Below are 56173 nucleotides of genomic sequence, written 5' to 3' on the forward strand. Positions count from 1 at the left end.
AAAAATATTGCACCTATTGAGATGATCGGGGCATCAGGATTTTTTCCCATGGTTTCAAGGTCGATCATTAGATGGTCACACGTCCTGCTGGTGGATGTGATTTCGTGATGACCGTTCACCTTAATTGAGTGATCTGCCGTCTCGCCAGTTTTATTATCGCTGGCGTGATGCTGATTGCCGCCAGGGTTCTCCTTGTGTGGATGTTCAGCGCCTTCCATTTCCTCCGGATCATTTTCCTGAACTTCAACCTGATTCTCTTCATCGAATGTTTCCTGGTATGTTGCGTCGCCCATCACCGCGCCACAATCAGGGCAGTTGACGCCACCGCTCTGACCGCAGGCGGTGCAGACTTTTTCCGGTTCCTGTTGCGCTACTGATTCGGATTGTTTCGTTTCTGGCTCGTTTTGTAACGCATTTGGGCTGTTTTGTTCCGCTTTTTGGTCGTTCCGTTCCGATTCATGCTGGTTCTGGTTCACAGAATCGCGAGTCTGGATCCCCTTGACCCATTTCGGATCATTAGGGTCGCTAATCCCCTCAACAAATTCACCACGCGATACAGCAAGTAACTTATCGGCGTCAGGCTGGCTGATATTGGCTGCCTGCATAATTTTGTTTACTTCGTCAGCGGTGACTTTTACTTGGTTAGCGGAACTCACCTGCGACTGAGCATCCAGCGACTGCGCGTTCTGGCCATGTTCAGTTGTATCCGGTTCCATTGTTTCAGTTGTTGCCTGTTCACCTGCCATTGCGTCAGATGGTTGTGGTTTTTCTTCTTCTGTTTCACGCTCAGTAACCACCTCGCGGTTAATTTCTTCCAGGATATCTTTTTCCGGCGTATGCCGGGCAGCTGTGAGAGTTTCCTTGCTGGGGTTCTCGTGATCAGTTTCCGTCAAATAGGCGTTGATATACCCCTGAAGGCGTCCCGGGTAGTGATAAAATTCAGGGTGTGCGCTTCGGATAAGTGCAAAAATAGCGGCGCGGGAATAGTCCAGAATACCCGGGGTTGCACGAAGTGCTGCGGACCATTCTTTGAACGGACTTTCTTTGTTCAGGACTACTTCTTTTGCGCGACGATAAACGCTGCCCGGAATTTCATAAATATTAAAATCCATCGGAAGTGTGGCTGCTGCAATCTCCACATCCAGTGTGTCGAGGGTGTGTACTAAATTCGGATTGCGATCGGTTTTGTTCCCACCGCCAGCATTAGCACCGGAAGCCGTGCGGGTGATGCGTGAAACACGATTTCCTTTCATCCACTCTTTTGTCAGCAGACCCCGATCAGTGTAGTCAGCGTCCAGGTATGCTTCGAAAAAAGCAGTTATTAGTCCCAGGTCTGAATTACCAGGATTAGGGAAAACTTTGTCAGTGTCACGAACCAGTTTGTGGAGGTCGCGAATCTCCAGCGAGTCGAGCAGACTGGTTTTATGCGAAATAGCCAGGGCAGTAACAGCCGGTAGTTCTTCAGCCCGTGCAATGTGTAATGCCTGGAGTTCGTCGCGTGAAACGTGCGTTACTGGTTTTTCGCTGCCGTGTTGAGCAAGCCAACGAATGGGCAGTTCTTGACCGGAGACAGGCAGAAGCATGCTCTCCTCAATCTCAGTCATGTCTTCGCCGTTGATGTTGGTATTGTCAGTGCTGGCTGGTTTGTCCTGAACAGAGGGGGAAGGGCCGATAAATGTCATTGTGATGCCATCTTTCCCGCCTTTTTCATAGCGGTTGCAGAATTCAGTATCAAACACGCCTTCTGGCGGAAGGTCGTCAACAACGGGCAAATTGACGCGGACGGGTTTTTTAAAGTCGTCTTCATCATAATCGTTGTCATCCATTGCGGTAATGCAGCGGGAGATTGCAACAGATAATTTTTTTGCTGTAGTCCAGTAAAAACCACCTTTAATTCCCAGGCGTTTTCTTACTTTGTCATTTTTTGCTTCGCAATATAGTGCAAATTCTTCTTTATCAGTGCTCATTATTGGTAAACCTCATCACAGATTTAAGGGTGAACAAATCTCTGCCATTGCTGACATATAAGAATGAAACTGGATATTTATTACGGTGCTGTTTTAAAATCCTGCCGGGATTTCGTTATTATCCTGGTGAATAACTTTATCGACCGGATAACAGTTGCCTGGAATTTTCTGTTCGGTTGCTGCTGCCATACATTCCTGCTTTGTTCTGTGAACACTGACAGCAATATCAACTGGCTCTCCGGAAACAAGAAAAACCGTCAGAATAAGTGCAAATACTGGATTCATTGTGCACATCCTTTTGGCATCAGACGTAAACGGGCCAGCATTGAAACAATGCATACTTTATTTAATAACTCCCGTTCGTGTTTTCTTTTGTTAATGGCATCTTCAGTAAATACAGGATTACTGATAGTGACACCAATTTCAAAACAACCTTCAGACGTATTAACGTTTGGTAATAACGTTTTCATTATCGCGCCCTCAACAATGAGTTTTGTGATGCGGTGCCTGGTGCCTCCAGGTGACGTTAACCAGTTAACAATTAACGCCGGATACAGAGAATCCACCCATAACACTGTTTTTGGTTTTAACTGTTCCGCGTGCGCTTAGCCGCATTCACCGCATCACAAAATTCACTTTAAAAAGGGCGGCAGAGCAGTCACGGAGTAAAACTGATACCGCCAAACGTCACCAGAAAATTGATAACAGAGGGCGTTGCAGCGGGGTTGTCACTTAAGCGTATGGTCAACCTGACAACCCGGTGTCCTCAACGGGGAAGGAATAACCCCGCCATACTTACCGCCGCGCCATTTCGCGGAGTGCCACAACCGGAAGCGCACGGTCGACGAAAATTTAACGACAGGCTATCTATGAACCAGCTACCTCGCCGTGCGCTTTCGCGTTATGGTCTGACTTTTCAGGGAAATATCCTTTCAGTAAACTGTCAGTGCCGGATGCTCACCCGTGTCCGGCGCACGCACTCCACCTCACCCGTGGAGAACTCCTTAATTACCAACCTTAGCTTCGTTGGTTAGCTATTAACGCGGGTATGTAATCATTCTGGCAATGCTTAATGCCGCTGCTTTTTCCAGATTGGTGATATCCTGCTCCAGAGCGGACAGATTTTCAGCCTGCTTAGCCCTGGCTTCATTAGCCCATTTCAGATCCTGCGCTGCATTAATTTTCTGGCGCATCCACTCATAAAGTTCATCATCGGTATAGTCTGGCGCGATTATGACGGGTTCTCGTTTCTGCATACTGATTCCTCGCGGTGCTACTTCGCTTATCAGCCGTTAGATTTTGCCGAGCTGGAAAGCGCCTGTTTAAACTCACTGAAGCTGAGAGCTTCTTCGCCTTCGGCAAGGTCTTCGAAGTATTCTTCGTAAGCCTTTTCCATGATTGTGTCGAAATCCATATCACTCACCTGAGTTTCTTTCCAGCCAGCGACGGGCACCATTTTCGGTTTTAAACGTTTTGCTTTTGGTATACGTCATCGCGGTGAACGTACCGTCCTGGTTGGGGAACACGCCACATACCAGAGATTCGCTGTTGCCAAGATCGATAGTATCCATGCTGACCTCATTTCCCCTTAACGCCGGGGTAGCGGAACAAAAACCTGCTGCATAGTTATTAAAGTTGAACCCTGCCGTCATGTTCTTACGCCTCGGGCTGGCTACTTAACCCCTGACCACTGCCTGGTAACTCGAAGTATTGCCCTGCATTCTGTGGGGCGGGGTGGGTTGGTATGCCGTTAAGGTAACAAGAGTTACCTTTTGAGTCAATACGATGTTGCAAAAGGTACATTTGAGAGCGTGAAAAACCCGCAATGAATGCGGGTTCTGACTCAGTCTAAGTATTGATGTATTTGTGAAACTTTACCTTTAATGGTGTAACCACCATTCAGTTCGATGGGTTTGTAAAGCGGATTCAGTGACAACAGATAGATGTTTGGTCCGTCAATCGCAACTTTTTTTAGTGTTACGTTTGGCGTTCCTTCCAATTGGATTAAGATTATTTTTCCCACCAGTTCTCTAATGTTACTTGAGCATGGTGTGATCAGCACGGTAGATCCATCGGGGATGGTTGGGAGGCCGTTAGAGTTTGTCATCGCATCTCCCTCAACATGCAATAAAAAAGAGTTTTCAGCGGTTTTTGTCATGACATCAACCCAATTCTTAATGCCAGGAATCTCGGTTACTGGACAACTCATATCCCAATAACCAGCCTGTTCCCACGTTAAAACGGGCAACCGGGCGATGTTGTCACTAATGTAAAGATACTGATTCAGACGCAGATCATCGGTTTTATCGTGACCGTCCTTTCCATAAAGAATCCATTCAGGAGATTTGGAAAGCAATTTTGACAGTAGATGCAAATTCTCACCGTCAGGTTTTGAAGAGCCATTTTCCCATTTTGTTACGGATACACGAGATATGCCGATTGCTTTCGCAACCTGCTGTTGGGTTAATCCAACGTCTTTTCGACGATTCCGAATACGTTCGCTGATAGTGTTTTTCATGTAACCAATGTTACTACCAAGTGATGTTGCTATGGTTGACATTGCTATGTAACTATTGTTACCCTCCTGCTCGAAATAACAGGAGAGTTTTATGTTCAAAGATGATGTTCTGCGCTATTTCAAAAAAAAGCGACTAGTAGCTGAGGCTCTTGGAATTTCACATGTGGCTGTTGTGCGGTGGCAAGCAGTTATTCCCAAACTTCGCGCAATGGAACTGGATGAAATTACTAACGGTGAATTGAAATACAACCCAGAACTTTACAAGAAGCAGGATAGCACCTCGAACGAAGGAAAGAATGATTCATGAAAATCAAGCATGAACACATCCGCATGGCGATGAATGCCTGGGCGCATCCGGACGGCGAAAAAGTACCGGCTGCGAAAATTACCAAAGCGTATTTCGAGCTGGGAATGACGTTCCCGGAACTGTATGACGACAGCCATCCGGAAGCCCTGGCTCGCAATACCCAGAAAATTTTCCGCTGGGTAGAGAAAGACACCCCTGATGCAGTTGAAAAAATTCAGGCGTTGTTACCAGCGATCGAAAAGGCAATGCCACCTTTGCTGGTGGCCAGAATGCGCAGCCACAGTTCAGCTTATTTTCGGGAGCTGGTGGAGACGCGGGAGCGACTGGTGAGAGACGCTGATGATTTTGTCGCAGTGGCAATCGCCGGTTTCAATCAGATGAACCGTGGTGGCCCGGCAGGAAATGCTGTGGCAGTACATTGACTGACAATAGCCATATCGAATCGCTTCCGGCAACTCGTGAGTAAAAAGATTCGGTATCAGAAGAGGTGAGTATGGCTAACGCTTGGCTCAGATTATGGCATGACATGCCAAATGACCCTAAGTGGCGAACAATTGCCAGGGTGTCAGGGCAGCCAATTGCAACAGTGATGGCAGTGTATATCCACCTCCTGGTGAGCGCGTCACGAAATGTCACGCGAGGTCACATTGATGTCACGACAGAAGATTTAGCAAGTGCGCTCGACGTGACAGAAGAGGTAATTGATTCAATTTTGCAGACGATGCAGGGGCGGGTACTTGATGGTGATTTAATCACTGGATGGGAAAAACGCCAGGTGCTTAAAGAGGACAACGGCAATATTTCGCAAACCGCAAAATCTCCGGCAGAGCGCAAGAGGGCGCAGCGAGAGAGGGAAAGAAAGCGGGAACAAAATGGCGATTGTCACGGCGCGTCACGAAATGTCACGCACATGTCACGACGAGTCACGACAGATAAAGATACAGATAAAGATACAGATAAAGAAGATCAAAACACTATGGTCCATGGCGTAAAAAACGCCACGAACCAGGCAGGGGATGTTCAGACCGTCAATCCTGGTCAGCCAGCAGGCACGACACCGGAAGCCGATTCAGCGTATGCGCTGAAAGCCGATTCGGGCGCTGTGCAGCAGGTGATGACCCCAAGGCCGGAGCAATCACACCAACTGCAGCAGCCTGAAGCCGATTCCGCCATTCAGCGGGAAGCCGATCGGGTAGTCCCGGAAAACACCGGGCTGTCTGTGGGACGAGTGGATTATCCGGATGTGTTCGAACAGGTCTGGCGGGAGTACCCGTTGCGTGCCGGAGCAAACCCGAAGAAATCCGCTTTCAGTGCCTGGAAGGCCAGATTACGCGAGGGGGTGCCACCAGAGGCCATGCTGGATGGCGTGAGGCGTTACGCAAGATACTTGGCGGCTACCGGGAAAACGGGAACGGAATTTGTTCAGCGAGCGACGACGTTTTTTGGACCGGACCGGAATTTTGAGAACCCCTGGTTGCTCCCGGTAAGCGGCACGAACAACCAGCGTTGTGTGAATCATATTTCTGAACCGGATAACGAAATTCCGCCGGGCTTCAGGGGGTAAGTGTTAATTTCTGGTCATGAGGTAATTTTCAGGAGGACTTGTGGCAAAAGTTTTTACACAAGAAGAGCGGGAAAAAATTAAAGGGCAGGTTGTTGAACTCGTACGCCGGAGTGGGCGCGAGACGTTACGGCAACTGGAAGCCAAGACAGGTGCGACAAGATATCTGATGAGCGTTCTTGCCAGAGAGCTGGTTGCCAGTGGCGATGTATACAACTCTGGTTACGGGTTATTCCCGTCTGAACAGGCGCGTAAGGACTGGCAAAATGCCCGCAAAAAACTCTCAAGGGCAAAGGTGAAGAAACCTGCAGTGGTTGATCCGGACCTTATCTGGTCGTTACCAGACGGCGAAATACGCCGCTACGACAGGCGCCTGAATATAATCTGTCGCGAGTGCCGGAAGAGCGAAGCTATGCAGCGTGTACTGGCATTTTATCAAGGAAATGTTAGGTATTTTAGACGTTACTAGATTAAAGAGCATTAGTTCAGATGTGAATTGACATTTTCATGGCGCAGGGTAGAGCCAGCGTGGTTGTCCGCTTTGCGTCAAAACCAGATATTACCAGATTTAGACATATATTCCCGATAGCCCTGCTCTGATGCTACACTCTGTGCTATTTTCATGACCCCAATAAAAATATTTATGACTATTGCTGATTTCAAACGGCCTAAATTGGAGCTCCCAAACGGGGCAAACAAACTACTACTGCACTCTTGCTGTGCTCCATGTTCCGGTGAAGTGATGGAGGCGCTTCAGGCCTCGGGAATCGACTACACCATCTTTTTCTACAACCCGAACATTCATCCTCAGAAAGAGTATTTAATTCGTAAGGATGAAAATATTCGCTTTGCTGAACAACACGGCGTGCCGTTTATCGATGCTGATTACGACACCGACAACTGGTTTGAACGTGCCAAAGGAATGGAATGGGAGCCTGAGAGGGGGATCCGTTGTACCATGTGTTTTGACATGCGTTTTGAGCGGACAGCGTTGTACGCTGCTGAAAATGGTTTCAGTGTGATCAGCAGTTCACTGGGCATTTCACGCTGGAAAAATATGCAGCAGGTTAACGAGTGTGGGCGGCGAGCTGTTGCGCATTATCCGGGTATGGTGTACTGGGATTATAACTGGCGCAAGCAGGGCGGCTCGTCCCGTATGATTGAAATCAGCAAGCGCGAAAAATTCTATCAGCAGGAATATTGTGGCTGTGTGTATTCTCTGCGCGATACCAATCTACACCGCAAATCTCAGGGACGCCCTCTTATCAAAATTGGCCAACTCCACTACGGAAAAGAAGAGAAGGAGTGATTTTATGGATCACCTTTCTGATTGATTTCATATTGGCGAGGTGACGTGAGTTAAGTAGAATGGCTGCGGGTGCTTGAGGCTATCTGTCTCAGGCATGAACACTGAAAGGCAGATAGAGAAAAGCCCCAGTTAACATTACGCGTCCGGCAAGACGCTTAACATTAATCTGAGGCTCAATCTATGAACGGCAAATCTAGGTTAGCCTCTTACGTGCCGAAAGGCAAGGAGAAGCAGGCTATGAAGCAGCAAAAGGCGATGTTAATCGCCCTGATCGTCATCTGTTTAACCGTCATTGTGACGGCACTGGTAACGAGGAAAGACCTCTGCGAGGTACGAATCCGAACCGGCCAGACGGAGGTCACTGTCTTCACAGCTTACGAACCTGAGGAGTAAGAGACCAGGCGGGGGAGAAATCCCTCGCCACCTCTGATGTGTCAGGCATCCTCAACGCACCCGCACTTAACCCGCTTCGGCGTTTTTTCCGTTGATTAACTCTAGTTATTAGAGAACCGAACTTTTATTGATGGGGCAGGGAGATGAAGAAACTTGTTTTAGTCGCAGGTGTAATGATTGCAACAGTAATGTTGGGAGGGTGTGCAGCAAAGGTCGATCCAGCGTTGAAAGCAGAAGCAATGAAGCCACTAACATGTAATGATGAAAAGCAATGTGACTTTTATTGGAAACGAGCGCAATTCTGGTTGGCTAATAATTCCTCATGGAAAATTCAAACGGCGACAGACACGCTAATTTCCACTTATAATCCCTCTCCAAATAGTCCATTCCTCGCTTATCAAGTGAGTAAAATGCCAAATGAAGATGGATCCTCAAGAATTTTCATCAAGCCTTTTTGCGATAATATGTTTGGCTGTCAACCAAACCCCTATCAGGCAGTTGTTTCCTTTAAAAACTTCGTTAAAACTGGGCAGTAATGTATAGCTTGGACGATAAATTATTAGTGAAAACGCCGTAAACCCTCACCCAATGTGGACTAAGTCTATCAAACATGACTGTGATGATTAGTCCGTAGTTGTTGCCTATGAAATCTGGATTGAGTCAGGGTTTAATCCAATAATTATTCTATCGTTCCTTTACAAGTCCGGTATATTACTTTCAGTTTGTTTTAGCATACCCGCTTCGGCGGGTTTTGTTTTTTCCTGGCATTCTGGTTTACAATTCGCACGCCAGCCTGAACAACTGGCACCTGCTGCGCCAGCAGAGACAACCGATGGCGCACGATACCAAATTACACAATTCTGATGATTCTGCCGTCTTTGCCAGCAGGCACGGGCGGCGTTTCCGCACTTTCAAATCTGACTGGTTCCAGCATGACCCATGTACTGAAGAACAGGCCGAATGGCTAATTCATAACTATCGCAGACGCGGATACGAGATTAAGAAAGCCCTCAGCCTCGATTATCGTCACTGGATAATCTATGTCAGGCTCCCTTATTCCGAACGCCCACCGCGCCCATCCCGCACATACCAGCAACGGATCTGGAGGTAACGTGCGGATATTACTTCGACCTGTTCTGGTACCGGAACTCGGGCTGGTGGTCCTTAGGCCGGGCCGTGAATCCATGCAAGTATTTCATAACCCTCGAGTGCTGGTGGAGCCTGAACCGAAAAGCATGCGCGGTCTGCCGTCCGGAGTCGTCCCTGCCGTTCGCCAGCCGCTGGCGGAGGATAAATCATTACTGCCATTTTTCAGCGATGAGCGGGTGATTCGTGCTGCTGGCGGCGCTGGGGCACTGTCTGACTGGCTGTTGCGTCATGTCAAATCCTGCCAGTGGCCTCATGGTGACTATCATCACAGTGAAATCGTCATACATCGTTACGGTACCGGCGCGATGGTGTTGTGCTGGCACTGCGACAACCAGTTGCGTGACCAGACATCCGAATCACTCGGGCAACTTGCTCATCAAAACCTGTCAGCATGGATGATTGACGTCATACGCCATGCAATGAATGGCACGCAGGAGCGGGAATTGTCGCTGGCTGAATTATCCTGGTGGGCGGTCTGCAATCAGGTGGCGGACGCGCTTCCGGAGGCAGTATTACGTCGTTCTCTGGGGTTACGTGCGGAAAAAATCCGCTCCTTGTACCGCGAAAGCGACATCGTACCGGGAGAGCAGACCGCCACCAGCATACTGAAGCAGCGCACAAAAAATCTTGCGCCGTTGCCTCATGCCCACCAGCAAAACCCGCCACAGGAAAAGACGGTGGTCAGCATTGCCGTTGATCCGGAGTCACCGGCTCAGTATCTCCAGCGCCAGAAACCACAACGGGAAGAGATGCCTGTATACACGCGTTGGGTAAAAACGCAGAAATGCATGACGTGCGGTAATCAGGCAGATGATCCGCATCACATCATTGGTCATGGACTGGGAGGGATGGGAACAAAGGCTGATGATTTGTTTGTTATTCCGCTGTGCCGTAAATGTCATAACGAACTGCACGCCGGGGTAAAAGATTTTGAAGAAAAACACGGCAGCCAGCTGTTGTTGCTGATTCGTTTTTTAATGCACGCGAGAAATTCGGGTGTCCTGAAGTGGAAAGCATGAATGACTGAACGCATAGAATTTGTTTTGCCTTACCCGCCGACGGTGAATACCTGCTGGCGACGTCATGGCAATACGTATTTCATCTCGGAAGCCGGAAAGCGTTATCGCCGTGATGTGGCGCTAATTGTTCGCCAGCAGCGGCTGAAATTAAGCCTGTCCGGAAGGCTGGCGATAAAGATTATTGCAGAGCCACCGGATAAGCGCCGCCGCGACCTGGACAATATCCTGAAGGCACCACTGGATGCGCTGACGCATGCCGGACTACTTATAGACGACGAGCAGTTTGATGAAATCAATATTGTGCGCGGTCAGCTCGTTCCTGGTGGGCGGCTGGGGATAAAAATCACAGAACTGGAGTGCGCATGAATAACCAGTATTTACAGTTTGTGCGTGAGCAGCTCATTATCGCCACCGCTGATTTGAGTGGGGCAACAAAAGGTCAGCTTGAAGCCTGGCAAGAGAATGCCATGTTCGATATAGGGCGTTACAGGCGAAAAAAAATCCGGTACCGCGATGAAGTGACTGGAAAAATGATAACGCGGGATAATCCACCAATCCCGGGAAAGCAATCGCTGGCGAAGGGGACGTCAATTCCTCTGGTCAGTCCGGTTGAGTTTTCGACATCATCGTGGCGGCGGGCTGTTCTGTCTCTTGAAGAACATCATAAAGCCTGGTTGTTGTGGTGTTACAGCGGGAGTATTTGTTGGGAATATCAGATCGCGATAACACAGTGGGCGTGGAATGAATTTAATACTCAATCCGGTACCAGAAAAATTGCAGGGAAAACGCAGGAACGCCTGAAAAAATTAATCTGGCTGGCGGCGCAGGCAGTAAAAGCAGAACTTTTTGGTGGGGAAGGTTATGAATACCAGGAGCTGGCATTACTGGCGGGAGTGACAACTAAAAACTGGTCCAAAACATTTACTCGTCACTGGGTTGCAATGAAACACATTTTTCACCGACTTGATAGTGAGGCTTTATTGTTTGTAATGAGAACACGTTCAAAACAAAAGGCGGCATTTTCAAAGCAAAGTGTTGCAAAAGTAGATTGAAAGGCATATATTTCATGCAAATCTGATATTTTGCCGATTTTGTACGTGATGGCAAAAGCAAACAAAACCCGCCCACAAGCGGGTTTTTTGTGCCACTTATCTCGGATAGACATGGTTAATGCGTTAGTGGAGGAGATAAGGGTGATTTTTGAATGCTTGCAACATTGATTTCGTAACGTTATTATCCTGCGCTCGGCCCTTTAGCTCAGTGGTGAGAGCGAGCGACTCATAATCGCCAGGTCGCTGGTTCAAATCCAGCAAGGGCCACCAGCCGCCACTAGCTCATCAGGAAAGAGCGTCAACCCTTTAAGTTGAGTGTGCGAGGTTCGAGTCCCCGGTGGCGGTCCAGTGCCGACTTAGCTCAGTAGGTAGAGCAACTGACTTGTAATCAGTAGGTCACCAGTTCGATTCCGGTAGTCGGCACCATATGCGGGCATCGTATAATGGCTATTACCTCAGCCTTCCAAGCTGATGATGCGGGTTCGATTCCCGCTGCCCGCTCCAGTTAGAGTCTTTCAGTCTGCGATGATGGGAAATCCCGGAGTGACTGAAAGACGTTTAAGTTATGAATGATCGCCTTTTTTTGCAAAATTGCTGTGCAGAAATACTAACCTTCGGGCAGGCGATCATTCATAAGCACTCTGCTTTTATTCCGATTAACTGTGGGTGGTTTGTTGGATAGAGTGCTTTCCTTTCTGTATATATCGTTTCGCCCGCTTTTGCGGTTTTTTCTTTTCAAATCCCTTTCATTTCTCAGTGTAAAACTACGCCATCCGTTATTTGCGGAGGTGAGGCTATGAAATCCATGGACAAAATTTCAACGGGCATTGCCTACGGCACCTCCGCAGGCAGTGCTGGCTACTGGTTTTTACAGTGGCTTGATCAGGTCAGTCCTTCACAGTGGGCTGCGATTGGTGTACTGGGGAGTCTGGTTCTGGGCTTCCTGACTTATCTGACAAATCTGTACTTCAAAATCAGAGAAGACAAGCGTAAGGCTGCACGGGGAGAGTAATTCAATGACTCAAAACTATGAACTGATTGTGAAAGGGATCCGCAATTTTGAGAATAAAGTTACGGTAACTTTAGCGTTACGGGACAAAAAAGGCTTTGACGGTGAAATTTTTGACCTGGACATCTCGCTGGACCGTGTTGAAGGTGCCGCGCTGGAGTTTTATGAGGCAGCAGCCAGAAGGAGCATCAGACAGGTCTTCCTGGATGTTGCTGCCGGGTTATGTGAAGGGGATGAGCAGTCGCCGGAAAAGCGCCCCGTAATTTTAGATGCGCAGAATGTTTGGATAACCTACAAAGGAAAGCTACCAGGAAGAATTACTGGTTCTCTGAAGACTCCTCCGGAATCACAACCTTAAGTCACTGACCGGAACAGATAAACCTGTCCGTGGGCAGAAACCGATAAATCCTGATAAATATCCATGAACGCAAAAATCAGATACGGCCTGTCGGCTGCCGTTCTGGCACTGATTGCCGTCGGTGCGCCCGCGCCTGATATTCTCGACCAGTTTCTGGATGAAAAAGAAGGTAACCACACAACGGCATACCGCGATGGGTCCGGCATCTGGACCATCTGTCGGGGTGCCACGATGGTGGATGGAAAACCCGTTTTTCCCGGTATGAAACTGTCGAAGGAAAAATGCGACCAGGTCAACGCCATTGAGCGTGATAAGGCGCTGGCATGGGTGGAGCGCAATATTAAAGTACCACTGACCGAGCCACAAAAAGCCGGTATCGCGTCATTTTGTCCCTATAACATTGGCCCCGGTAAGTGTTTTCCGTCGACGTTTTATAAGCGGCTGAATGCTGGTGATCGTAAAGGTGCATGCGAGGCGATTCGCTGGTGGATAAAAGATGGTGGGCGCGATTGCCGCATACGTTCAAATAACTGCTATGGACAGGTTATTCGTCGTGACCAGGAAAGCGCATTAGCCTGTTGGGGGATAGATCAGTGAGCAGAGTCGCCGCGATTATTTATGCTCTGGTTATCTGCATCATCGTCTGCCTGTCGTGGGCGGTCAATCATTACCGTGATAACGCCATCGCCTACAAAGAACAGCGTGATAAAAAAGTCAGTGAGCTGAAGCTGGCGATCGCCACCATCGCTGACATGCAGCAGCGTCAGCGTGATGTTGCTGCGCTCGATGCAAAGTACTCGAGAGAATTAGCCAATGCGCAAGCTGAAAATGAAACTCTGCGCGCTGATGTTGCCGCTGGCCGTAAGCGCCTGCGGGTCAATGCCAGTTGCTCCGCAGCCGTGCGTGAAGCCACCGGACCCACCAGCGTGGATAATGCAACCATCCCCCGACTGGCAGACACCGCTGAACGGGATTATTTCACCCTCAGAGACCGATTGATGACGATGCAGATGCAACTGGAAGGGGCGCAGGAATATATCCGCACTCAGTGCATTAAGTAGCCTTTTTATCGTGGTAAACATTTCGCAGGGTATGAGGTATTTATGCCATCACGAATCCCACGCGCCTGCCGTAAGCGTGGATGTGCAGGTACAACCACAGACAGTTCTGGTTACTGCGATAAACATCGTGGCGAAGGATGGGTACAGCATCAACGCGGACTGAGCCGCCACCAGCGTGGCTATGGCTCGAAATGGGATGCCATACGTGCGCGCATACTGAAGCGTGATAATCATCTGTGTCAGAACTGCCTGCGCAATGGGAGAGCCGTTGAAGCCAGAACTGTGGACCACATCATTCCGAAAGCTCATGGTGGCACGGATGCAGACAGTAACCTGCAGAGTCTGTGCTGGCCCTGTCATAAAGCAAAAACAGCGCGCGAACGCATCAATTGATAACAGTTCCCATCTGTAGGGGAGGGGCGGGTCAAATCTCTGCAACCCTGGCTGCTCAGTACCGCCGCCTGACCCTTCCTCACATCGCCGCAGGTTCGAAAACTTTTTTTTGGAAATGTGAACAAACGATTGATAGGTAAGACCGATTATGTCAGGACCTCCGAAAACCCCGCCACGCCTGCATTTGATTCGAGGCAACCCCTCAAAGCGCCCCGTTAAAGACCACAAAAAAACCGCTAAAAAGGATGAAAAAGGTCTTCCTAAAATTCCGCAGCATTTAGGGGCTCAGGGGAAGTACTGGTTCAGGCGAATGGCGGAAGAGCTGAATGCGGAAGGGATCATTTCTCAGCTTGATGCGCGTGCGCTCGAGTTGCTGGTGGAAGCCTACACCGAATATCGGCATCACTGCGAAACACTCGATGTTGAGGGGTATACCTACCGCACGGAAACGCAGAGCGGTGATGTACTGATTAAGGCGCACCCCGCGGCGGCAATGAAAGCGGATGCCTGGAAGCGGATCCGGGCAATGCTTGCAGAGTTTGGTATGTCACCGGCAAGCCGGGCTAAAGTAAATATCGCCGGACCGGATGATGTTGATCCGCTGGCGGAGCTTTTAAAAGCGAGAGACTGATGGCAAAAGTGGCTGACGGGATCCGCTACGCCGAACGTGTTGTTGCAGGAGAAATTGTTGCTGGCGAATTTGTCCGCCTGGCCTGCCAGCGTTTTCTTGATGATCTGAAGTACGGCGAAGAGCGGGGGATTTATTTCAGTGAACCCCGTGCGCAGCACATCCTGAATTTCTACAAATTTGTGCCTCATGTAAAAGGGGCGCTGGCAGGCCAGCCCATTGAGTTGATGGACTGGCATGTATTTATCCTCATTAATATTTTTGGTTTTGTCATTCCGCTGGTCAATGAAGAGACCGGGGAAGTTGTCATGCGCAGCGATGGCAGTGGACGTCCGGTGATGGTGCGCCGGTTCCGGACGGCGTACAACGAAGTCGCCCGTAAAAACGCAAAATCAACTCTGTCATCGGGTATCGGCCTGTATATGACGGGGGCAGATGGTGAAGGCGGAGCTGAGGTGTATTCAGCCGCAACCACGCGTGACCAGGCCAGAATCGTGTTTGAAGACGCCAAAAATATGGTCAGAAAAGCCCGGTCGACACTCGGGCGGTTGTTTGATTTCAACAAGCTGGCGATTTACCAGGAGCAGAGCGCATCAAAATTTGAACCGCTTTCTTCGGATGCAAACAACCTGGATGGTCTGAACATCCACTGCGCCATTATTGATGAGCTGCATGCACATAAAACCCGTGACGTGTGGGACGTTCTGGAAACGGCAACCGGTGCCCGTCTGCAGTCCCTTTTATTTGGTATCACCACGGCAGGGTTTAATAAGGAAGGGATTTGTTACGAGCAGCGTGATTACGCCATCAAGGTATTGCGTGGCTATAACAGCGACGTGGAGGGCGCGGTAAAAGACGACTCCTACTTTGCGATTATTTACACCCTCGATGAGGGAGATGATCCGTTTGATGAAACGGTCTGGCAGAAAGCGAATCCCGGCCTGGGCATCTGTAAACGCTGGGATGATCTGCGTCGCCTGGCGAAAAAAGCGAAAGAACAGGTCTCTGCGCGGGTGAATTTTTTTACCAAACACATGAATGTGTGGGTAACAGCAGAGTCTGCCTGGATGGACATGATTAAGTGGGAGAAGTGCGAATACATTGCCCCACGACATGAGCTGAAAACGTATCCCATGTGGGTCGGCGTTGACCTTGCTCATAAGATTGATATCTGTGCGGCGGCAAAACTCTGGCGAACGGATAACGGGCATGTTCATGCCGATTTTAAATTCTGGCTTCCGGAAGGACGGCTGGAACGATGCTCGCGGCAGCAGGCAGAACTTTACCGGAAGTGGGCGGAGATGGATAAGCTGATTCTGACGGATGGTGATGTTATCGATCATGCTCAGATAAAAAGTGACTTACTGGAATGGATTGGTGGTGAAAACCTCAGGGAACTGGGATTTGACCCGTGGAGCGCGATGCAGTTCAGCCTGGCACTGGCTGAAGAAGGGATACCGCTGGTGGAGGTTCCGCAGACGGTTCGCAATCTGTCAGAGGCCATGAAGGAAACGGAATCACTGGTCTATGCCGGGCGTTTCCATCACAGCAATCATCCGGTCATGAACTGGATGATGTCTAACGTTACGGTAAAACCGGACAAAAACGACAATATCTTCCCGAATAAATCCACGCTGGAAGCCAAAATCGACGGCCCTGTTGCGATGTTTACAGCAATGAGCCGGATGCTGGTCAATGGTGGTGAACCGGAGCTGGATCTGTCTGAACATCTGGTCAGCGTGGGCATCCGCTCGCTTTAACCGAGGTCATTATGTTTCTGATAATTCTCGCGCCACTGGTGGGCGTGTTGGGTGCGCTTTTGCTGGCGTATGGTGCCTGGCTGATTTATCCCCCGGCGGGTTTTGTTGTTGCCGGGGTGCTGTGCCTGTTCTGGTCGTGGCTGGTGGCGCGATATCTCGACCGTACACAGCCGTCTGTCGGCGGAGGTAAATAGTGTTCTTTTCGGGATTATTTCAACGAAAAAGTGACGCGCCGGTGACCACGCCAGCAGAGCTGGCGGATGCCATCGGGTTGTCTTACGACACCTATACCGGAAAGCAGATCAGCAGTCAGCGGGCCATGCGACTGACGGCGGTTTTTTCCTGCGTCAGAGTGCTGGCAGAGTCGGTCGGGATGTTGCCCTGCAATCTGTATCACCTGAACGGCAGCCTGAAACAGAGGGCCACCGGCGAACGTCTGCATAAGCTGATCTCCACGCATCCCAATGGCTATATGACGCCGCAGGAGTTCTGGGAGCTGGTGGTCACCTGTCTGTGCCTGAGGGGAAACTTTTACGCCTACAAAGTGAAAGCATTTGGCGAAGTGGCTGAACTGCTGCCCGTCGATCCCGGTTGTGTGGTACCGAAGCTTAACAGTCGCTGGGAGCCGGTCTATCAGGTCACATTCCCGGACGGTTCCACGGATGTACTGAGCCAGGAAGATATCTGGCATGTGCGCACGCTGACGCTGGACGGTCTGGTGGGACTGAATCCCATCGCCTATGCCCGCGAGGCAATATCGCTGGCAGCAGCGACCGAAGAGCACGGGGCCAGACTGTTCAGCAATGGTGCGGTGACGTCCGGTGTGTTGCGTACAGAACAGACGCTGTCGGATCAGGCTTATGAGCGCCTGAAGAAAGATTTTGAGGAGCGTCACACCGGGCTTGGCAATGCTCACCGCCCGATGATCCTTGAGATGGGGCTGGACTGGAAGTCGATGGCGCTGAACGCCGAGGACAGCCAGTTCCTGGAAACCCGCAAGTTTCAGCTTGAAGAAATCTGTCGTCTGTTCCGGGTGCCGTTGCACATGGTGCAGAACACCGATCGCGCCACCTTCAACAATATCGAAGAGCTGGGGTTGGGATTTATCAACTATTCACTGGTGCCGTATCTGACCCGCATCGAACAGCGGATCAACACCGGACTGGTACGAAAAAGTAAGCAGGGCGTTTATTACGCCAAATTTAACGCCGGGGCGTTACTGCGCGGGGATATGAAGTCCCGTTTTGAAGCCTACGCCACCGGGATCAACTGGGGAATTTACTCTCCCAATGACTGCCGCGACCTGGAAGATATGAATCCGCGTCCCGGTGGTGATGTCTATCTCACACCGATGAACATGACCACGAAACCCTCCGATGGCAGTAAAGCCGGTAAGCAGAAGGATAACGCCAATGCAGACGAAACAACGTCTTGATGTACCGCTGAGTCTGAAATCTGTCAGTGACTCCGGTGAGTTTGAAGGGTATGGCTCCGTCTTTGGTGTAAAGGACAGCCACGATGATGTGGTGATGTCCGGGGCATTTGCTGCTTCCCTGCGGGCGTGGAGTGACAGAAAAGCGTTACCTGCGCTGCTCTGGCAGCACCGCATGGATGAACCCATCGGTGTTTACACCGAAATGAAGGAAGACGATGTCGGGCTTTACGTCAGGGGACGGTTGCTTATTGATGATGATCCCCTCGCAAAACGCGCACATGCACACATGAAGGCCGGTTCGTTAACCGGCCTTTCTATTGGGTACGTCCTGAAAGACTGGGAATACGACCGGACGAAAGAAGCCTTTCTGCTGAAAGAAATCGACCTCTGGGAAGTCAGCCTGGTGACGTTCCCGTCTAACGACGAGGCGCGGATCAGCGACGTCAAGAACGCACTGGCCCGCGGGGAAATCCCCGAACAGAAAAAAATCGAAAGAGTCCTGCGTGATGTCGGACTCTCCCGTACCCAGGCCAAAGCATTCATGGCCGGGGGCTATGGCGCACTGTCCCTGCGCGACGCTGAGGATGTGGGCTCTGCACTGAATGCACTGAAAAATCTGAACTTCTAATCAGGAGAAATACGATGGCGGTTGATATTAAAGATGTCGAACAGGTCGCGCAGGAGCTGCAGCAGAAGTTTGACGACTTCAAAGCAAAGAACGACAAGCGCGTGGATGCGATTGAGCAGGAAAAAGGCAAACTTGCCGGGCAGGTGGAAACCCTGAACGGGAAACTCAGCGAGCTGGAAAACCTCAAAAGCGATCTTGAAAAAGAGCTGCTTGAGCTGAAACGTCCGGCAGGTGGTGCGCAAAATAAACTGGCCACCGAGCATAAAGAAGCGTTTGTGGGCTTCCTGCGTAAAGGCCGTGAAGATGGTCTGCGCGATCTGGAGCGCAAGGCATTACAGGTGGGCACCGATGAAGACGGCGGCTATGCCGTGCCGGAAGCACTGGATCGCAACATTCTCACCCTGCTGAAAGATGAAGTGGTGATGCGCCAGGAAGCCACGGTGATCAGCGTTGGTGGTTCCGACTACAAAAAACTGGTGAATCTGGGCGGCACGGCTTCCGGATGGGTTGGCGAGACTGACGCGCGCTCCCAGACTGCCACCTCAAAACTGGGCCTGATTGAACCTTTCATGGGGGAAATCTACGGTAACCCGCAGGCCACCCAGAAAATGCTGGATGATGCCTTTTTCAACGTGGAAGCATGGATCAACAGCGAGCTGGCAACCGAATTTGCCGAACAGGAAGAAATTGCCTTTACCACCGGCGATGGTACCAAGAAGCCGAAAGGGTTCCTGGCGTATGAGTCCACGGATGAAACAGACAAGGTCCGGGCGTTCGGCAAACTTCAGCATATTGTATCCGGCGAAGCGACGGCGGTGACCGCAGATGCCATTATCAAACTGATTTACACGCTGCGTAAGGCACACCGCACTGGCGCGAAGTTCATGATGAACAACAACAGTCTGTTTGCCATCCGTCTGCTGAAAGACAGTGAGGGTAACTATCTGTGGCGTCCGGGGCTGGAGCTGGGGCAGCCGTCCTCTCTGGCGGGTTACGCTATCGCTGAAAACGAACAGATGCCGGATATTGCCGCTGATGCGAAAGCCATTGCATTTGGTAACTTCAAACGGGGTTACACCATCGTTGACCGTATCGGTACCCGCATTCTGCGTGATCCGTACACCAATAAACCGTTTGTCGGTTTTTATACCACCAAGCGCACCGGCGGCATGCTGGTCGATTCGCAGGCCATCAAACTGCTGAAGATTGCAGCGGCGTAATCATTCAGGGGGCGCAGAAGTGCGCCCCCTGTTCTGACAGGTGAAAGAATCATGATCCTGAAACAAGATCTGAAATGGTCACCGGACGGTATGCGTGTTGAGATTATTCGGGCCGGTGAGTATGAAGATAAAGAATTACCCGAACGGGTACGCGAAATTGCCACTGCAGCTGGGATTGTCTCTGATAAGAGAACACCTGTTGCGCGGGGGGCTGATAAGTCTAAAAAACAGCATTCATAGAGGTTGCCCAAATGATGCCCACTCTGGAAGAGCTTCGTGTTCAGTGCCGGATTGATGATGACAATGAACAGGAGAATTCTCTTCTTATGATGTATCTGGCTGCTGCCAGGGAAGAGGCTGAAAAGTTTTTAAACCGGACGCTTTACGATGAAACTGTTTCTGAGCAGGATACGACCGGGCTTGTAATAACACCTCTGATAAAACTGCGTCTTATGCAACTGGTTGGCTACTGGTACGAGAACAGGGAAATGCAGGATGCAGTGCCTGATTTTTTCTATACCGGACTGCGGATGTATCGATTTCATCCCGGAACATAGGAGGATTCATGCAGGCAGGAAGATTACGTGATCGTGTGGTTATTCTGAATGCCACCACCGTTCGGTCTCCGTCAGGGCACCCTGTGGAAACAATGACGGAGGGGGCAACCATATGGGCAGAAGTTAAGGGGATCAGTGGCAGGGAGAGAATATCCGGAGGCGCAGAAACTGCTCAGGCTACAGTGAGGGTCTGGATGAGATTCCGGCGAGATGTAACAGCAACTTCATGTCTGAAAGTGCTGACTGGTGCATTCAAAGGCGCGATTCTGAGTATAGACGGTCCGCCGATACCGGATGCTCGTGCCACACGGCTTGAGATACTCTGTTCTCAGAAGGGGAATGTGTGATGGATTTCAGTCTTGATTTTTCAGGTCTGGCGGATATTGCACGGGATCTGGAGACGCTCAGCAGGGCAGAAAACAATAAGGTACTGCGCGATGCCACCCGTGCCGGTGCTGAAGTTATGCGGGATGCAGTTGTTGAACGTGCGCCGGAGCGAACCGGGAAACTGAAGAAAAATGTGGTTGTTCTCACTCAGCGTTCAAAGCGTCGGGGGGAAATTATCTCGGGTGTCCACATTCGTGGACGGAACCTGCGAACCGGAAACAGTGATAACAGCATGAAAGCCAGTGATCCCCGAAATGCGTTTTACTGGCGCTTTGTGGAGCTGGGAACGATAAACATGCCCGCGCATCCGTTCATTCGCCCGGCTTTCGATACGACAGAGGAACTGGCAGCACAGATTGCCATACAGCGAATGAATCAGGCTATTGATGAGGTCTTAAGTAAATGAGAGAGACCACACTGTATTCCCTGCTGTCTCAACTGGCCGGAGGACAGGTTTATCCTTATGTGGTCCCGCTGACGGAGGGAAAGCCTGCGGTATCTCCGCCATGGCTGGTATTTTCTGTGGTGTCTGACACTGCGTCTGATGTGCTTGATGGTCAGGCTGAATCCAGAATTACCGTGCAGATCGATGTCTGGGCAACAGTACCTGATGACGCAGATGATATCCGTGAGCAGGCGCTTGATGCGGTAAGGCAACTTGCACCCTCCGTTATTTCTAAAACTCAGGGTTATGATCCTGATTCCCGTCTGAGCAGAGCCACGCTTGAATTTCAGGTAATAGCCTGAGGTCGTTAATGATTTTACCCACCCGCCGCTGGCGGGTTTTTTATTTTCAGGAGACGAGTATGTCCTCTAATTTTGAGCGTTCGCAACTGACGAAAATTATGATTTCGTCTGCACCGGTAACAGCAGAAACCCTGGATTCTGCCAGCTATCTTGGCCTGAGCTGTACAATCAAAGAGGTGCAGTTTACCGCAGGACAAAAGCAGGATATTGATGTCACCACGCTGTGTTCTGTTGAGCAGGAAAATATTAACGGCCTTGGTGCCGCGTCAGAGATTTCCATGTCAGGCAACTTTTACCTCAATGCTGCCCAGAACGCGTTGCGCAGTGCCTATGACAATGACACCACGTATGGCTTTAAAGTTATTTTTCCGTCAGGCAACGGATTTACCTTTATGGCAGAGGTGCGTCAGCATACCTGGTCTGCAGGAACTAATGGTGTTGTGGCTGCAACGTTTTCCCTGCGCCTGAAAGGTAAACCTGTGCTGACGACAGAGCCGCTGAAAGTGAAGGTCGATTTAAACAGCACGCTGCAGGTTTCTGCCGGAGCGAAACTCGAAATGGTGGTTGAGGCTGCCGGTGGTGTGCCGCCTTATTCTTATGTCTGGAAGAAAGGTAGTTCTCCTGTTTCCGGACAGACGGCGGCAACATTCAGTAAGGCATCAGCAGCATCAGGTGATGCCGGTGCGTATACCTGCGAGATTTCTGATTCAGCAAGCCCTGTTAACAAGGTGACCTCCACTTCCTGCACTGTTACCGTCAGTTAATGAGGATAGATGTGATGACTAAAAATATCCGCAATCTGGCACTGGCAACGATGTCGGGGTTTCGCCATAAAACTGTTGATGTGCCTGAATGGGAAGGGGCAACGGTTGTATTACGGGAACCTTCTGCAGAAGCCTGGTTGCGCTGGCAGGAGATCGTTAAAGCAAAAGATGATGAGACACCGTTATCCGTTGCGGAGCGCGCCCGCCGAAATCTGGAGGCAGATGTTGAACTGTTCATTGATGTTCTGTGTGATACCGGACTGCAACCTGTATTTTCAGAGGATGATCGTGAACAGGTGATTGCCGTGTATGGCCCGGTGCATGCGCGGCTTCTTCGGCAGTCTCTGGAACTGATCAGTGATGCCGGCGAGGTTAAAAAAAAGTAGAGCTTCCGGGGATGCGTTTTCTGATGATGCTGGCGCTCAGGATGGGGCGCACATTGTCAGAGTTACGCCGGGAAATGTCCGCATCAGAAATCATGATGTGGGCAGAATTTGACAGGTTCAGCCCGCTGGGTGACGAGCGGGCTGATATCCGGGCTGCCCAGATAGTTTCTGCGGTTTACGGTGCGCAGGGTGTCAAAGTCCCACTGAATGATGCGCTTCTTCAGTGGGAACAAGAGCAGACAGAAGGCGTCTCAGATCCATTTGCCGGACTGGAAAACGCGCTTTTAATAGTGTCTCAGTGAGTCAACATAACCGCTTCGGCGGTTTTTTTCGTCCGGAGAATGAGTGTGGCGACATTACGTGAACTGATTATTAAAATCTCGGCAAATTCCCGGTCATTCCAGTCAGAGATCTCCCGGGCTTCGCGTATGGGGCAGGATTACTACCGTACCATGCAGAACGGAGGCCGGCAGTCCGCTGCTGCATCCCGTGAAATGCGGCGTGCACTGGCAGAAGTGACGGATCAGATAAATACAGCTAAATCTTCGGCACTGAATATGGCGGGGGCATTTGCCGGAGCTTTTGCTACCGGTCATCTTATTTCTCTCGCCGATGAGTGGAATTCAGTAAATGCCCGTCTGAAGCAGGCTTCACAGTCCAGTGATGATTTTCAGGTATCACAACGTGAATTAATGGCAATCAGCCAGAGAACGGGAACGGCGTTTTCTGATAACGCCAGCCTTTTTGCCCGCTCTGCAGCTTCCATGCGGGAGTATGGCTACAGTTCTGAGGAGGTACTGAAAGTCACCGAGGCGATCTCCACGGGCCTGAAATTATCCGGTGCCAGTACAGCAGAAGCCAGTTCGGTGATCACGCAGTTCAGTCAGGCACTGGCGCAGGGAGTGCTGCGCGGTGAAGAATTTAACTCTGTGAATGAGAACGGCGATCGTGTTATTCGTGCGCTGGCTGCGGGAATGGGTGTTGCCCGTAAGGATCTGAAGGCCATGGCGGATGACGGAAAACTGACTGCCGATAAGGTTGTTCCTGCGTTGATTAGCCAGCTTGGGGCGTTGCGTGATGAATATGCAGCAATGCCTGATACGGTTTCATCCTCTGCAACCAAAGTTGAAAACGCCTTTATGGCCTGGGTTGGTGGTGCGAACGAGGCAAGCGGAGTGACGAAGACGCTTTCCGTAGTGCTGAATGGTGTTGCAGGCAATATTGATACCGTGGCAACCGCTGCCGGTGCTCTGGTTGCCGTCGGAGTAGCCCGATATTTTGGCAATATGGCGTCTTCTGCTGGATCTGCAACTGCCGGATTAATTACCGCAGCCAGAAACGAAGTGGCTCTTGCTGAAGCGCAACTCCGGGGGACACAGATAGCAACCGCCAGAGCGCGTGCGGCGGTTTATCGTGCACAACAGGCGGTTGCGGCTACCCGTGGTACTGAAAGGCAGGCAGCCGCAGAAGCGAAACTGGCTGCTGCCCAGGCATCACTTACCCGTAATATTGCGGCCAGAACAGCAGCACAGACAACGCTGAATACTGTCACGTCAGTGGGGAGTCGTCTGTTAAGTGGTGCGCTGGGGTTGGTTGGTGGTGTGCCGGGACTCGTCATGCTGGGGGCCGCGGCCTGGTACACAATGTATCAGAATCAGGAGCAGGCCAGAGAATCTGCACGCCAGTATGCCGCAACAATCGACGAAATTCGCCAGAAAACGTCGGCAATGTCGCTTCCTGAAGCGTCAGATAATGAGGAAAAGACGCGGCAGGCACTGGAGGAGCAAAACAGGTTAATTGACGAGCAGAAAAGTAAGATTAAATCCTTACAGGAAAAAATTGCTGGCTATCAGTATGTGCTGGCAAACCCGGGCTGGACAACCGATAACGGTTTTATGATTAACCACATGACGTCGGTAAAAACTGTCACAGAAGGGCTTGCAGAAGCAACAAATCAACTGGCAGTTGAACAGTCCCGTCTCACACAAATGCAGGGCAAAGCGCAATCCATTCAGGATGTGCTTGCCGGGCTGGAGGAGCGACGGGTGGCGTTGATCCGTCAACAGGCCGCGGAACAAAACAAAGCGTATCAGTCCCTGTTGATCATGAATGGGCAGCATACCGAGTTTAATCGCCTTCTCGGGCTCGGTAATGAATTACTTCAGCAGCGACAGGGGCTGGTGAATGTACCGTTACGGCTACCACAGGCAACCCTGGATGATAAACAGCAGACCGCACTGAATAACAGCGAGCGCGAACTGGCTCTGTCCCGCCTGAAGGGGGAAGCCCGTGAGCGTGCCCGCCTGGGTTATGCTGCGGATGATCTCGGCTTTGTGGGAGAGGCGTATCAGACAGCCAGACAGAATTATATCAATAACTTACTGGATGCCTGGCGAAATAACCAGGCAAATAAACCTAAAGCGCATAAAAAGACCGAAGCGGAAAAAACAGAAGATATTTATAAACGGCTGATTAAACAGCAAAAAGAACAAATAGCACTGGCAGGGCAGAATACTGAACTGGCTAAGATGAAATATCAGGTCAGTCAGGGCGAATTATCAACCCTGTCAGAAGCGCAGAAAAAAACGCTTTTGCAGAATGTAGCACTCATCGACCAGAAAAAGATTCGTGAGCAGCTTGCTGCGTATGAGAGCAGTCTGGCGGACAGTAATGCCAGTGCCCGGGCATCTGACGAAGCGCAGTTGCTGGGATATGGTGAAGGCTCACGGATGCGTGAACGACTCCAGGAAATGTGGAGTATCCGGCAGGCGTTTGAGCAGAAAAATAACGAGCTGCTGAGACAGTATCAGGCCGGAGAAATTGAAGAAGCCCTGTGGAAACAGGAGAAAGAACTGAATAAAAAATATCTGGAAGAGCGTCTCAGCGATCAGCAGGATTATTATGCAAAGGCCGATGCTTTACGTAATAACTGGAATGCCGGACTCCAGGAGGGACTGACCAACTGGGCAGACAGTGCCACCGATTATGCTTCACAGGCAGCAGATGCTGTCGTTTCCACGATGGACGGGCTGGTATCAAATATTTCCGATGCACTGGCCGGGAATGTTATGGACTGGAGGAACTGGGGGAGTTCAGTTCTCCGGGAGGTTTCAAAAATTCTGATGAATGCAGCCATTGTTAACGGACTGAAATCACTCTCCGGTGCCGGAGGGTGGCTTGGTACGGTCGGCGGATGGATTTCGGGGGCAGTGGCAAACGCAAAAGGTGGTGTTTACACATCGGCAAATCTGAGTGCTTACAGTAACACTATTGTGGATACACCGACGTATTTTGCTTTTGCGAAAGGTGCCGGGTTGATGGGCGAGGCCGGGCCTGAAGCAATCATGCCACTGACACGGGCAGCGGACGGCTCTCTTGGGGTCAGGGCCATTGGAAATGTGAATGGTGGCGGTGGATTTGTTTATTCTCCCGTGTATCACATCAGCATTCAGAATCAAGGGAGCAATGGCGAGATAGATGCGCGCTCAGCCAGGGGACTGGTGGATCTGATCGACAGCAGGGTTGTGTCAATTATGCAGTCATCGCGTCGGGATGGAGGATTGTACAGTGCCTGAGCCTGAAGTTTTTAACTGGATCCCCCGTGAGGGGATGGAGACGACACGAAAGCCATCAGTTATTACGGTAAAGTTTGGTGACGGATATGAACAGCGACGGGCTGGTGGTCTGAATGCGGATCTGAAAACGTTTAAACCGGTATTTCGTGTCACAGATGAATATTCCCGTGCCGCGCTGGACAGTTTTTTATCCCGTCATGCCGGGATTCGTGCTTTTTTGTGGCGTCCGCCAAAACACAACAGGACTGTCCGGGTTGTCTGCAGGGAGTGGAGCATTTCGGATAATGCCATGTATACCGATTTTAACTGTACCTTTGAAGAGGTCACTCACTGATGCAGGATATACAGCAGGAAACACTGAATGAGTGTACAAAAGCGGAGCAATCCGCGCTGGTCGTGCTCTGGGAAGTCGATCTGACAGAGGTTGGCGGAGAGCGTTATTTTTTCTGTAATGAGCAGAACGAAAAAGGCGAACCAGTCACCTGGCAGGGGCGACAGTATCAGGCGTACCCCATTCAGGGGAGCGGATTTGAGATGAACGGTAAAGGAGCCAGCGCCAGGCCAACGCTTAAAGTCTCTAATCTGCACGGCATGGTCACCGGGATGGTGGAAGATTTGCAGAGTCTGGTCGGCGGAACGGTGGTCCGGCGTAAGGTTTACGCCCGTTTTCTGGATGCGGTGAACTTCGTCAACGGAAACAGTGACGCCGATCCGGAGCAGGAGGTGATCAGCCGCTGGCGCATCGAGCAGTGCAGCGAACTGAGCGCGGTGAGTGCCTCCTTTGTACTGTCCACGCCGACGGAAACGGATGGCGCTGTTTTTCCGGGGCGTATCATGCTGGCCAACACCTGCACCTGGACCTATCGCGGTGATGAGTGCGGTTATCACGGTCCGGCGGTCGCGGATGAATATGACCAGCCGACGTCCGATATCACGAAGGATAAATGCAGCAAATGCCTGAGCGGCTGTAAGCTCCGTAATAACGTCGCCAACTTTGGCGGTTTTCTGTCCATCAACAAACTTTCGCAGTAAATCTCATGACACAGACAGAATCAGCGATTCTGGCGCATGCCCGGCGATGTGCGCCAGCGGAGTCGTGCGGCTTCGTGGTGAGAACGCCGGAGGGGGAACGATATTTTCCCTGCGTGAATATCTCCGGTGAGCCGGAGGAGTATTTCAGGCTGTCGCCGGAGGACTGGCTGCAGGCAGAAACGCAGGGTGAAATTGTGGCGCTGGTCCACAGCCACCCCGGTGGCCTGCCCTGGCTGAGTGAGGCCGACCGGCGGCTGCAGGTGCAGAGTGATTTGCCGTGGTGGCTGGTCTGCCGGGGGGCGATTCATAAATTCCGCTGTGTGCCGCATCTCACCGGGCGGCGCTTTGAGCACGGGGGGACGGACTGTTACACGCTGTTCCGGGACGCTTACCATCTGGCGGGAATTGAGATGCCGGATTTTCATCGCGGGGATGACTGGTGGCGTCACGGCCAGAATCTCTATCTTGACAATATGGAGGCAACGGGTTTTTACCGTGTCCCACTGACAGAGGCGCAGCCTGGCGACGTGCTGCTGTGCTGTTTTGGTTCATCGGTGCCGAATCATGCCGCCATTTACTGTGGCGACGGCGAGCTGCTGCACCATATTCCTGAACAACTGAGTAAACGAGAGAGGTACACCGACAAATGGCAGCGACGCACACACTCCCTCTGGCGTCACCGGGCATGGCACGCATCTGCCTTTACGGGGATTTGCAACGATTTGGTCGCCGTATCGACCTTCGTGTGAAAACGGGGGCTGAAGCCATCCGGGCACTGGCCACACAGCTCCCGGTGTTTCGTCAGAAACTGAATGAGGGCTGGTATCAGGTGCGCATTGCCGGGCGTGATGCAGGCGAAAATGAATTATCTGCCCGTCTTAATGAGCCGCTGGCAAATGGTGCCGTGATCCACATCGTGCCGCGTCTGGCGGGAGCTAAAAGTGGCGGTGTGTTTCAGGTGGTGCTTGGGGCGGCGCTGATTGCGGTGGCATGGTGGAACCCTGTGGGCTGGCTGGGGGCCGCGGCTGTATCGGGCATGTATGCGGCAGGGGCCAGTATGATCCTGGGCGGAGTGGCGCAGATGCTGGCACCGAAAGCCAGGACGCCCACGGCAGCCAGTACAGATAACGGCAAACAGAACACCTATTTCTCCTCACTGGATAACATGGTTGCCCAGGGCAATGTTCTGCCTGTTCTGTACGGTGAAATGCGCGTGGGGTCACGTGTGGTTTCTCAGGAGATCAGCACGGCAGACGAAGGGGATGGTGGTCAGGTTGTGGTGATTGGTCGCTGATGCAAAATGTTTTATGTGAAACCGCCTCCGGGCGGTTTTGTCGTTTATGGAGCGTGAGGAATGGGTAAAGGCAGCAGTAAGGGGCATACCCCGCGCGAAGCAAAGGACAACCTGAAGTCCACGCAGTTGCTGAGTGTGATCGATGCCATCAGCGAAGGGCCGGTTGAAGGTCCGGTGGATGGATTAAAAAGCGTGCTGCTGAACAGTACACCGGTGCTGGACAGTGAGGGGAATACTAACATCTCCGGCGTCACGGTGGTGTTCCGGGCAGGTGAGCAGGAACAGACACCGCCGGAGGGATTTGAATCATCAGGTTCCGAGACGGTACTGGGTACGGAAGTGAAATACGACACGCCGATCACCCGGACCATCACGTCGGCAAACATTGACCGACTGCGTTTTACCTTCGGCGTGCAGGCACTGGTGGAAACCACCTCAAAGGGGGACAGGAATCCGTCGGAAGTCCGCCTGCTGGTTCAGATACAACGTAACGGTGGCTGGGTGACGGAAAAAGACATCACCATTAAAGGCAAAACCACCTCACAGTATCTGGCCTCGGTGGTGGTGGGTAACCTGCCGCCGCGCCCGTTCAATATCCGGATGCGCAGGATGACGCCGGACAGCACCACAGACCAGCTGCAGAACAAAACGCTCTGGTCGTCATACACCGAAATCATCGATGTGAAACAGTGCTACCCGAACACGGCACTGGTCGGCGTACAGGTGGATTCGGAGCAGTTCGGCAGCCAGCAGGTGAGCCGTAATTATCATCTTCGCGGGCGTATTCTGCAGGTGCCGTCGAACTATAACCCGCAGACGCGGCAATACAGCGGTATCTGGGACGGAACGTTAAAACCGGCATACAGCAACAACATGGCCTGGTGTCTGTGGGATATGCTGACCCATCCGCGCTACGGCATGGGGAAACGTCTTGGTGCGGCGGATGTGGATAAATGGGCGCTGTATGTCATCGGCCAGAATTGCGACCAGTCGGTGCCGGATGGCTTTGGCGGCACGGAGCCGCGCATCACCTGTAATGCGTACCTGACCACACAGCGTAAGGCGTGGGATGTTCTCAGTGATTTCTGCTCGGCGATGCGCTGTATGCCGGTATGGAACGGGCAGACGCTGACGTTCGTGCAGGACCGGCCGTCGGATAAGGTGTGGACCTATAATCGCAGTAATGTGGTGATGCCGGATGATGGTGCGCCGTTCCGCTACAGCTTCAGCGCCCTGAAGGACCGCCATAATGCGGTGGAGGTGAACTGGATTGACCCGAACAACGGCTGGGAGACGGCGACAGAGCTTGTTGAAGATACGCAGGCCATTGCCCGTTACGGTCGTAATGTTACGAAGATGGATGCCTTTGGCTGTACCAGCCGGGGGCAGGCACACCGCGCCGGGCTGTGGCTGATTAAAACGGAGCTGCTGGAGACGCAGACCGTGGATTTCAGCGTGGGTGCCGAAGGGCTTCGCCATGTGCCGGGTGATGTTATTGAAATCTGCGATGATGACTATGCCGGTATCAGCACCGGCGGGCGCGTGCTGGCGGTGAACAGCCAGACCCGGACGCTGACGCTCGACCGTGAAATCACGCTGCCATCTTCCGGCACCACGCTGATAAGCCTGGTTGACGGGCAGGGGAGTCCGGTCAGCGTGGAGGTTCAGTCCGTCACCGACGGCGTGAAGGTGAAAGTGAGCCGTGTTCCTGACGGCGTTGCTGAATACAGCGTATGGGGGCTGAAGCTGCCGACGTTGCGCCAGCGCCTGTTCCGCTGCGTGAGTATCCGTGAGAACGACGACGGCACGTATGCCATCACCGCCGTGCAGCATGTACCGGAAAAAGAGGCCATCGTGGATAACGGGGCGCACTTTGACGGCGACCAGAGCGGCACGGTGAATGGTGTCACGCCGCCAGCGGTGCAGCACCTGACTGCCGAAGTCACCGCAGACAGCGGGGAGTATCAGGTGCTGGCGCGATGGGACACACCGAAGGTGGTGAAGGGCGTGAGCTTCCTGCTCCGTCTGACCGTAACAGCGGACGACGGCAGTGAGCGGCTGGTCAGCACGGCCCGGACGACGGAAACCACATACCGCTTCACGCAACTGGCGCTGGGGCGTTACACGCTGACAGTCCGGGCGGTAAATGCGTGGGGGCAGCAGGGCGATCCGGCATCGGTATCGTTCCGGATTGCGGCACCGGCAGCGCCTGTCACTATTGAACTGATACCAGGGTATTTTCAGATAACAGCGGTCCCGAAACTGGCTGTATATGACCCGACGGTGCAGTTTGAGTTCTGGTTCTCGGAAAAGCGGATTATCGATATCAGGCAGGTTGAAACCAGCGCGCGTTATCTTGGTACGGCGCTGTACTGGATAGCCGCCAGTAGCAATATTAAGCCGGGTTATGATTATTACTTTTATATCCGCAGCGTGAACACCGTTGGTAAATCGGCATTTGTGGAGGCCGTCGGTCGGGCGAGCGATGATGCGGAAGGTTATCTGAATTTTTATAAAGGGTTGATCAATAAAACGCATCTCGGCAAGGAACTGCTGGAAAACTTTGAGCTGACGGAAGATAACGCCAGCAAACTGGAGGAGTTTTCGAAAGAGTGGAAGGACGCTAACGATAAATGGAATGCCATGTGGGGCGTCAAAATTGAGCAGACCAAAGACGGCAAACATTATGTCGCGGGTATTGGCCTCAGCATGGAGGACACGGAGGAAGGCAAGCTGAGCCAGTTTCTGGTTGCCGCTAACCGTATCGCGTTTATTGACCCGGCAAACGGGAATGAAACGCCGATGTTTGTGGCGCAGGGCAACCAGATATTCATGAACGACGTGTTCCTGAAGCGCCTGACGGCCCCCACCATTACCAGCGGTGGCAGTCCTCCGGTATTTTCCCTGACATCAGACGGAAAGCTGACCGCTAAAAATGCGGATATCAGTGGCAGTGTGAATGCGAACTCAGGAACGCTCAACAATGTCACGATTAACCAGAACTGTACGATTAAGGGCATGCTGGAGGCGACCCAGGTCAGAGGGGATTTCGTTAAAGCTGTATCAAAAGCCTTCCCGAAAAAAGTCGGTACGTGGGGTAACACGGAAACACCAAACGGTACGGTTACAGTCACCATCAGCGATGATCATAACTTTGACCGCCAGATTATTATTCCGCCCATTATTTTTAACGGTATAGCGTATGACGATCCGGGGAGCGGAAATAACCCAGGAGGCACGCGATACACGGGTTATGGTTTTGAAGTTCGCAAAAACGGTGTATTAATCGCATCCAGAGAAACTAAAGGGGCCATTCCCGGTAGTTACAGTGCAGTTATTGATATGCCTAGTGGTGGTGGTAGCGTCACTCTGGAGTTTAAGATTTTCCAGAAAGGCAATCAGGGGGCAGGCAATATCACCGACTGTACGGTGATTGTGACCAAAAAAGCTGCTTCCGGCATCAGTATTCGTTGAAATATTTATAACCCCAATAAAGGGCGTCAGGAATGACGCCTTTTTTATTGCAGAAAAGCGAGAGGTAATTATGCGTAAAGTTTGTGCAGCAATTTTGTCCGCAGCCATTTGTCTGGCCGTATCCGGTGCGCCTGCATGGGCATCTGAACATCAGTCCACGCTGAGCGCGGGGTATCTTCATGCCTCGACGAACGTTCCCGGCAGCGATGATCTGAACGGGATTAACGTGAAATACCGTTATGAGTTTACGGACACACTGGGGCTGGTGACGTCATTCAGCTATGCAGGAGACAAGAATCGCCAGCTTACCCGTTACAGCGATACCCGCTGGCATGAAGATTCCGTGCGTAACCGCTGGTTCAGCGTGATGGTGGGGCCGTCTGTGCGCGTGAATGAATGGTTCAGCGCGTATGCGATGGCGGGTATGGCTTACAGCCGTGTGTCGACTTTCTCCGGGGATTATCTCCGCGTAACTGACAACAAGGGGAAAACGCACGACGTGCTGACCGGAAGTGATGACGGTCGCCACAGCAACACGTCTCTGGCGTGGGGAGCTGGCGTGCAGTTTAACCCGACCGAATCCGTGGCCATTGATATTGCTTATGAAGGCTCCGGCAGTGGCGACTGGCGCACTGACGGTTTCATCGTGGGTGTCGGTTATAAGTTCTGATTAGCCAGGTAACACAGTGTTATGACAGCCCGCCGGTTCAGGCGGGCTTTTTTGTGGGGTGAATATGGCAGTAAAGATTTCAGGTGTACTGAAAGACGGCACAGGAAAACCGGTACAGAACTGCACAATCCAGCTGAAAGCAAAACGTAACAGTACAGCGGTGGTGGTGAACACGCTGGCCTCAGAAAATCCGGATGAAGCCGGGCGTTACAGCATGGACGTTGAGTACGGTCAGTACAGCGTTATTCTGTTGGTGGAAGGATTCCCGCCGTCACATGCCGGGACCATCACCGTGTATGAAGATTCCCGACCCGGTACGCTGAATGATTTTCTCGGTGCCATGACGGAGGATGATGCCCGTCCGGAGGCTCTGCGACGTTTTGAACTGATGGTGGAAGAGGTGGCGCGTAACGCGTCCGCAGTGGCACAGAACATGGCAGCCGCGAAGAAGTCAGCCAGTGATGCCAGCACATCTGCCAGTGAGGCGGCAACTCATGCAACCGATGCTGCAGGCTCAGCTCGTGCCGCCAGCACGTCAGCCGGACAGGCTGCATCATCTGCTCAGTCAGCATCTTCCAGCGCAGGAACGGCATCAACAAAGGCCAGTGAAGCATCGAAAAGTGCTGCTGCTGCAGAGTCCTCAAAAAGCGCGGCAGCTACCAGTGCCGCTGCGGCGAAAACGTCAGAAACGAATGCGGCAGCGTCACAACAATCAGCAGCTACTTCTGCATCCGCCGCGACCACGAAGGCGTCAGAAGCTGCCACCTCAGCCCGGGATGCGTCGGCTTCAAAAGAGGCGGCAAAATCATCAGAAACGAACGCATCATCAAGCGCCAGTAGTGCCGCTTCCTCGGCAACGGCGGCAGGAAATTCCGCGAAGGCGGCAAAAACGTCCGAGACGAACGCCAGGTCTTCTGAAACGGCAGCGGGACAGAGCGCCTCGGCTGCGGCAGGCTCAAAAACAGCGGCTGCATCATCTGCCAGCGCCGCGTCAACAAGTGCCGGGCAGGCCTCAGCCAGTGCCACCGCTGCCGGAAAGTCGGCAGAAAGTGCCGCATCGTCTGCTTCAACAGCCACAACGAAGGCTGGCGAAGCCACTGAACAGGCCAGCGCAGCAGCGAGGTCTGCTTCCGCAGCGAAGACATCCGAAACGAACGCGAAAGCGTCGGAAACCAGCGCAGAATCCTCAAAAACGGCTGCCGCATCGTCCGCCAGTTCGGCGGCGTCATCGGCATCATCTGCGTCTGCTTCAAAAGATGAGGCGACCAGACAGGCGTCAGCAGCGAGGGGCAGCGCCACGACGGCATCCACGAAGGCGACAGAGGCTGCTGGCAGTGCGGCAGCGGCAGCACAGAGCAAAAGTACGGCGGAATCCGCGGCAACGCGCGCCGAGACAGCAGCAAAACGGGCAGAGGATATTGCATCCGCCGTGGCGCTTGAGGATGCGAGCACGACGAAAAAGGGGATAGTACAGCTCAGCAGTGCGACCAACAGCACTTCCGAGTCACAGGCGGCAACGCCAAAAGCCGTTAAGGCCGCGTATGACCTGGCTAACGGGAAATACACCGCACAGGATGCAACGACAGCACAGAAAGGGATAGTTCAGCTCAGCAGTGCGACTAACAGCACTTCCGAGTCACAGGCGGCAACGCCAAAAGCCGTTAAGGCCGCGTATGACCTGGCTAACGGGAAATACACCGCACAGGACGCTACGACAGCACAAAAAGGAATTGTCCAGCTCAGTAGTGCAACCAACAGCACATCTGAAACGCTTGCTGCGACACCGAAAGCAGTGAAAGCAGCTAATGACAATGCGAATGGTCGGGTACCTTCTGCCCGTAAGGTGAATGGTAAGGCGCTTTCAGCGGATATAACACTGACGCCGAAAGATATTGGTACGCTTAACTCAACAACAATGTCATTCAGCGGTGGTGCTGGTTGGTTCAAATTAGCAACGGTAACCATGCCACAGGCGAGTTCTGTTGTTTCAATTACGTTGATTGGTGGCGCTGGATTTAACGTGGGGTCACCTCAACAGGCAGGTATATCTGAACTTGTTTTACGTGCAGGTAATGGTAATCCGAAGGGGATTACTGGTGCTTTATGGCAGCGCACATCGACAGGGTTTACAAATTTTGCCTGGGTCAATACATCTGGTGATACTTACGATATTTACGTTGCAATCGGAAATTATGCGACTGGTGTAAATATTCAATGGGATTATACCAGTAATGCCAGCGTGACGATTCATACGTCACCAGCATATTCTGCTAATAAGCCGGAAGGGTTAACGGACGGTACAGTTTATTCACTCTATACGCCATCAGAGCAGTTTTATCCGCCTGGCGCACCAATCCCGTGGCCATCAGATACCGTTCCGTCTGGCTATGCCCTGATGCAGGGGCAGACTTTTGACAAATCTGCATACCCGAAACTTGCAGCCGCTTATCCGTCAGGCGTGATCCCTGATATGCGTGGCTGGACGATTAAGGGCAAACCTGCCAGTGGTCGGGCCGTATTGTCTCAGGAACAGGACGGCATTAAATCGCATACCCACAGCGCCAGCGCATCCAGTACGGATTTGGGGACGAAAACCACATCGTCGTTTGATTACGGCACTAAATCCACGAATAACACTGGTGCGCATACCCATAGTTTAAGTGGCAGCACGAATGCAGCTGGTAATCACAGCCATAGAGATGGCCGTCGATTTAACCCCAGTGTTTTTAAAGATACTTATCAATATGGTTATACAAGCTCAGGTCAAAATACCTGGGGTGTACAAGGCTCAGTAGGTATGTCTACGGGGTGGTTAGCGAATACCAGTACAGATGGTAATCATAGCCATTCACTGTCCGGCACAGCAGCATCTGCAGGTGCACACGCGCATACTGTCGGTATTGGTGCTCATACGCACTCCGTTGCGATTGGTTCACATGGACACACCATCACCGTTAACGCTGCTGGTAACGCGGAAAACACCGTCAAAAACATCGCATTTAACTATATTGTGAGGCTTGCATAATGGCATTCAGAATGAGTGAACAACCACGGACCATAAAAATTTATAATCTGCTGGCCGGAACTAATGAATTTATTGGTGAAGGTGACGCATATATTCCGCCTCATACAGGTCTGCCAGCAAACAGTACCGATATTGCACCACCAGATATTCCTGCTGGCTTTGTGGCTGTTTTCAACAGTGATAAGGCATCGTGGCATCTCGTTGAAGACCATCGGGGTAAAACGGTTTATGACGTAGCGTCAGGGGACGCGTTATTTATTTCTGAACTCGGTCCGTTACCGGAAAATGTTACCTGGTTATCGCCGGAAGGGGAGTTTCAGAAGTGGAACGGCACAGCCTGGGTGAAAGATGCAGAAGCAGAAAAACTGTTCCGGATCCGAGAGGCGGAAGAAACAAAAAACAGCCTGATGCAGGTAGCCAGTGAGCATATTGCGCCACTTCAGGATGCTGTAGATCTGGAAATCGCAACGGAGGAAGAAACCTCATTGCTGGAAGCCTGGAAAAAGTATCGGGTGTTGCTGAACCGTGTTGATACATCAACTGCACCGGATATTGAATGGCCAACAGTACCCATTATCGAATAGTGCATTACGAACTGCAGGATATTATATGGGATAATATTCTGCAGTTTATTGGGGCTGTATTTTAAAAAGGTGTTTATTTTGAGTGAATTATCACCTTGTTTTTTCCGGTTCTTTTGGCTTGATATAACGCTTTATCGGCATTGACTAACATTTCAGATGGACTGAGATTATTCTCTTTTGAAGTAAAACAACCAATACTGACAGTTATTTTCTCAGGTCCATGCGATAATAATTTTTCCGAGCATTGCTCTTCAATGTTTTTTCTGATTCGCTCTGCAATTGATAGCAAGAGCTTTTGAGTATTACCTTTAATGATAATACCGAACTCCTCACCGCCTAAGCGCCCTAATATATCCTCTTTCCTGATGGATTTTTTTATTATTCTGGTAACCATTACTATGACTTGATCACCCATATGATGCCCCCATTTGTCATTGATGCTTTTGAAATTGTCAATATCTAACATTATTACTGAGAAATCATGGTGTTTTGATATATTCTTCAATGAGTCAATAAAGTATCTTCTATTGTATGTATTCGTTAGTGGATCATGAATTGCCATATGATTAGCATGATTTAATTTCCTGAAAACATAATACATGAGTGTTGAAATGATATAAATCATTGATATCAATTCAAGAAATTTTATCATGTACCATGCAGGATGGGATTTATCAATAAAATACAATAAAATTAGGTTATTGCATACTGACACTATACTAATAAGTATTATACACAACCATATTTTTGAGTAATTACGTATGCTGATGCATGAGCTGATAAGTAATACAAGCCAAAATACTGATATTATTTTGGTGTACACGATATTCCACGTCGACAAATGAAGATTCAGCGAGTATTGTATAATATTAAGACTATATTTTATATTGTCACTGCTTAGATTTTTTGCTACAAACGGAGTAATAAAAAGAATTAATATTGACAAAACAACAATTATTATATTTCTTTTATCTTCTAAAACACTTTTATTTTTAACATTGGTGGAATAAACAGCCAGAAAGATTATAGATATAAAGCTGAACTGACGGAATAGATAATATATTGCGATATCATTTGATTTCTGATAGATTGTAGATAAATCGTTACCTAACGGAGATAAAGAAATAATAGCCACTTCTAATAAATAATACGTGTTGCTCAAAAACGCGAATGAAAGAATTAAGAGATAACTTTGTCTCTGATTAGAAACATAGTAAAGCAATAGAAAAATAAAAATCATCAGGTTTATGAAAAAAAGCCCAATAATGAAAACACTATAACTTATTTGTGTTGTTTGTGTTATGTATATTCCATTATTTTTATGCAGTAACATAAATATAATAGAGATGCATGAAAATAAAAAGATGAAGATTTTTATTTTTATAGGTACCGGGTTGATAATCATGTACGCACCTGAGAATGATATATATATAATATGTATCGCTATAAATAACGATAATTTCTTACTGGTGATAGTATACTATCATTCTGGTTAATCGCTATCAAATTGATGATTTTGGTTAGTATTGCAATAGCGAAGGGTTTGATCCGGTAAGACTGGCTAGGCAAGGCTATACCAAAAAATCAGTGTAGGTTCAGAAAACGATGCACCATACAATCATCAATAATTTCAAATTGTCCATTGTGCATAAATCATAAAGAAAACCGCAGCACGTCGGATGCAAGAACGTGCTGCGGTTGGCTGGTGAACTTTCGATAGTGCGAGTATTGAATAATTTCCAGCAGTTACCGATTTTATATAACTGCAGTGGAATTATTCAACACACAGGCAAAACGGAATAAGCTGAGAAAAAAGCGTGCTTTCCCAATCTGGGGCAAATCACGTCTGAATGACACCTGAAACAGGTGGTGGACTTAAGAAGGCTTGGAATATTCTTCTTTAATGTTATGTAATTCATTGATTTTTCGTGTACGATTTTAAGACATTTATTCCAAGAAAAATTTTTAACTCTTTGATTTTTCGACTCTGTATCATCGGTCTCGAAAACCGGAGTAGGGGCAACTCTACCGGGGGTTCAAATCCCCCTCTCTCCGCCAATCATTCAAACAGCTAGTCCGCCCCATGTCAGTGACACAAATCCCATTGAGAAAATTCGAAAAATTCATCCGCGAAAAATAACGCCTGTAAGTAACCTGCGCTACTTTAGCAATCACATTTTTCTCGCTGTTTTTGAATTTCTAATACGCGCCTGAACCCACAATTCTGTTTCGTTTCCGCACATTACAGTGATGCCCCTACCCGTCCCCCATAGTCATTTTCTGACATAAAAACATTTGCAGATGCTCTCTGTCGCGGTAGTCTCATAAGGTTCGTTTATAGTTCGACGGCAATGTGAGTTACCTTTTCCATACTAATTATAAAAAGACAGTACAAACAGGAACATTATGGACTCCACGCTCATCTCCACGCGTCCCGATGAAGGCACGCTTTCGTTAAGTCGCGCCCGACGAGCTGCGTTAGGCAGTTTCGCCGGTGCCGTCGTCGACTGGTACGATTTTTTACTCTATGGCATTACCGCCGCACTGGTGTTTAATCGCGAGTTTTTCCCGCAAATAAGCCCGGCAATGGGAACGCTCGCCGCATTTGCTACTTTTGGGGTCGGTTTCCTTTTCCGTCCGCTCGGAGGTGTCATTTTCGGCCATTTTGGCGACCGTCTGGGACGTAAACGCATGTTAATGCTGACCGTCTGGATGATGGGCATCGCAACAGCTTTGATTGGTATTCTCCCTTCGTTTTCGACTATTGGCTGGTGGGCACCGATTTTATTGGTGACGCTGCGTGCCATTCAGGGTTTTGCCGTCGGCGGAGAGTGGGGAGGCGCTGCATTGCTGTCTGTTGAAAGCGCGCCGAAAAATAAAAAAGCCTTTTACAGCAGCGGCGTACAAGTTGGTTACGGTGTAGGGTTACTACTTTCAACCGGACTGGTTTCACTGATCAGCATGATGACTACTGATGAGCAGTTTTTGAGCTGGGGCTGGCGCATCCCTTTCCTGTTTAGCATCATACTGGTGCTGGGCGCATTGTGGGTGCGTAATGGCATGGAGGAGTCCGCTGAATTTGAACAACAGCAACATAATCAAGTGACCGCGCAAAAGCGTATCCCGGTTATCGAAGCCCTGTTACGACATCCCGGCGCTTTCCTGAAGATTATTGCACTACGCCTGTGCGAGTTGCTGACAATGTATATCGTTACCGCCTTTGCACTTAACTATTCAACCCAGAATATGGGGTTACCGCGCGAATTGTTCCTTAATATTGGTTTGCTGGTGGGTGGGTTAAGCTGTCTGACAATTCCCTGTTTTGCCTGGCTTGCCGACCGTTTTGGCCGCCGTAGGGTGTATATCACTGGCGCGTTAATTGGAGCGTTAAGCGCGTTTCCTTTCTTTATGGCGCTTGAGGCACAGTCCATTTTCTGGATTGTTTTCTTCTCCATTATGCTGGCGAACATTGCGCATGACATGGTGGTTTGTGTGCAACAACCGATGTTTACCGAGATGTTTGGTGCCAGTTATCGCTACAGCGGCGCGGGGGTCGGATACCAGGTTGCCAGTGTGGTAGGGGGTGGATTTACACCTTTTATTGCTGCAGCTCTCATTACTTATTTTGCTGGAGACTGGCATAGCGTCGCCATTTATTTGCTGGCAGGATGCCTGATTTCCGCAATAACTGCTTTGTTGATGAAAGACAATCAACGCGCCTGAGGGTCTGGCGAAGATCATTCGATCTTCGCCTTCCACTTTTGTTTCACATTCCTGTGACATACTATCGGAAACGCGGTAATTGTATGGAACAGGAGACACACATGAATAATAAGGGCTCCGGTCTGACCCCTGCTCAGGCACTGGATAAACTCGACGCGCTGTATGAGCAATCTGTAGTCGCTTTACGCAATGCCATTGGCAAATATATTAAAAGTGGCGAATTGCCTGATGAAAACGCCCGTAAACAAGGTCTTTTTGTCTATCCATCACTGACCGTGACCTGGGACGGCAGCACAACCAATCCCCCCAAAACACGCGCTTTCGGTCGCTTTACTCACGCTGGCAGCTATACCACCACCATCACACGCCCTGCTCTCTTTCGTTCGTATCTCAATGAACAACTTACTTTGTTGTATCAGGATTATGGCGCGCATATCTCCGTGCAACCGTCACAGCATGAAATCCCCTACCCCTATGTCATTGATGGCTCCGAGTTAACGCTTGATCGCTCAATGAGCGCCGGGCTAACGCGTTATTTCCCGACAACAGAGCTGGCACAAATTGGCGATGAAACTGCAGACGGCATTTATCATCCGGCGGAATTTTCTCCGTTATCGCATTTTGATGCACGCCGGGTAGATTTTTCCCTCGCGCGGTTACGCCATTATACCGGCACACCTGTCGAACATTTTCAGCCGTTCGTCTTGTTTACCAACTACACACGTTATGTGGATGAATTCGTTCGTTGGGGATGCAGCCAGATCCTTGATCCTGAAAGCCCTTATATTGCACTTTCTTGCGCTGGCGGGAACTGGATCACTGCCGAAACAGAAGCACCTGAAGAAGCAATTTCCGACCTCGCATGGAAAAAACACCAGATGCCCGCCTGGCATTTAATCACTATTGATGGTCAGGGCATCACTCTGGTGAATATTGGCGTGGGGCCGTCAAATGCAAAAACCATCTGTGATCATCTGGCGGTGCTACGCCCGGATGTCTGGTTAATGATTGGTCACTGCGGTGGATTACGTGAAAGCCAGTCTATTGGTGATTATGTACTTGCGCATGCTTATTTACGCGATGACCACGTTCTCGATGCGGTTCTGCCGCCCGATATTCCTATTCCCAGCATTGCTGAAGTGCAACGTGCGCTTTATGACGCGACCAAGCTGGTCAGCGGTAGACCGGGTGAGGAAGTTAAACAGCGGTTACGTACTGGCACTGTGGTAACCACAGATGACAGAAACTGGGAGCTGCGCTACTCGGCTTCTGCACTGCGTTTTAACTTAAGCCGGGCCGTGGCGATTGATATGGAAAGTGCAACCATTGCAGCACAAGGATATCGTTTCCGCGTGCCATACGGGACACTACTGTGTGTTTCAGATAAACCGTTGCATGGTGAGATTAAACTTCCCGGCCAGGCTAACCGTTTTTACGAAGGCGCTATTTCCGAGCACCTGCAAATTGGCATTCGGGCGATAGATTTGCTGCGCGCGGAAGGCGATCGACTGCATTCGCGTAAACTGCGAACCTTTAATGAGCCGCCGTTCCGGTAATGAGTTCAGATCCTTTGCGTCAGGAAAAAATGTGAAGGATTTGATAAGTAGCAAAGCAAAAAGCCTGCTTAAAGCAGGCTTTTTTGAATTTGGCTCCTCTGACTGGACTCGAACCAGTGACATACGGATTAACAGTCCGCCGTTCTACCGACTGAACTACAGAGGAATCGTGAGAACGAGGCGAATATTAACTATGCCCATCCACAATGTCAAAGCCTGTTTTTTAATTTTGAAAGCGTTTGCTGAAATATTCTGCGTTTTGCCGTTTATTCCGACACAACTGGCTTTTTTTCACACTTTTTATGTTCAGCGCGAGGATATTTCCATAGCCAACGCCCGGTCACCATCCGCCAGTAAAACAGCACGGCACGCACGGCCCAGTCGGCAAACATCCCCATCCAGACGCCAACCACGCCCCAGTCAAGCATAATTCCCAGCGCATAACCCACAACCACGCGGCATCCCCACATGCTCAGCATAGAAACCCACATGGCGTAGCGTGCATCACGAGCACCTTTAAAACCAGCAGGTAACACCCATGAGGCGGACCAAATAGGCATAAACAAAGCGTTTAGCCAAATCAGAATCACAACGACATGTTTAACTTGTGGATCCTGGGTATAAAACGACGCCATAACTCCGGCAAAAGGGGCAGTCAACCAGGCTATTGCCGTTAGTCCAATAGTGGACAGCCAGAAAACATGCCGCAACTGAATTTCTGCTTGCGCTATCTGCCCTACCCCCAGTCTTCGACCGGTGATTATTGTGGAGGCTGAACCGAGTGCACTTCCTGGTAAATTGATAAGAGCCGCGATCGAAAAAGCGATAAAGTTCCCGGCAATAACGCTGGTTCCCATCCCGGCGACAAACATTTGTGTTAATAACCGGCCACTGGTAAATAATACAGATTCAACGCTCGCAGGAATACCGATCCCCATTACTTCCCAGATAATGCTGAAATTCAAAGGCTTAAAATAGCTCTTTAACGAGATCCGTAGCGCAGGGTTAAAACCAATCGCCAGTACCCACAAAATTGCAATTGCGCCAATATAACGGGAAATAGTTAATCCCAGCCCAGCCCCGACAAAACCCAATCCCTGCCAGGAAAAAAGACCGTAAATTAATATACCGCTAATAATAATATTAAGAATATTCAGGCTGCCGTTTATAAGCAGCGGTATTTTCGTATTCCCTGCACCGCGAAGTGCCCCACTGCCAATCAAGGTGATAGCCGCAGCAGGATAACTGATTACCGTTAGCTCCAGGTAAGTCAGCGCCAGTGCTTTCACTTCCGTCGAGGCATCACCTGCAACAAATTCGATAATGTGCTCGCCAAAATGATGAATAAGAACAGCCAACAGCACGGCAAACAACGTCATGATTACCAATGATTGCCGTGTCGCTACTCTGGCTCGCCGTCGATCACGTTTACCGAGACTAAATGCCACAACGACAGTAGTACCAAGATCGATAGCGGCAAAAAAGGCCATAATGACCATATTGAAGCTATCAGCCAACCCTACGCCCGCCATCGCATCTTTTCCCAGCCAACTGACCAGAAAAGTGCTCAGGACGCCCATCAACAGGACACAGGCATTCTCCATAAAGATAGGAACAGCAAGCGGAGTTATCTCACGCCAGAACAACACTTTGTAACTCTTGCGTTTTGCGTGCCAGCGAGTGTGGCGTAAAGCAGAGGAGATATTCAAAGCCGACCCTAATTGCAGAAAGTGAAACCACATTTCAAATAATGAGGGAGAATCAGCAAAGCTGCAAAGATTTTCGCTGTCAAATTGTCTGCAAATGCAACAAACTGTTGATAGAAACGGCAAACAGTTAGGTTTTTTAAAAATCGGGTTTGACAAAATATTTTTCGCCGTTAAGATGTGCCCCAACAGCGATTCCTCTGTAGTTCAGTCGGTAGAACGGCGGACTGTTAATCCGTATGTCACTGGTTCGAGTCCAGTCAGAGGAGCCAAATTTCTGAAAAGCCCGCTTTGATAGCGGGCTTTTTGTTATATCTGATAATCAATTACCTCTTCACTATTTTCCATCACCTGCCGCTTAATATCCTCAACCGACAATCCAGCGTTACACAGTTCCAGAAAGTGCCAGACGTAGTTACGCTGCAGTTGCCCTCGTTTCAGCCCCAACCAGACAGTATTGGCATCGAAAAGATGGCGAGTATCCAGACGAATTAAATTCTCTTCCTCTTGTTCACCGCTGGATTGTTCGGCTACTAATCCGATTCCCAGCCCAAGAGCGACGTAGGTTTTGATGACATCAGAATCCTGGGCGCTCAATACAATATCTGCCAGCAAACCTTTGCGGGTAAATGCATCATCAATACGCGAGCGGCCTGTAATCCCCTGCCGGTAAGTGATCAACGGCCACTTCGCTATTGATTCCAGCGTTAATGGCGTAATTTTTGTTAAAGGATGATTAACAGGAACAAGCAAACTATGATGCCAACGAAACCAGGGGAAGGCGACGAGTTGGAGGTCATTGCTCAAACGCTCACTGGCTATGCCAATATCAGCGCCGCCATTTTGTAGCAATGTGGCAATTTCCTGTGGCGTTCCCTGGATAAGCTCGAGTCGCACTTCCGGGAAAAGTTCGCGAAAGACTTTAATGACATCCGGCAAGCTGTAGCGAGCCTGAGTATGCGTCGTTGCGATAGTGAGTACGCCAGACGTATCGTTGGTAAACAGCTCGGCAAGCCGACGAACATTACTGGCTTCATTCAGAATACGTTCTGCAATAACCAGTAACGCTTTGCCCGGTTCAGTCATGCCAAGAAGCCGTTTGCCCCGACGAATGAATATTTCTATACCAAGTTCATCCTCCAGCTCTCGAATATGACGGCTGACACCAGACTGTGAGGTAAAGAGCATATTCGCGACCTCTGTCAGATTGTAATCCTGACGGGCAGCCTCGCGGATTATCTTTAGCTGTTGGAAATTCACGGTAAACTCCGGGCATATCAGACATCCACTATTGTTAGAGTCTAATGCCCGGCATAACAAATAATAAAAACCTGCATCTTATTCCATTCGGATATAACGTTTAGCTCACCAATTGCCATTGTCTTTTTTCCATGGCTGGATTACTAATCACTGACAACAGAAGCTCTTTCACTGCCTGCGCCTGTGGCGATAAATTCGATCTGGCGGGTAAATTTAATGACAATGAGAGACTCATTGAAGGTGTGGTAATACGTGACATCCAACCGTTAACAGCGTCACATAACGAACGCGCGGCCGATTCCGGCAATACTGCAACGCCCATACCGCTGGCAATCGCGGCGGTAAGTGTGGCGATAGACTCAATTTCACCGATAACTTTAGCTGTGAGTCGCCGTAGGGAAAAAGCCTCATCGACACGAAGTCTTACTGCACTGTAATCGCCGGGAAGGAAGAGGTTCATTTGCGCTATAGCATTAACATCAACGCTTTGCCCAGGACAATCCTGAGTACCGACAAGAAACAGATCTTCTTTTAACAAGGCCTGGCTGGATACGCCTGACACAGGGGAATGCTCGTAAATCACCGCCATATCAAGCTGACGATTAATAAGTTTATCGTTAAGAACAGCACCACTATTTTCATGTAGATAGATAACCACCTCTGGAAATTCGGCGCGAACCGCCTGTAATAAGGGCATGGTGATAGATGACGCGGCGATCCCAGGCGCAAAGCCAATCGAAACTTGACCCGATAATGTCTGTCCTACGTTATGTACCGCCAGTTGGGCCTGTTCACACTGACGTAAAATTGCCCGCGCATGGGTGTAGAGAATTTTTCCGGCGTCTGTCGGTGTAACGCCTCGTTTTGTGCGAATCAAAAGTTGTTGATTCAGCTCTCCTTCCAGCGTAGCAACCTGCTGACTGAGCGCAGGCTGTGCTATATGCAATACTTCAGCAGCCTGGGTCAGGCTACCAATGTCTACAATTTTTACGAAGTATTTCAGGCGTCTAAAGTTCATGGTGCCTCCGGTTTTTTAAAAGTCAGCCCAAGTGCCGACATTACTACAACCAGATTGCAAGATACTTGCCAGTTTCATTTTTCCGCTGGTACTAAAGCTAATAGCCTGTCAAATAAGAGATTATGATTGTTTTGCCCTTGCTCTTTTTTACAGAACAAATGTCCCATGCCCCATGAAAGGGTGATATGCACCACGATGGAACATGATTAAAAAGATTGAAAGTTCATCGCTTTGTTGAAATTGGCAGCAAACGAACAAAAAAATGCATTTCCCCCTTTGACATCCCCAGGCCTCGCCATTAATATTCGCCCCGTTCTCACGATTCCTCTGTAGTTCAGTCGGTAGAACGGCGGACTGTTAATCCGTATGTCACTGGTTCGAGTCCAGTCAGAGGAGCCAAATTTTGAAAAGCCCGCTTTTAACGCGGGCTTTTTGCTATTCACTCGGCAGTTATTTTAAAACCTCTGCCTTGCGCCAGGATTAATTTGCACAGGCATTCCCGAACGACGTTGCAACGCAGCATTTGCACGGTTTACATCAACTTCTTGCCCGTTGATAAACGCCCGCAAAGAAGGCGTTACCGGCAATGGCACTTTTCTGTCAGACTCATATTCTGCTCGATTGCGCGACAGCGGTTCATGAACTTCCAGCCACTTTGAACCATCCGGTTCCGTTGTGTATTTCACAGGCTGATCAATAATTTGCACACGCGTGCCTACCGGAACATTATCAAACAGATACTTGATATCGTCATTACGCAGACGAATACAGCCCTGACTCACCCGTAGGCCAATACCAAAATTGGCATTAGTACCGTGGATGGCATATAACCTGCCGATATAAATAGCGTACAACCCCATAGGATTATCGGGTCCGGCAGGGACAAACGCGGACAGACTCTCCCCTCGTTTCGCATATTCGCGGCGAGTGTTGGGAGTTGGCGTCCAGGTTGGCGCTTCTTGTTTTCGTTCAACGGCAGTCACCCAGTTACGCGGGGTTTCACGCCCGGCCTGACCGATCCCGATAGGAAAAACTTCTACAGTATTACTGTCTGGCGGATAGTAATAAAGACGCATCTCAGCAACGTTAACGACTATCCCTTTACGTATAGTGTCGGGCAAAATCAGTTGCTGCGGAATGGTGAGTTGCGAGCCAGACTTCGGCAAGAAAACGTCAACGCCTGGATTCGCTTCCAACATATTACTCAGCCCTTGCCCGTACTGCGCAGCAAAAGTTTCAAGCGGCTGGATATTGCGATCGGGAACCGTAACCGTAAGAGACTGCCCCACTAAACGGCTACCCTCTGGAGGTAGTGGATAAGTTACCGCCAGACTATGATGGCTGGCAAAAAGCAGAACAAATGAACAAAGAATATTTACACGACGCATCATATCCCTTTCCTAAGTCGCGAAAGTTATCCAATAAGTATAGCTTTTGTCAGGCTTTCCGTTTTTAGCTGTTCAATCCAGAAGTTGTATTTCCGGGTAGAACAATATTACTGGCAGCAAGTTCGCCCATGCTGCTGTATATCGCACAAGCTGCTTCAACGATGGGCATCGCCAGTGCCGCGCCACTCCCCTCACCTAAGCGCATTTCCATATTGAGATAAGGCTCCATTCCCAAATGCGCCAGCGCAATACGCGCCCCTTTTTCTGCCGATAAGTGAGAAGGAATAAGATAAGGTTTAATAGCGGGTGACATCTGGCAGGCCGCAAGCGCGGCGGCATAAGATAGAAATCCATCCAGCAATACAGGTAAACCACAGGAGGCGGCACCTAACATCACGCCAGCCATTCCGACCAAATCAAACCCACCGACTTTTGCCAGTACATCAACACCATCCAGTGGATTCGGTTGATTCAACGTAATTGCCCGACGGACAACATTCACTTTATTAGCCAGTTTATCTGTTGGCAGGTTTGCACCAATACCCACCACAACTTCAGGATCATGTCCCGTCATAGCGCTAACTATCGCCGCTGCCGGAGTCGTGTTTGCCATCCCCAGTTCGCCCACACCAAACAGCGTTACGCCATTTTTCGCCAGTTCACGCGTATAACGGATGGTTTCCAGAAGCAACTCTTCAGCCTGGCAGCGGCTCATTGCCGGGCCTGAGGCGATGTTGCCACTACCTCGGGCGACACGCATGTTGATAAGTCCGGGGATTGGCTCTGCAGTATCTATCCCCACATCAATCACATGAACTTTAGCACCCGCTTGTGCTACCAGCACACACACGCCTGTTGTTCCGCGTGTCATATTTTCAGCCTGAATGGCTGTCACCGCTTTCGGGGAAATAGCGACCCCCTCATCCCAGACGCCGTGATCGGCACACATGACCAGTACTGCTTTTTTGCCCACATGAGGTGTGCCATTCAGCCCCGGCATTCCCGCCAGTTGTATGGCAAGCGACTCCAGTCTTCCCAGACTACCGACGGGTTTTAGTAACCCGTCAATATACCGTTGTACGCGCGACATAGCGGCAGAATCGATAGCAGGGATTGTATTCAGTAAATCGACGAGTGTTTGCATGTCACTTCTCCTGGGTTATCTGTCTTACAGCAGCGCCAGCAGGAAAACCAGTTCACCAAGTTCAATGGCCGCTCCCAGCGTATCGCCGGTCTGCCCACCCAGAGTACGTTTGAGAAGCTGACCGAGGATGAAAATCACCACCATCGTCACCACCATAGCAGCAACACCGTGCATACCTGGCAATAATACGGCTGCAAAAATAACGGCTAAACCGAGGGTGACACAGGTTTGTCGTCCATCGATTTTACCAATAAACACATTGCCAAGCCCTTCTTCCCTGGCATAACGATGACGATACATTAATAACGCAGCGGCTCCGCGGCTGACCGCACACGCTGCTGCCAGAGATGCAAGGATCGGCTCACCACGTAATGCCAGCTCGCTTAACACCAGAATCTTTGCCAGCACAACAAAAATCAGTGCCAGACCGCCGTGGGTTCCTAAACGACTATCACGCATGATTTCCAACATGCGATCGCGGCTACGAGCAGAAAATACGCCATCACAGGTATCTGCAAGCCCATCCAGGTGGAATCCTCCGGTCATCAGCGCCAGAACCAGCACACTAAACAATGCCGCCAGCGGCACACCACACCATGCCTGCAACACCATGAAGACCAGTCCGCTAATAGCACCAAGTAATAAACCAATTAAAGGAAAAGTAATAATACCGCGAGAATAATGCTCAAAATCCAGCCCCTGGGACCAACGATGCGGTACAGGCAGACGCGTAATAAAAGAGAGCATCGCCCAAAATAATTTACTCATTTGATTTTTACTCCAATACCCGAAACCACCAGCCATACTTCATCTGCCGCAGCGGCCAGTTGCTGATTCACTCGCCCGGCAATATCACGAAAATGTCGCGCCAGGCGATTCTCCGGCACAATCCCCATTCCCACTTCATTGGTGACTACTACGACTTTTGCAGGGCAACATAGACAGGCGGCAATCAACGACTGAATCTCGTCATTAATCGCCAGCTCCAGCGCCATATAGTCCCATTCGTCAGGGTCTTTATCGCCGCCATATTCAAACAACAGATTAGTCACCATTGTCGTAATGCATTCCAGCAACACGGCGTGTTGCGGATTAATGTCCGCATTAATTAACTCATCAAGCTGTTGCCAGCGTTCCACTGTACGCCAGTGCACTGGGCGGCCTTGTCGATGATGCTCAATTCGTGCCGCCATCTCATCGTCAAGGATTTGCGAAGTGGCGATATACAGAACCTGTGGAGAATTCCCAATAAGCGCCTCAGCGTGCCGGCTTTTCCCGCTCCGTGCTCCACCCGTCACTAAAATCATCATACGGACTCCTGATTCAATTGTATGATGGTATTCATTGACCAGAACAATGGATACACCACCGTGCTGACCGTAATAACATTCCCTCGATTAATACTGCGCGTAATAAAAATAAAAATCCAGTATTCTCAATTCATTACGAATGAGGACGGCATTGTGAGATAGTCTGATTTCCCTGTGAAAACGCCCGACAAAATGCGTCATTAGCAACAGATTCTCTCCATCGACACGTCTCATTCAGATAATTGATTAATGCTACTGCTCCACCGGTCGGACCGGCCAACAAACGGGCATTGTGCTCTGCAATTAAGATTACCGTCGCACCATCAGGATGAGAAAAGCTTTCTGGTATGGATGCCCCGTTTTCAGCAATCAATAGCAGCACTGAATAATCGCTATATGCATCTGACAACGATTGTACTGGCCCTCCGTTAAAAGGCAGAAAACCTTGCTGCCAGTCCTCACCAACAAAACAGGTCATTGGCAACATTTCAGCCAGATGTTTAGCCAATTCAATATCGCCAGTGGAGAGGCAAAAAAGTGCTATCGATTCGGGTTTCATCGTTTTCATACCCTCCGTCCTCCGCTTGGTTTCCTGCAATGACGGTCAGGTTGATATACCATAAAAAAAGATTGCTGCGCCTTGAGTGCAGCCCTGATGCCTGTCGGCACTACGATGAATAAACTAAATGATGCCGCCATCCCCTGATCCTTTCAGGGTGGTAGGGGTATAAAGACGCGTCAGTGCTCAAGCAGACGCTTCCGGGCAACCCACTTCCCACCGAAGTTGTTGGTATTGACTGGCAGGCTGGTCTTCTGGCTTAGCGTCATCCTCCCCCACCCTTCCCAATCTCGCGATCAGTGGTATTTTCGGGGTTGTCAGCATTACAGCAGCGGGGGCTGCGAGGGATTTACACCCACTTCCCAGGCACAAATGTGCCAAACCTGTCAGCGTATGTTATGAGCTGATTTCACTTTTCCCATAACACGTAAATAACGTTAATTATTACTGTCGGAATCTATTTAGTCATCCCTCATTTTTTACATTCAATTTATGCTGTTTCCGCTGCTGTATTTTCGCTAATTTGCTGACGATATACCTGCGGTGTTACCTGATACGTCTGACGAAAAACTTTGCAAAAATAACTGGTTTGCGAAAAGCCTAAATTACGCGCAATGCTGGCGATGCTCCAGTCACTATGGCACAGCAACTCGCGGGCGCTGGCCATCCGTTGTTGGTTTACCCACGCATTAAAACCAATCCCATGATATTTCTTGAACAATTTACTGAAGTAATAAGGGCTGAGATAAACATGGGAGGCAACATCTTCCAGGCGCAAATCGTCTGATAAATGCGCATCAATATAGCGTAATGCTTTTTTCATTTTGTTATCGTGGGGATTAGGCGTGCGAGTCTGACGTAGCGGATCCGAATAAGGTTTATTCTCTTTAATAACAACAAAATTGAGTTGTTTTTTGAGGCAGTTTTCCACAATTAACTTCAACAGATCAGCAGAAGCCATAACTCGCGAGTAATCCATCTCCGGGACTTTGCGAAATTCATTAAGTAACTCGGGATCTGCCTGCCAACAATCATCGACATTCAGAATATCGACTAAATCGACATCATCATTACGCAGGCGGACTTGTCCACACAATACAAAGCCGACTAAATGCCCGGCAATCACCAGAGGGATAGAAAAATCGGTTAATCCTGCATGGCAACGATAAATACAAGGTTGATCGGATTTAGAGGCTTCCAGCCCCCCACAACGATCGCTCATGCGGCAGCGTGTGCTAAGCTGAGGATGTCGCCGCATCATCTGACAAAATGAGGTGAAGTTAAACAGCTCGGAAATTTCATCACCGTGGATATTAACCACGACAACCGCAAGGCTGGTCGCCTGCGCAAAATCCTGCGCGATTTTATTAATGAGTTCTGAATTAAGTGTCGCCGCAGAAATCATGATAAAACCTCCCAGTTAATTTATTGTTATAGTAAAACAATTGTTTTACATTTAATCTTCACATCATCCCTAATGATTTACTGACGAGAAGCACAAAGGACAATAACAAAAGCCTCCGTGAGGCGGGAGACTTTTTAATAAGTTCTGAAAGCAGATCACAAACAGTAAAAAAATAAACGTTTATAACCGCTATGTTATTTCACTATTCGATGATGTCTTTAGGCGTAACACTATTGACAGGTAAGTTTTTTGCAATGAGAAAACGATAAATTGCTGCGCCAACACATGCCCCAATGATCGGAGCAATAATGGGGACGATGAAATAAGGAATATTACGCCCACCGGTCATCGCTATTTCCCCCCAACCAGCAAGCCAGGTGAAAATTTTTGGCCCGAAATCACGCGCTGGATTCATGGCAAAACCGGTTAATGGTCCAGTAGATGCACCAATAACAGCAACCAGAATGCCAATAAGTAAAGGAGCAAGAGGTCCTTTTGGTACGCCATTGCCGTCATCGGTTAATGCCATAATCAACCCCATCAACATGGACGTAATGACCACTTCAACCAACGCCGCCTGCCATACATTTAACGCGGCAGCCGGATAAGTGCTAAAGATACTGGCGAGTTGCAAACTTTCAGCGCTACCACGAACTATATTGTGAGTGGATTCAAAATCGGTAAACAAGCTGTTGTATAAAAAATACGCCAGAACGGCTCCACCAAAGGCCCCCGCCAATTGTGCCACACAATATGGCAACACTTTACGGGCAGGAAAAGCAGCAAACAACCACAGAGCAATGGTAACCGCCGGGTTCAGATGGGCGCCAGAAATGCCTGCCGTAAGGTAAACAGCAAGTGAAATACCTAACCCCCAAATGATACAAATTTCCCACAGACCCAGACTTGCCCCGGCAAGTTTTAGGGCGCATAAACAACCAATGCCAAAAAAGAGGAACAGTCCGGTGCCCAAAAACTCGGCAACGCATTGCGCCTTGAGTGAATCATTCATAGTGACACCTTCTTTACGGAGTTTGTTTCTTTATCAGTTAATCGTGCACTGATTGTCGTGTATATCGAGCGCAACTATAAAAATTGCGCCAAGGAAAATATTGCCAACATGCATGACCGGCACGCTGAAAAATCGTGTTGATATAGCAAATTATTGTCATTCAAAAAGTATTCAACTTAGATACAATCGCTATTGAGCTCGCCAACTCTGCCAGATTTCCACAATAAAAAATTGCCATCCTTATATAATAAAACTTAAACAAATATCACAATTCACTTCCGCAAAGCCCAACCCGACAAAGCATTAGTGCAAATTAAATCTACCGACCAATGCAATTAATTCACATTAAAAAAACCATAAAACGACCAGTAAATTAATAACATATAGATAATTAAGGCAATTTTATAATATTTACCCTCTATTAATTTTGCTCATCGGATGATTAAGTCAGCCATTCTTTTTTCTCGCTTTTTTTTATAGTCATATCGTCAAAAAATCCAGGCGAGGTCTTTATGCAACAAGAAGCGTTAGGAATGGTTGAAACCAAAGGCTTAACTGCCGCCATAGAGGCCGCAGATGCCATGGTTAAATCGGCAAATGTATTGCTGGTTGGCTACGAAAAAATAGGTTCCGGGCTGGTGACCGTCATCGTTCGTGGTGATGTCGGGGCGGTAAAAGCGGCAACAGACGCAGGTGCCGCCGCCGCACGTAACGTCGGTGAAGTGAAAGCCGTACACGTAATTCCCCGCCCACATACTGATGTCGAAAAAATCTTACCAAAGGGAATTAACCCATGAGCAGCAATGAACTGGTCGAACAGATCATGGCGCAGGTCATCGCTCGCATAGCGACGCCAGAGCATGAGGTTCTCCCGAAAACCACTCATCAAACACGAGAGACGGCTATGGCAGAAAAAAGCTGCACGTTAACGGAATTTGTTGGCACCGCTATTGGCGACACTGTAGGTCTGGTCATTGCGAATGTTGATAGCGCCCTATTGGACGCGATGAAACTCGAAAAACGCTATCGCTCCATTGGCATTCTGGGCGCGCGTATTGGTGCGGGGCCACACATTATGGCCGCGGATGAAGCAGTAAAAGCCACGAACACTGAAGTTATTAGCATTGAACTTCCTCGCGATACCAAAGGTGGTGCCGGACACGGCTCATTAATCCTCTTAGGTGGCAACGATGTTTCCGACGTGAAACGCGGTATTGAAGTTGCACTGAAAGAACTCGACCGAACCTTTGGCGACGTCTACGCCAATGAAGCCGGACATCTTGAACTGCAATATACCGCTCGCGCCAGCTATGCACTGGAAAAAGCGTTTGGCGCACCACTGGGCCGCGCTTGTGGCGTCATTGTCGGCGCTCCGGCTGCTGTTGGTGTTCTGATGGCCGATACTGCGCTGAAATCCGCCAATGTGGATGTCGTGGCATACAGCTCCCCAGCTCATGGCACCAGCTTCAGTAATGAAGTCATTCTGATTATCTCGGGTGACTCCGGCGCTGTCCGACAGGCGGTCATCTCCGCTCGCGAAATCGGTAAAACCGTGCTTTCGACTCTCGGTGATACACCGAAAAACGATCGCCCTTCCTATATCTGAATTCCATGAGGCAGATTCATGAGATCGAAAAGATTTGAAGCACTGGAAAAACGCCCGGTTAACCAGGATGGTTTCGTTAAAGAGTGGATTGAAGAAGGCTTCATTGCGATGGAAAGCCCGAACGACCCGAAACCATCAATAAAAATTGTTAACGGCATCGTCACCGAGCTGGATGGAAAACCCGCCAGCCAGTTTGACTTGATCGACCACTTTATCGCCCGCTACGGTATCAATCTCGCGCGTGCCGAAGAAGTCATCGCGATGAGCTCGGTCAAACTTGCCAATATGTTGTGCGATCCAAATGTCAAACGTAGCGATATTGTTCCCCTGACCACAGCAATGACGCCCGCCAAAATCGTCGAAGTTGTTTCACAAATGAACGTGGTAGAAATGATGATGGCGATGCAGAAAATGCGCGCCCGTCGCACACCATCGCAACAGGCTCACGTCACCAACGTCAAAGATAACCCGGTGCAAATTGCTGCCGACGCGGCCGAGGGAGCATGGCGCGGGTTTGACGAACAGGAAACCACCGTTGCCGTTGCTCGTTATGCACCTTTCAATGCTATCGCCCTGTTGGTAGGTTCGCAGGTGGGACGCCCTGGCGTCTTAACCCAGTGTTCACTGGAAGAAGCCACTGAACTGAAACTCGGTATGTTAGGCCACACCTGCTACGCCGAAACGATTTCTGTCTACGGTACGGAACCCGTTTTCACCGACGGCGACGATACACCGTGGTCAAAAGGATTTCTCGCATCATCTTATGCTTCTCGCGGCTTAAAAATGCGTTTTACTTCCGGCTCCGGTTCTGAAGTGCAGATGGGCTATGCGGAAGGAAAATCAATGCTTTATCTTGAGGCACGTTGCATTTACATCACCAAAGCCGCGGGTGTTCAGGGTCTGCAAAACGGTTCCGTAAGCTGCATCGGCGTGCCATCGGCTGTGCCGTCAGGCATCCGTGCAGTACTGGCGGAAAACTTAATTTGCTCATCGCTGGATCTGGAATGCGCCTCCAGTAATGACCAGACCTTTACCCACTCAGATATGCGCCGTACCGCACGTTTCCTGATGCAGTTTCTGCCGGGCACCGACTTTATCTCTTCCGGTTTTTCCGCAGTACCGAACTACGACAACATGTTTGCCGGCTCAAACGAAGATGCCGAAGACTTCGATGATTATAACGTCCTTCAACGTGACCTGAAGGTTGATGGCGGCCTGCGACCGGTGCGCGAAGAAGATGTTATCGCCATCCGCAATAAAGCCGCACGCGCTTTACAGGCTGTCTTTGCAGGTATGGGATTACCGCCCATTACCGATGAAGAAGTCGAAGCAGCGACCTATGCCCACGGTTCGAAAGATATGCCAGAGCGCAACATCGTAGAAGACATAAAGTTTGCCCAGGAAATTATCAATAAAAACCGTAACAGTCTGGAAGTGGTGAAAGCCCTGGCGCAAGGCGGTTTTACCGACGTCGCGCAGGACATGCTCAACATGCAAAAAGCGAAACTGACCGGCGATTATCTCCATACCTCAGCCATTATCGTCGATGACGGACAAGTACTCTCTGCGGTCAATGACGTCAATGATTACGCCGGACCGGCTACGGGTTATCGCCTGCAAGGGGAACGCTGGGAAGAGATCAAAAATATTCCCGGTGCACTTGATCCCAACGAAATTGACTAAGGGTGAGAAATGGAAATTAACGAGAAATTACTTCGTCAGATCATCGAAGACGTGCTGGCAGAAATGCAAACCAGCGACAAGTCCGTTTCATTTCGCGCACCTGTCGCCGCAACTGCCACTTCCGCGCCGGATGGCGGAAAATTTTTGACCGAAATTGGTGAAGCCCAACAAGGTGTTCAGCAAGATGAAGTCATTATTGCTGTAGGCCCGGCTTTTGGCCTGGCGCAGACCGTCAATATTATCGGCATTCCGCATAAAAACATTTTGCGCGAAGTGATTGCCGGTATCGAAGAAGAAGGCATTAAAGCCCGAGTGATTCGCTGCTTTAAATCGTCTGATGTCGCATTCGTAGCGGTCGAAGGCGATCGTCTTAGTGGTTCAGGCATTGCTATTGGTATCCAGTCGAAAGGCACCACAGTTATCCACCAGCAAGGGCTTCCTCCCCTGTCTAACCTGGAGCTGTTCCCACAAGCGCCATTGTTGACGCTGGAAACCTATCGCCAGATTGGCAAAAACGCCGCGCGTTATGCGAAGCGTGAGT

At 49.9% G+C, this 56173-nt stretch carries 64 protein-coding genes, 7 tRNA genes, 1 pseudogene and 1 riboswitch (1 of these 73 cut by a window edge); of the genes and pseudogenes, 53 read left to right on the forward strand and 19 right to left on the reverse strand.

Annotation, left to right across the window (positions count from 1 at the left end; genetic code table 11):
- The 3 genes from C0K55_RS25975 to dicB form a co-directional block, all read right to left on the reverse strand.
- Nucleotides 1-1967: RecE family exodeoxyribonuclease (locus C0K55_RS25975; protein WP_123059772.1), on the reverse strand; the 1967-nt coding region annotated here is incomplete at its 3' end.
- Nucleotides 1968-2060: 93 nt separating this feature from the next.
- A complete protein-coding gene (locus tag C0K55_RS18630; protein WP_021579309.1) occupies nt 2061-2252 on the reverse strand; it encodes a DUF1482 family protein in 192 nt (63 codons plus the stop codon).
- Nucleotides 2249-2437, reverse strand: a complete 189-nt coding sequence (gene dicB / locus C0K55_RS18635; RefSeq protein ID WP_000854558.1) for a cell division inhibition protein DicB — start codon at nt 2435-2437, stop codon at nt 2249-2251. The genes C0K55_RS18630 and dicB overlap by 4 nt, the downstream gene beginning before the upstream one ends.
- Before the next feature lie 399 nt (nt 2438-2836).
- On the opposite strand from dicB, the gene C0K55_RS25980 reads away from it, so the two are divergent.
- Nucleotides 2837-3001 carry a hypothetical protein gene (locus C0K55_RS25980; protein WP_001331716.1) on the forward strand — a complete coding sequence of 55 codons (165 nt, stop codon included), beginning with the start codon at nt 2837-2839 and terminating at the stop codon, nt 2999-3001.
- Between the two features lie 3 nt (nt 3002-3004).
- Here C0K55_RS25980 and ydfC read toward each other — a convergent pair whose 3' ends face one another.
- From ydfC to C0K55_RS18660, 4 genes are all read right to left on the reverse strand, one after another.
- On the reverse strand, nt 3005-3223 hold the full coding sequence (gene ydfC, locus C0K55_RS18645; protein WP_001171942.1) for a protein YdfC: 219 nt from the start codon (nt 3221-3223) through the stop codon (nt 3005-3007).
- Between the two features lie 29 nt (nt 3224-3252).
- Nucleotides 3253-3381, reverse strand: a complete 129-nt coding sequence (gene ydfB, locus C0K55_RS26950) for a protein YdfB (protein ID WP_000344928.1) — start codon at nt 3379-3381, stop codon at nt 3253-3255.
- A 1-nt stretch (nt 3382) separates the two neighbouring features.
- The gene (locus tag C0K55_RS18655) at nt 3383-3538 is read right to left on the reverse strand and encodes a DUF1391 family protein (protein ID WP_000379589.1); all 156 of its coding nucleotides are present in this window, start codon (nt 3536-3538) and stop codon (nt 3383-3385) included.
- Nucleotides 3539-3810: 272 nt separating this feature from the next.
- Nucleotides 3811-4527 (reverse strand): LexA family protein, encoded by a 717-nt coding sequence (locus C0K55_RS18660; protein WP_001394126.1) that lies wholly within the window; start codon nt 4525-4527, stop codon nt 3811-3813.
- Between the two features lie 49 nt (nt 4528-4576).
- On the opposite strand from C0K55_RS18660, the gene C0K55_RS18665 reads away from it, so the two are divergent.
- From C0K55_RS18665 to C0K55_RS18880, 43 genes are all read left to right on the forward strand, one after another.
- On the forward strand, nt 4577-4792 hold the full coding sequence (locus C0K55_RS18665) for a Cro/CI family transcriptional regulator (RefSeq protein ID WP_060615121.1): 216 nt from the start codon (nt 4577-4579) through the stop codon (nt 4790-4792).
- The gene (locus C0K55_RS18670) at nt 4789-5214 is read left to right on the forward strand and encodes a toxin YdaT family protein (RefSeq protein ID WP_000693850.1); all 426 of its coding nucleotides are present in this window, start codon (nt 4789-4791) and stop codon (nt 5212-5214) included. The genes C0K55_RS18665 and C0K55_RS18670 overlap by 4 nt, the downstream gene beginning before the upstream one ends.
- Nucleotides 5215-5285: 71 nt before the next feature.
- Nucleotides 5286-6356, forward strand: a complete 1071-nt coding sequence (locus C0K55_RS18675) for a phage replisome organizer (protein WP_097471848.1) — start codon at nt 5286-5288, stop codon at nt 6354-6356.
- A gap of 40 nt (nt 6357-6396) precedes the next feature.
- Nucleotides 6397-6822 (forward strand): DUF977 family protein, encoded by a 426-nt coding sequence (locus C0K55_RS18680; RefSeq protein ID WP_021546098.1) that lies wholly within the window; start codon nt 6397-6399, stop codon nt 6820-6822.
- A gap of 174 nt (nt 6823-6996) precedes the next feature.
- Nucleotides 6997-7662 carry an epoxyqueuosine reductase QueH gene (locus C0K55_RS18685; protein WP_000150294.1) on the forward strand — a complete coding sequence of 222 codons (666 nt, stop codon included), beginning with the start codon at nt 6997-6999 and terminating at the stop codon, nt 7660-7662.
- Nucleotides 7663-7899: 237 nt separating this feature from the next.
- Complete coding sequence (hokD, locus tag C0K55_RS18690) at nt 7900-8055, forward strand: type I toxin-antitoxin system toxin HokD (RefSeq protein ID WP_000813260.1); 156 nt, start codon at nt 7900-7902, stop codon at nt 8053-8055.
- Between the two features lie 143 nt (nt 8056-8198).
- On the forward strand, nt 8199-8591 hold the full coding sequence (locus C0K55_RS18695; RefSeq protein ID WP_000737636.1) for a hypothetical protein: 393 nt from the start codon (nt 8199-8201) through the stop codon (nt 8589-8591).
- A 296-nt stretch (nt 8592-8887) separates the two neighbouring features.
- Entirely contained in the window at nt 8888-9166 is a 279-nt protein-coding gene (locus C0K55_RS18700) for a hypothetical protein (RefSeq protein WP_105266734.1), read from the forward strand.
- Between the two features lies 1 nt (nt 9167).
- A complete protein-coding gene (locus C0K55_RS18705) occupies nt 9168-10223 on the forward strand; it encodes a DUF968 domain-containing protein (RefSeq protein ID WP_024188444.1) in 1056 nt (351 codons plus the stop codon).
- Nucleotides 10224-10589 (forward strand): RusA family crossover junction endodeoxyribonuclease, encoded by a 366-nt coding sequence (locus C0K55_RS18710; protein WP_105266733.1) that lies wholly within the window; start codon nt 10224-10226, stop codon nt 10587-10589.
- Complete coding sequence (locus C0K55_RS18715) at nt 10586-11275, forward strand: bacteriophage antitermination protein Q (protein WP_023142742.1); 690 nt, start codon at nt 10586-10588, stop codon at nt 11273-11275. Before C0K55_RS18710 ends, C0K55_RS18715 begins: the two co-directional genes overlap by 4 nt.
- A 194-nt stretch (nt 11276-11469) precedes the next feature.
- Nucleotides 11470-11545 (forward strand) — tRNA-Ile (locus tag C0K55_RS18725).
- A gap of 1 nt (nt 11546) precedes the next feature.
- Nucleotides 11547-11623: transfer RNA gene (locus C0K55_RS18730), tRNA-Lys, on the forward strand.
- A 2-nt stretch (nt 11624-11625) separates the two neighbouring features.
- Nucleotides 11626-11701 (forward strand) — tRNA-Thr (locus C0K55_RS18735).
- 3 nt (nt 11702-11704) lie between these two features.
- A tRNA-Gly gene (locus C0K55_RS18740) sits at nt 11705-11779 on the forward strand.
- A 292-nt stretch (nt 11780-12071) separates the two neighbouring features.
- A complete protein-coding gene (locus C0K55_RS18745; RefSeq protein WP_000839572.1) occupies nt 12072-12287 on the forward strand; it encodes a class II holin family protein in 216 nt (71 codons plus the stop codon).
- A 4-nt stretch (nt 12288-12291) separates the two neighbouring features.
- Complete coding sequence (locus C0K55_RS18750; RefSeq protein ID WP_047402747.1) at nt 12292-12642, forward strand: YdfR family protein; 351 nt, start codon at nt 12292-12294, stop codon at nt 12640-12642.
- 63 nt (nt 12643-12705) lie between these two features.
- The gene (locus C0K55_RS18755) at nt 12706-13239 is read left to right on the forward strand and encodes a lysozyme (RefSeq protein ID WP_000992100.1); all 534 of its coding nucleotides are present in this window, start codon (nt 12706-12708) and stop codon (nt 13237-13239) included.
- Nucleotides 13236-13703 (forward strand): lysis protein, encoded by a 468-nt coding sequence (locus tag C0K55_RS27190; protein WP_000091903.1) that lies wholly within the window; start codon nt 13236-13238, stop codon nt 13701-13703. The genes C0K55_RS18755 and C0K55_RS27190 overlap by 4 nt, the downstream gene beginning before the upstream one ends.
- A 42-nt stretch (nt 13704-13745) precedes the next feature.
- Nucleotides 13746-14096: an HNH endonuclease gene (locus tag C0K55_RS18765; protein WP_001140099.1), complete on the forward strand. Its 351-nt coding sequence runs from the start codon at nt 13746-13748 to the stop codon at nt 14094-14096.
- Between the two features lie 148 nt (nt 14097-14244).
- A complete protein-coding gene (locus C0K55_RS18770) occupies nt 14245-14727 on the forward strand; it encodes a phage terminase small subunit P27 family (RefSeq protein ID WP_001317918.1) in 483 nt (160 codons plus the stop codon).
- Nucleotides 14727-16484: a terminase large subunit gene (locus C0K55_RS18775; protein ID WP_001140902.1), complete on the forward strand. Its 1758-nt coding sequence runs from the start codon at nt 14727-14729 to the stop codon at nt 16482-16484. Before C0K55_RS18770 ends, C0K55_RS18775 begins: the two co-directional genes overlap by 1 nt.
- Nucleotides 16485-16495: 11 nt before the next feature.
- Nucleotides 16496-16678: a hypothetical protein gene (locus C0K55_RS18780; RefSeq protein WP_000478567.1), complete on the forward strand. Its 183-nt coding sequence runs from the start codon at nt 16496-16498 to the stop codon at nt 16676-16678.
- Entirely contained in the window at nt 16678-17919 is a 1242-nt protein-coding gene (locus tag C0K55_RS18785; protein ID WP_000466247.1) for a phage portal protein, read from the forward strand. The genes C0K55_RS18780 and C0K55_RS18785 overlap by 1 nt, the downstream gene beginning before the upstream one ends.
- A complete protein-coding gene (locus C0K55_RS18790) occupies nt 17897-18547 on the forward strand; it encodes an HK97 family phage prohead protease (protein ID WP_001193633.1) in 651 nt (216 codons plus the stop codon). The genes C0K55_RS18785 and C0K55_RS18790 overlap by 23 nt, the downstream gene beginning before the upstream one ends.
- Before the next feature lie 14 nt (nt 18548-18561).
- Nucleotides 18562-19767: a phage major capsid protein gene (locus tag C0K55_RS18795; protein WP_000257489.1), complete on the forward strand. Its 1206-nt coding sequence runs from the start codon at nt 18562-18564 to the stop codon at nt 19765-19767.
- A 51-nt stretch (nt 19768-19818) separates the two neighbouring features.
- The gene (locus C0K55_RS18800; RefSeq protein WP_000601355.1) at nt 19819-20007 is read left to right on the forward strand and encodes a hypothetical protein; all 189 of its coding nucleotides are present in this window, start codon (nt 19819-19821) and stop codon (nt 20005-20007) included.
- Between the two features lie 11 nt (nt 20008-20018).
- Nucleotides 20019-20324: a head-tail connector protein gene (locus tag C0K55_RS18805; protein ID WP_000983037.1), complete on the forward strand. Its 306-nt coding sequence runs from the start codon at nt 20019-20021 to the stop codon at nt 20322-20324.
- 8 nt (nt 20325-20332) lie between these two features.
- Entirely contained in the window at nt 20333-20671 is a 339-nt protein-coding gene (locus tag C0K55_RS18810) for a phage head closure protein (RefSeq protein WP_001147820.1), read from the forward strand.
- A complete protein-coding gene (locus tag C0K55_RS18815) occupies nt 20671-21117 on the forward strand; it encodes an HK97-gp10 family putative phage morphogenesis protein (RefSeq protein WP_000347790.1) in 447 nt (148 codons plus the stop codon). Before C0K55_RS18810 ends, C0K55_RS18815 begins: the two co-directional genes overlap by 1 nt.
- On the forward strand, nt 21114-21458 hold the full coding sequence (gene gp17, locus C0K55_RS18820) for a tail completion protein gp17 (RefSeq protein ID WP_001209399.1): 345 nt from the start codon (nt 21114-21116) through the stop codon (nt 21456-21458). Before C0K55_RS18815 ends, gp17 begins: the two co-directional genes overlap by 4 nt.
- Nucleotides 21459-21517: 59 nt before the next feature.
- On the forward strand, nt 21518-22222 hold the full coding sequence (locus C0K55_RS18825) for a hypothetical protein (protein WP_000097533.1): 705 nt from the start codon (nt 21518-21520) through the stop codon (nt 22220-22222).
- 14 nt (nt 22223-22236) lie between these two features.
- A complete protein-coding gene (locus C0K55_RS18830; RefSeq protein WP_000164661.1) occupies nt 22237-22608 on the forward strand; it encodes a phage tail assembly chaperone in 372 nt (123 codons plus the stop codon).
- An 11-nt stretch (nt 22609-22619) separates the two neighbouring features.
- On the forward strand, nt 22620-22910 hold the full coding sequence (locus C0K55_RS18835; RefSeq protein ID WP_001211641.1) for a phage tail assembly protein T: 291 nt from the start codon (nt 22620-22622) through the stop codon (nt 22908-22910).
- Nucleotides 22911-22955: 45 nt separating this feature from the next.
- The gene (locus tag C0K55_RS18840; RefSeq protein WP_105266732.1) at nt 22956-26183 is read left to right on the forward strand and encodes a phage tail tape measure protein; all 3228 of its coding nucleotides are present in this window, start codon (nt 22956-22958) and stop codon (nt 26181-26183) included.
- The gene (locus C0K55_RS18845) at nt 26161-26517 is read left to right on the forward strand and encodes a phage tail protein (RefSeq protein WP_001330090.1); all 357 of its coding nucleotides are present in this window, start codon (nt 26161-26163) and stop codon (nt 26515-26517) included. The genes C0K55_RS18840 and C0K55_RS18845 overlap by 23 nt, the downstream gene beginning before the upstream one ends.
- Entirely contained in the window at nt 26517-27215 is a 699-nt protein-coding gene (locus C0K55_RS18850; protein WP_105266731.1) for a phage minor tail protein L, read from the forward strand. Before C0K55_RS18845 ends, C0K55_RS18850 begins: the two co-directional genes overlap by 1 nt.
- 5 nt (nt 27216-27220) lie before the next feature.
- Entirely contained in the window at nt 27221-27964 is a 744-nt protein-coding gene (locus C0K55_RS18855) for a C40 family peptidase (protein WP_105266730.1), read from the forward strand.
- Nucleotides 27862-28509 carry a tail assembly protein gene (locus tag C0K55_RS18860; protein WP_001309913.1) on the forward strand — a complete coding sequence of 216 codons (648 nt, stop codon included), beginning with the start codon at nt 27862-27864 and terminating at the stop codon, nt 28507-28509. Before C0K55_RS18855 ends, C0K55_RS18860 begins: the two co-directional genes overlap by 103 nt.
- A 60-nt stretch (nt 28510-28569) precedes the next feature.
- Nucleotides 28570-31983: a phage attachment tail tip protein J gene (gene gpJ, locus C0K55_RS18865; RefSeq protein WP_105283420.1), complete on the forward strand. Its 3414-nt coding sequence runs from the start codon at nt 28570-28572 to the stop codon at nt 31981-31983.
- Nucleotides 31984-32053: 70 nt separating this feature from the next.
- Entirely contained in the window at nt 32054-32653 is a 600-nt protein-coding gene (locus C0K55_RS18870) for an Ail/Lom family outer membrane beta-barrel protein (protein WP_021539140.1), read from the forward strand.
- A 64-nt stretch (nt 32654-32717) separates the two neighbouring features.
- The gene (locus C0K55_RS18875; protein WP_105267016.1) at nt 32718-35678 is read left to right on the forward strand and encodes a prophage tail fiber N-terminal domain-containing protein; all 2961 of its coding nucleotides are present in this window, start codon (nt 32718-32720) and stop codon (nt 35676-35678) included.
- On the forward strand, nt 35678-36262 hold the full coding sequence (locus tag C0K55_RS18880; RefSeq protein ID WP_105267015.1) for a tail fiber assembly protein: 585 nt from the start codon (nt 35678-35680) through the stop codon (nt 36260-36262). The genes C0K55_RS18875 and C0K55_RS18880 overlap by 1 nt, the downstream gene beginning before the upstream one ends.
- Before the next feature lie 73 nt (nt 36263-36335).
- On the opposite strand, the gene C0K55_RS18885 is transcribed toward C0K55_RS18880, so the two are convergent.
- Complete coding sequence (locus C0K55_RS18885) at nt 36336-37667, reverse strand: sensor domain-containing diguanylate cyclase (RefSeq protein WP_105283421.1); 1332 nt, start codon at nt 37665-37667, stop codon at nt 36336-36338.
- Nucleotides 37668-37948: 281 nt separating this feature from the next.
- Here C0K55_RS18885 and C0K55_RS27030 point away from each other — a divergent pair.
- The 3 genes and pseudogenes from C0K55_RS27030 to amn all read left to right on the forward strand — a co-directional run.
- A pseudogene (locus tag C0K55_RS27030) lies at nt 37949-38020 on the forward strand (capsid protein); the annotation flags it as partial.
- A gap of 648 nt (nt 38021-38668) precedes the next feature.
- The gene (shiA, locus tag C0K55_RS18890; RefSeq protein ID WP_000378543.1) at nt 38669-39985 is read left to right on the forward strand and encodes a shikimate transporter; all 1317 of its coding nucleotides are present in this window, start codon (nt 38669-38671) and stop codon (nt 39983-39985) included.
- Between the two features lie 101 nt (nt 39986-40086).
- A complete protein-coding gene (gene amn / locus C0K55_RS18895) occupies nt 40087-41541 on the forward strand; it encodes an AMP nucleosidase (RefSeq protein WP_001060212.1) in 1455 nt (484 codons plus the stop codon).
- Nucleotides 41542-41631: 90 nt separating this feature from the next.
- Here amn and C0K55_RS18900 read toward each other — a convergent pair.
- Both C0K55_RS18900 and yeeO read right to left on the reverse strand, forming a co-directional pair.
- A tRNA-Asn gene (locus C0K55_RS18900) sits at nt 41632-41707 on the reverse strand.
- A 100-nt stretch (nt 41708-41807) separates the two neighbouring features.
- The gene (yeeO, locus tag C0K55_RS18905) at nt 41808-43283 is read right to left on the reverse strand and encodes a toxic metabolite efflux MATE transporter YeeO (RefSeq protein ID WP_077627720.1); all 1476 of its coding nucleotides are present in this window, start codon (nt 43281-43283) and stop codon (nt 41808-41810) included.
- A gap of 160 nt (nt 43284-43443) precedes the next feature.
- Between yeeO and C0K55_RS18915 the strand changes: the two genes are divergently transcribed.
- Nucleotides 43444-43519, forward strand: a tRNA-Asn gene (locus C0K55_RS18915).
- Nucleotides 43520-43556: 37 nt separating this feature from the next.
- Here C0K55_RS18915 and cbl read toward each other — a convergent pair.
- Nucleotides 43557-44507, reverse strand: coding sequence for an HTH-type transcriptional regulator Cbl (gene cbl, locus C0K55_RS18920; protein ID WP_001010989.1), 951 nt, complete (start codon nt 44505-44507; stop codon nt 43557-43559).
- A 100-nt stretch (nt 44508-44607) separates the two neighbouring features.
- Nucleotides 44608-45525 (reverse strand): nitrogen assimilation transcriptional regulator NAC, encoded by a 918-nt coding sequence (nac, locus tag C0K55_RS18925; RefSeq protein WP_001011486.1) that lies wholly within the window; start codon nt 45523-45525, stop codon nt 44608-44610.
- A 323-nt stretch (nt 45526-45848) separates the two neighbouring features.
- Between nac and C0K55_RS18930 the strand changes: the two genes are divergently transcribed.
- Nucleotides 45849-45924: transfer RNA gene (locus tag C0K55_RS18930), tRNA-Asn, on the forward strand.
- Between the two features lie 56 nt (nt 45925-45980).
- On the opposite strand, the gene ldtA is transcribed toward C0K55_RS18930, so the two are convergent.
- From ldtA to pduF, 7 genes are all read right to left on the reverse strand, one after another.
- Nucleotides 45981-46916, reverse strand: coding sequence for a L,D-transpeptidase (ldtA, locus tag C0K55_RS18935; protein WP_123058150.1), 936 nt, complete (start codon nt 46914-46916; stop codon nt 45981-45983).
- A 61-nt stretch (nt 46917-46977) separates the two neighbouring features.
- Entirely contained in the window at nt 46978-48057 is a 1080-nt protein-coding gene (gene cobT / locus C0K55_RS18940) for a nicotinate-nucleotide--dimethylbenzimidazole phosphoribosyltransferase (protein ID WP_105266574.1), read from the reverse strand.
- A 24-nt stretch (nt 48058-48081) separates the two neighbouring features.
- On the reverse strand, nt 48082-48825 hold the full coding sequence (gene cobS, locus C0K55_RS18945; protein WP_001516588.1) for an adenosylcobinamide-GDP ribazoletransferase: 744 nt from the start codon (nt 48823-48825) through the stop codon (nt 48082-48084).
- Entirely contained in the window at nt 48822-49367 is a 546-nt protein-coding gene (gene cobU / locus C0K55_RS18950; RefSeq protein WP_000973182.1) for a bifunctional adenosylcobinamide kinase/adenosylcobinamide-phosphate guanylyltransferase, read from the reverse strand. Before cobU ends, cobS begins: the two co-directional genes overlap by 4 nt.
- A gap of 133 nt (nt 49368-49500) precedes the next feature.
- Nucleotides 49501-49935: a hypothetical protein gene (locus tag C0K55_RS18955; RefSeq protein ID WP_001516590.1), complete on the reverse strand. Its 435-nt coding sequence runs from the start codon at nt 49933-49935 to the stop codon at nt 49501-49503.
- 218 nt (nt 49936-50153) lie between these two features.
- Nucleotides 50154-50328, reverse strand: a riboswitch (cobalamin riboswitch).
- A gap of 88 nt (nt 50329-50416) precedes the next feature.
- Nucleotides 50417-51331 carry a transcriptional regulator PocR gene (gene pocR / locus C0K55_RS18960; protein WP_000622053.1) on the reverse strand — a complete coding sequence of 305 codons (915 nt, stop codon included), beginning with the start codon at nt 51329-51331 and terminating at the stop codon, nt 50417-50419.
- Nucleotides 51332-51533: 202 nt separating this feature from the next.
- Nucleotides 51534-52343 carry a propanediol diffusion facilitator PduF gene (gene pduF / locus C0K55_RS18965; protein WP_001516591.1) on the reverse strand — a complete coding sequence of 270 codons (810 nt, stop codon included), beginning with the start codon at nt 52341-52343 and terminating at the stop codon, nt 51534-51536.
- Nucleotides 52344-52855: 512 nt separating this feature from the next.
- On the opposite strand from pduF, the gene pduA reads away from it, so the two are divergent.
- The 4 genes in view from pduA to C0K55_RS18985 are tightly spaced (at most 18 nt apart) and all read left to right on the forward strand, a layout consistent with a single transcriptional unit that may run on beyond the window.
- Complete coding sequence (gene pduA, locus C0K55_RS18970) at nt 52856-53140, forward strand: propanediol utilization microcompartment protein PduA (RefSeq protein ID WP_001183614.1); 285 nt, start codon at nt 52856-52858, stop codon at nt 53138-53140.
- Nucleotides 53137-53949 (forward strand): propanediol utilization microcompartment protein PduB, encoded by an 813-nt coding sequence (gene pduB, locus C0K55_RS18975; RefSeq protein WP_105266575.1) that lies wholly within the window; start codon nt 53137-53139, stop codon nt 53947-53949. The genes pduA and pduB overlap by 4 nt, the downstream gene beginning before the upstream one ends.
- An 18-nt stretch (nt 53950-53967) precedes the next feature.
- Entirely contained in the window at nt 53968-55632 is a 1665-nt protein-coding gene (gene pduC / locus C0K55_RS18980) for a propanediol dehydratase large subunit PduC (protein ID WP_001256922.1), read from the forward strand.
- Between the two features lie 9 nt (nt 55633-55641).
- Nucleotides 55642-56173: the 5' portion of a propanediol/glycerol family dehydratase medium subunit gene (locus C0K55_RS18985; RefSeq protein ID WP_000405038.1), read on the forward strand. The gene runs 137 nt beyond the window's last position; 532 of the gene's 669 nt are visible here — the first part of the coding sequence; it begins with the start codon at nt 55642-55644; its stop codon lies beyond the right edge, outside the window.

Origin of the sequence: Escherichia sp. MOD1-EC6098 (genome assembly GCF_002965865.1) — a bacterium.
Classification (GTDB): Bacteria; Pseudomonadota; Gammaproteobacteria; order Enterobacterales; family Enterobacteriaceae; genus Escherichia; species Escherichia marmotae.

Coding starts and splice junctions, on each gene's coding strand:
- C0K55_RS18885 (WP_105283421.1), bottom strand. CDS start 37,667: ATGATTATCAACCCGGTACCTATAAAAATAAAAATCTTCATCTTTTTA.
- C0K55_RS18630 (WP_021579309.1), bottom strand. CDS start 2,252: ATGAATCCAGTATTTGCACTTATTCTGACGGTTTTTCTTGTTTCCGGA.
- C0K55_RS18745 (WP_000839572.1), top strand. CDS start 12,072: ATGAAATCCATGGACAAAATTTCAACGGGCATTGCCTACGGCACCTCC.
- C0K55_RS18770 (WP_001317918.1), top strand. CDS start 14,245: ATGTCAGGACCTCCGAAAACCCCGCCACGCCTGCATTTGATTCGAGGC.
- pduB (WP_105266575.1), top strand. CDS start 53,137: ATGAGCAGCAATGAACTGGTCGAACAGATCATGGCGCAGGTCATCGCT.
- C0K55_RS18780 (WP_000478567.1), top strand. CDS start 16,496: ATGTTTCTGATAATTCTCGCGCCACTGGTGGGCGTGTTGGGTGCGCTT.
- C0K55_RS18765 (WP_001140099.1), top strand. CDS start 13,746: ATGCCATCACGAATCCCACGCGCCTGCCGTAAGCGTGGATGTGCAGGT.
- C0K55_RS18795 (WP_000257489.1), top strand. CDS start 18,562: ATGGCGGTTGATATTAAAGATGTCGAACAGGTCGCGCAGGAGCTGCAG.
- C0K55_RS18855 (WP_105266730.1), top strand. CDS start 27,221: ATGACACAGACAGAATCAGCGATTCTGGCGCATGCCCGGCGATGTGCG.
- C0K55_RS18850 (WP_105266731.1), top strand. CDS start 26,517: ATGCAGGATATACAGCAGGAAACACTGAATGAGTGTACAAAAGCGGAG.
- hokD (WP_000813260.1), top strand. CDS start 7,900: ATGAAGCAGCAAAAGGCGATGTTAATCGCCCTGATCGTCATCTGTTTA.
- C0K55_RS18955 (WP_001516590.1), bottom strand. CDS start 49,935: ATGAAAACGATGAAACCCGAATCGATAGCACTTTTTTGCCTCTCCACT.
- cobS (WP_001516588.1), bottom strand. CDS start 48,825: ATGAGTAAATTATTTTGGGCGATGCTCTCTTTTATTACGCGTCTGCCT.
- dicB (WP_000854558.1), bottom strand. CDS start 2,437: ATGAAAACGTTATTACCAAACGTTAATACGTCTGAAGGTTGTTTTGAA.
- C0K55_RS18870 (WP_021539140.1), top strand. CDS start 32,054: ATGCGTAAAGTTTGTGCAGCAATTTTGTCCGCAGCCATTTGTCTGGCC.
- pocR (WP_000622053.1), bottom strand. CDS start 51,331: ATGATTTCTGCGGCGACACTTAATTCAGAACTCATTAATAAAATCGCG.
- C0K55_RS18880 (WP_105267015.1), top strand. CDS start 35,678: ATGGCATTCAGAATGAGTGAACAACCACGGACCATAAAAATTTATAAT.
- C0K55_RS18715 (WP_023142742.1), top strand. CDS start 10,586: ATGAATAACCAGTATTTACAGTTTGTGCGTGAGCAGCTCATTATCGCC.
- C0K55_RS18860 (WP_001309913.1), top strand. CDS start 27,862: ATGGCAGCGACGCACACACTCCCTCTGGCGTCACCGGGCATGGCACGC.
- gp17 (WP_001209399.1), top strand. CDS start 21,114: ATGAGAGAGACCACACTGTATTCCCTGCTGTCTCAACTGGCCGGAGGA.
- C0K55_RS18800 (WP_000601355.1), top strand. CDS start 19,819: ATGATCCTGAAACAAGATCTGAAATGGTCACCGGACGGTATGCGTGTT.
- ydfB (WP_000344928.1), bottom strand. CDS start 3,381: ATGGATTTCGACACAATCATGGAAAAGGCTTACGAAGAATACTTCGAA.
- nac (WP_001011486.1), bottom strand. CDS start 45,525: ATGAACTTTAGACGCCTGAAATACTTCGTAAAAATTGTAGACATTGGT.
- C0K55_RS25980 (WP_001331716.1), top strand. CDS start 2,837: ATGAACCAGCTACCTCGCCGTGCGCTTTCGCGTTATGGTCTGACTTTT.
- C0K55_RS18700 (WP_105266734.1), top strand. CDS start 8,888: ATGGCGCACGATACCAAATTACACAATTCTGATGATTCTGCCGTCTTT.
- C0K55_RS18660 (WP_001394126.1), bottom strand. CDS start 4,527: ATGTCAACCATAGCAACATCACTTGGTAGTAACATTGGTTACATGAAA.
- C0K55_RS18805 (WP_000983037.1), top strand. CDS start 20,019: ATGATGCCCACTCTGGAAGAGCTTCGTGTTCAGTGCCGGATTGATGAT.
- ldtA (WP_123058150.1), bottom strand. CDS start 46,916: ATGATGCGTCGTGTAAATATTCTTTGTTCATTTGTTCTGCTTTTTGCC.
- C0K55_RS18670 (WP_000693850.1), top strand. CDS start 4,789: ATGAAAATCAAGCATGAACACATCCGCATGGCGATGAATGCCTGGGCG.
- gpJ (WP_105283420.1), top strand. CDS start 28,570: ATGGGTAAAGGCAGCAGTAAGGGGCATACCCCGCGCGAAGCAAAGGAC.
- pduA (WP_001183614.1), top strand. CDS start 52,856: ATGCAACAAGAAGCGTTAGGAATGGTTGAAACCAAAGGCTTAACTGCC.
- C0K55_RS18835 (WP_001211641.1), top strand. CDS start 22,620: ATGCGTTTTCTGATGATGCTGGCGCTCAGGATGGGGCGCACATTGTCA.
- C0K55_RS18845 (WP_001330090.1), top strand. CDS start 26,161: ATGGAGGATTGTACAGTGCCTGAGCCTGAAGTTTTTAACTGGATCCCC.
- C0K55_RS18685 (WP_000150294.1), top strand. CDS start 6,997: ATGACTATTGCTGATTTCAAACGGCCTAAATTGGAGCTCCCAAACGGG.
- C0K55_RS18710 (WP_105266733.1), top strand. CDS start 10,224: ATGACTGAACGCATAGAATTTGTTTTGCCTTACCCGCCGACGGTGAAT.
- ydfC (WP_001171942.1), bottom strand. CDS start 3,223: ATGCAGAAACGAGAACCCGTCATAATCGCGCCAGACTATACCGATGAT.
- C0K55_RS18695 (WP_000737636.1), top strand. CDS start 8,199: ATGAAGAAACTTGTTTTAGTCGCAGGTGTAATGATTGCAACAGTAATG.
- shiA (WP_000378543.1), top strand. CDS start 38,669: ATGGACTCCACGCTCATCTCCACGCGTCCCGATGAAGGCACGCTTTCG.
- C0K55_RS18790 (WP_001193633.1), top strand. CDS start 17,897: ATGCAGACGAAACAACGTCTTGATGTACCGCTGAGTCTGAAATCTGTC.
- amn (WP_001060212.1), top strand. CDS start 40,087: ATGAATAATAAGGGCTCCGGTCTGACCCCTGCTCAGGCACTGGATAAA.
- C0K55_RS18815 (WP_000347790.1), top strand. CDS start 20,671: ATGGATTTCAGTCTTGATTTTTCAGGTCTGGCGGATATTGCACGGGAT.
- cobT (WP_105266574.1), bottom strand. CDS start 48,057: ATGCAAACACTCGTCGATTTACTGAATACAATCCCTGCTATCGATTCT.
- C0K55_RS18655 (WP_000379589.1), bottom strand. CDS start 3,538: ATGGATACTATCGATCTTGGCAACAGCGAATCTCTGGTATGTGGCGTG.
- C0K55_RS18675 (WP_097471848.1), top strand. CDS start 5,286: ATGGCTAACGCTTGGCTCAGATTATGGCATGACATGCCAAATGACCCT.
- pduC (WP_001256922.1), top strand. CDS start 53,968: ATGAGATCGAAAAGATTTGAAGCACTGGAAAAACGCCCGGTTAACCAG.
- C0K55_RS18875 (WP_105267016.1), top strand. CDS start 32,718: ATGGCAGTAAAGATTTCAGGTGTACTGAAAGACGGCACAGGAAAACCG.
- C0K55_RS18755 (WP_000992100.1), top strand. CDS start 12,706: ATGAACGCAAAAATCAGATACGGCCTGTCGGCTGCCGTTCTGGCACTG.
- yeeO (WP_077627720.1), bottom strand. CDS start 43,283: ATGTGGTTTCACTTTCTGCAATTAGGGTCGGCTTTGAATATCTCCTCT.
- pduF (WP_001516591.1), bottom strand. CDS start 52,343: ATGAATGATTCACTCAAGGCGCAATGCGTTGCCGAGTTTTTGGGCACC.
- C0K55_RS18750 (WP_047402747.1), top strand. CDS start 12,292: ATGACTCAAAACTATGAACTGATTGTGAAAGGGATCCGCAATTTTGAG.
- C0K55_RS18825 (WP_000097533.1), top strand. CDS start 21,518: ATGTCCTCTAATTTTGAGCGTTCGCAACTGACGAAAATTATGATTTCG.
- C0K55_RS18810 (WP_001147820.1), top strand. CDS start 20,333: ATGCAGGCAGGAAGATTACGTGATCGTGTGGTTATTCTGAATGCCACC.
- C0K55_RS18665 (WP_060615121.1), top strand. CDS start 4,577: ATGTTCAAAGATGATGTTCTGCGCTATTTCAAAAAAAAGCGACTAGTA.
- C0K55_RS18775 (WP_001140902.1), top strand. CDS start 14,727: ATGGCAAAAGTGGCTGACGGGATCCGCTACGCCGAACGTGTTGTTGCA.
- cobU (WP_000973182.1), bottom strand. CDS start 49,367: ATGATGATTTTAGTGACGGGTGGAGCACGGAGCGGGAAAAGCCGGCAC.
- C0K55_RS18830 (WP_000164661.1), top strand. CDS start 22,237: ATGACTAAAAATATCCGCAATCTGGCACTGGCAACGATGTCGGGGTTT.